We start from the raw sequence: 57,671 nt of genomic DNA on the forward strand, positions 1-57,671 counted from the left end.
GATGGATGGCTTCACTGGCATTAACCTGTTTCAACACATCCATTAGTTCTTCAGTTGATAATTCTTTTTGGAAATCTCGCAAGGCCAAAAGTCCTTTACGTACTCGCATTAAATAGCTGGTCGGCTCACCCACTTCAAGCGCTTTTCGGATATGCTTTGTTAACAGCAGATCAAAGCTGCTATTAAACAGCTTGTTTTTTATAGCCGCTTGGGGGATATCAGACAGGACGTTCGCTAATTGCTTTAACTCCACCTCATTGGGCGGTTGCAAAGACATTTCACCAAAATCATATAATCCCAGCTGATGGTTCTGATGGCGCAATTGATTACCATGGCGGTCGGAATCAAAACAACCACCCTGAAGAATGTTAATGAGTTCCACCGTGATGATTGCTTTAGCAATGGCTCGGCGAATTTCCTTGTCTTCCGGAGTTTGGTTAGGAAGTTCATTAAATTCGGATCCATACATACGTTCAATGAATCGATAGCCTTCGCCACTTTTAATCAAATGAGCCGGATTCATGGTAAAAGTATGTGGTTTATCATTAACTTTCACTGTGATAGAACGAGCGTATAGCTTGGCTGCAATCTGGTTTTGCTGCTCACTTAACTTTCTGTCCATTTCAATTTTCGACAGTTCTTTGGCTTCACTGATAATCGATAAAATGCTCTCCCGAACGGGTTTCATATCGACATGCGAGCAAGACTCAATGGTCCTTTGCAAATGCATAAAACCTTCTTGCGCATTTTTTGCTGCATTTTCACGCAACATCAAGAGCACCACGTCCTGCCCATTTTCTAACTCTGCTTCCAGAGCTAAGTTATAAGAGGCCGAGCCTAAAAGAGCTCCGATACGTTTAATCATTTTGCGATCGTCACGAGAAACCACTTCGCGCAAGAGCGGCCATAATTGCCAACGATGAGGTGGGTTCGCTCGTCCCTTCAAATGATCCAGATCGCGGCGAATATGCTCAGGTGTATTCGGATGACTATGAACTGCCTGAGCCAGTTTGACATAGGCAGGCCCCATGTGTTCACATAACATGGCTAATTTTTTACCCGCACTAGGTGATTGCCCAGCCTCATGCGACTGATTGGTTGCTACTAACATTCCTGCTAACAAATGGCTGCGAATGTATTTATCTGCTGTGTCCAGATAAGCTTTTAGCAAGGAGTAAGCAAAATTTTCCTCTTTATCTGTTTCGGCATGCGGGAATAATTTATGAGCAACGTAGGAAAAGGCTTCTTCGTAGGCATCTTCCATCTCATCAGCGGTTTTTACTTTATTGGCAGGAATAAGCAAGTGATCCACAATAACCGCTCGCTCTTCCAGGCTCACATCCCAGAACTGCGCGTAAAGAGTTCTTAACATTAACGCAATAGTTCCTGGCTTTTCTTTTTCAATTTCTGCCAAATTATCACTGTAGCCTAAGAGTTTTGCCAGGTCGTTTATTTTATTATGGTTTAATAAATAACTGGAAAATTTATCTGTTGTTTGACGACTGATAGGAGAGGAAATGAAGTCCAAAAATTCCTTTATGTCGTTCTTGTCTTCGCTTAGTTTCCGAGAAGCTGCAGCGAGGCTGCTAATAGAAAAATCGATCTTTTCCTGTTGATTAGTCGATAAATATTTATCAGGCTCTAACAAAATACCTAAATGTTCAGTTACTTCCCACTGAGATTCGATGGCATTGGCCAATCGTGAAAGCATTAAAGTGACATCTCTTTTTGCCATATTTTTATACAGACGATTAATCACGGCAATCATCTTTTCTTTATATTCCTGAGATTGGTCATCCTGACCATATTTATCTCTTAGGTCTTTGACTAACTGTTCAATGGCTTCATTACGCAGGGAAATATAGCTAATCGGTAGACTGATTGCATTCTCCACGAAGAGAAGATCTTCCAATGCTTGGATACGCTCATCGCGCTCAGGGATCCCTTTTATCCGCTCGATAACCAGCCGAGCAAAATGCTCTTGCACCTCGGTGGAGGGAAATATCAGTTGTGAATCAAACATACGATAAATAAGAATTAAATCATTCGATGTTAAATGGTTTGTGCCACTGGCTTCTTGAGGTAAACTCCAGAGGAATGATTTAAATATGTCGGCACGATCAACAGGATTAGGCACAAACTGAATAGCGAGTTTCAGTAAGGCTATTGTTTCTTTGGTTAATACCTCATAATTTCCATATTGTTTGATATGCTCCTTAAAAAAGCTAGGTGCAATAGAATATCTCCGCCCCCAATCATCATCTATTTTAATAGTTAAAGGGAGTAACTGTTCCAAACACTCAAGACTGAGTGATTCAAAAGGCAAGCGAAAAATCTGAATAAATACCTGAGGCGGAATCTCATGAAAATACATTGAGATAGTACTAACTAATTTCAGTTGTTCTTCCGTGGTAAATAAATCAAATTTTTTGTCCTGAAATTGCTGATTAATAAAAAATTGAACATAGGGAGTGTTATAATGTAATTTCGATTTCATTTCATTAGAAACCTGTTGCAGGTGCTCCAGATCTCGTTTATCTTCTCGCCCTAGGAAAAAGCTTTTCACAACGGCTTTCTCTTCTGGAGTCCCATTCATGGCTATATTGGTAAATTCAGCAAGCAAAAATTGAATGGCTAGGTTGTCAATATTGCGAGTCTCATTTTCTGAAGGTTTGATTAATACAGGCCAATTCAAATCATAATACTGCTTGAATTTATTTTCAAAAGAGTCCTCACTAAAAAACATCTCGAAGTTGACATTAAATTTCTGAATCACATTATCAGATAAAAATGCCAATATCGCTTCATAATAATCACTACTACTGTATGCAGCAAACTGTCGAGGCAATTTAGTAATCGGTTTGTATTCACGATAATTAAGGGCGAAAGATAATAGTCTTTTTTCAGGTAATAAAAGCCATAAGTTTTGATCGCTAGTTATGCCAAGGCGCCATAATGTCTCAGCAATAATAAAGCGCTCATCTTTTTTTGCCCATTCAAGATGACTCGACCAAGGCACCTCAGTAACATTATCCTGTGGTGCAAAAGTATTCCACTCAATGTGCTCACCAATAATTGAACCAAAAAATCGCTCATTTCCGACAGGCATGCGTTGATGCTCTTGCTCAAATTGATAGGTATGAACTTTTGCCCGAGCACGCGACTGGTTAAGATGACCTAAGTATTTTTCTTGTAACGCTTTGAGTGTCTCCGCCGCCTCTTTCGCTTCCTCAAAGCTTTTTGCTTTGACAAACGCATCAAATGCATTGTTCATGACCTTAAAAAGTCCAAGTTGGGGTACCCGGACGTTATCATTCAAATAATTTTGACGCGTGAAAGGTTGATGAACAAGAGCCAGATAAACACGTTCAAAGGCTGGGATTCGCAACTCAAAAGCCCGTTCAATCAACTCTTCCGCTGCTTTTTTCACTTCCGCATCGTTCAAATTAATGTCCATCGCATACAAAATCCGACAGAAATCCCTGACCTTAATTCCAATACTAGAGGTTACTTCATAAGGTAATAATTCAACCGTTAGCTCTGCTAATTTGGACTCTAAAAATTTGAGTTTCGCTACGGTACTCTCACATGCATCACATTCATTTTTAAAGAAGACTTCTCGGTGAATCGGAGCAACAGCTTTTAAAATAGTATTTGGTAAAGACGTTTGTTGCTTCTCATCGCGTTCATTTTCTTTGATGGCCAACCAGGTTAACAAATTTTTTATACGTTGATGATAATCCGCTAATGCCACTTGTCGATAATCATGAACCAAATATGATTTATGGACATGACTAACATCCCATTTGTGTTGCTCTTGAAAGTTAATGCTTTTTCTTAAGTAACTAATACCTGCTTGAGTATTATGGCATTGTTCAATCGTTAATTTATCGAGTTTGAATTGCTCATTGGCTGAAATCTCATAATAAATTCCAACACCTTCGTGTTTCATGTAAAGTAACTCATTGGCTAACGCGAACTCTAATTCTTCAACCGTATAAACGCCATTTTGCATTTGCTTAAGAAAATCGCTGTGAATGACAATCGCGGGTTTAGTAAATCCGGCCAGCGAATTAACCAATTTATCGCCTGTCGTTGTAATAAAAATTTCAATAGGTTCTTTGAAATTATCGGGACGTAATTTATTAACCAGTTCAGCAAGAAAGGCCTTGGTATCTTCGAATCCTGCTTCATCCAACGAATGCAACTGATGCTCTTCCATCAGCAGCGGTCTACGTTTTTCTATGTCACCGTTCCCTGTCATCTGATAATATTTGTTCGCGTCTCGGATCTTAGAGCGTAGATCATAATCAGCATCCGTAAATTGGATGGATTCCCAGGTTGCCCCTTCCGGATAGGAAATATAAAAATAAGGTAAGGAATGATAGTCCTCTGTAAGACAGGCTATCCCATTCCATGGGTCTAAAAGGATCCCCCCCCATTGGCTGATGTCATTGAGAGGACTATCGGGATTACGGTCAATGACCAAAAACGTGTGGCCATCTTCCGGGTTGCCATCATCATCAAAGTAATCAATAGTAATTTTCTCAACGATGGTATCACTATCAATTAAATATTCATCATATAATCTTTTAAGAGCAATGACGGTATGTTCCTCACAAAAACCCGTACTGATTTCTGGTTTATCAAAATATTCTGCGTTTGCAAATATTTTTGATTTTTGGATTGTTTCTATAACCTTTTTATCACCCCCCCTTTGAAAAAGCAGAGCATTTTCTCGGTTAAATTGCTTTTGAGAGGCATCTCGATGTTCAACCAATTCAAGAGTTTTTTTAAACCGATAAGCTAATTCTTTATCGGTAATCGTTAATTCTTCTCCTTGGCCTAAAATGTGGATGAAATAATCGGCATGTTTTTCAAGATAGTCTTCCATTTCAGTGATGTTAATATCGCTGCTTCCTCTTCCCAGCAGTTTTTGTGCTCTTACAATTTTTTCACACAAAATCGAAGATTGTTTGAGGATAATCTGCTTGAAACTTTGCTTCTGATTATTGTTTAGATTGAGCGGCGATTTTACCTGCTTATCGAGACAAAATTCCTTAAAACTCTCATTAATGAACTCAAAAATATAGTGCTCGATTTGCTTTTGTTTTACATAGACTTCATACGCTTCATGTTTCTTATCATGGGCATCAAGATATTCCATTTCGTATATGCATGATTCTAATTGCTCCTCTTCAGGAGTATTAGCTCTTCTGGCCTGTTCATACGCTTGTATTTTGATGCGCTCAATCTGTTCAAACTCTTCATATCGATTCGCTGCCAAAGGAATTTTTTGATTAATTGAATCTTTAATCTCAATACATTTTTTTAATAATTTGTTTCTCTGCTCTTTATCTTTCATATGAATCCCGTTAATAGTCAGTTTGTAAACAAGTAATTTGTTAAAAATTTGGATACTTTGTATATAAACAAGAGCTATTAATCGAATATTAAGAAAAGATTAAGACCCATATAAAGGTACCGTTCGCCTTTTACACTACGTTGCATTTTCATCTTATCAACCTAACTGACTGTATGTTTAAATCGTTTTGCTACGATATTGATACAGTTGTTATTCTTTAATAGTGAGAGAACGTTACACGCTATATGAAAAAATTGACTTTGCAGAAACAGTGACCTCTTTAAAAAAGACCACTGGCTATGCTGTCTTAAGTAATGTACGTGACTCTCAACAGAATATATTCCAGTTGAGACTTAGCTAATCTCAGACTAGAGAAAAGACTTGAACGTTTGGGGGTCGGGAGGAGTTGTAGCGATTCTAACGATGTCAATAACATCCAAAGATGGGAATTGAAATAAATGTCTTTCTCGAGAAGAAAGAGTCATGCTGTTATCTATGTTCCGCTCATACATTTTTCTATTTGGAGCTTCAACTTGAGGCTTCTTACTAATAACTAGCTCCGGATTAGCGGTGCTAATTCCTAAGTTGTTGGAAGCTCGATTTAAAGCCTGGAAAAATAAAAGAGTCATGTAAAAAACATTTTTGCGAACATATTGTTGAATTATTACACAGTGAGAATAATTTAACAATAGGAGAACGAATTTTTTTAAATTTTTTAAACCGTACTTGGAAGAGGGAGTTGTCCTGTCGGATGACCGATTTTTCATTTTCCTTCTTGTTGAACCATCCGGAATTTCCGGATAGTTGAATCGGGTACCAGTTCATTTTATCTTAACTCGTGCACGAAGGTTTTTTTAGGAAACGTATGCCGGTAAGATTGTTAGGCATAGGAATCAAATTGAAACAAGAGCAGATCTACGAAGGTAAGCAACTGCACTTATTTGAATTAGACTTAGTATGAAAGTGAAAGTAACTCTAACGTAAGGCATCAATATTTATGACTGAAGAAATCAAAGTTCCAAATCTAAATGAAATTCGTGAAGCCAGAAATCTACTGGATGATAAAATTTTGCTAACTCCTGTTTGGGAATGGAGAGGGCAAGAAAAAGATAATCTTTTTGGGAAGAATACCGAATTATTTCTCAAGCTTGAAACACTCCAATATGGTGGTTGTTTTAAACTTCGTGGCGCCTTATTAAATATGATGGCTCTAAAGAATAGCGAATTAAAAAATGGAGTGACTGCTATAAGTGCTGGTAATCATGCAATTGCAGTAGCATATGCTGCAAAAAAATTAGGTATTAATGCGAAAGTTGTTATTCCAAAAACAGCTAACACATTTCGAGTTCAACGTTGTCAATCTTATGGCGCCGAAATAATTTATTGTGACACCATTAATGAAGGCTTTAACATGGTTCAAGAAATCGCAAAGCAGGAGTCTCGAGCCTTTATTCATCCATTTGAAGGCTATCATACTGCATTGGGAACGGCTACATTGGGCTTGGAGTTCGCGGAACAAACTAAAGGATTAGATGCTGTTGTTGTCGCTATAGGAGGAGGTGGCTTATGTGCAGGGGTTTCAAATGCATTCAGTCAAGCACAACCATCCTGTAAAATTTACGGAGTTGAGCCAGAAGGGGCAGATACAATGAGTCGAAGTTTCAAAGCAAATAAACCAATGGCTATTAATAAAATTCAAACCATTGCGGATAGCCTGGGTGCCCCTAAAGCAGAACCATATAGTTTCCATTTATGCAAAATGAATGTTGATAAATTAGTAACCGTTAGTGATCAGGAACTTATTACTGCAATGAAATTAATTGCAGAAGAACTTAAAATGATGGTTGAGCCAGCTTGTGCAGCTGGCATTGCTGCATGTCTAAACCCTTTAAAAAATGAGCTTCATGGAAAAAGGGTAGGGATTATATTTTGCGGAAGTAATATGGATATCAATACCTTTTGTGGCCATTGTAATTAGCGGGGGAGGTTGGGTTATTTTGACTCAACATCCTTTTAAGCATGTTGCTTTACCAATTTCTAGGCAGTAGGTAAAAAAGCACGACCTGACCAAATCTACGCATAAGTGATATAATTCAAAAATAAATGCCCCGTTATTTGAGTATTATTTAGATGATTAAAGCTTTTCCGAATGAGTTTCGTTTTTGTTTCAAACCAATGAATAAATCCCAACATGAACTAGTTCTGGAGTGGATTCATCAGCCACATATCAATGAATGGCTTCATGGGGATGGTCTAAGTAATACGATTAAAGACATTGATCAATTTTTAAATGAGGGAGAGCCGTGGGCTACTCATTGGATAGCCTATGATAATGAAATCCCCTTCGCTTATTTAATCACTTCTGAAATAGAGAAATCAGAAGAATATCCTTATGGTGCGATTACATTAGATTTATTCATTTGCAGATTGGATTATATCGGTAAGGGATTGTCAGTACAGATGATTCATGAATTTATCTTAAGCCAATTTTCTGATGCCAAAGTAGTACTTATTGATCCAGAGGTAACTAATGAGCGTGCAGTGTATGTTTATAAAAAGGCTGGTTTTAAAATTGTTGACGAATTTATAGCCTCTTGGCATCCAGTGCCACACTATAAAATGCAGTTGTATATTGAAGAATTAAAAACCATATTTTATTAATCATTACCTCCACTTTAGAATTAGAGGTGGCTTATGAGAGGTGGGTAATGTATGTTCTGATGGCCAACCAAGAATAATTGGAGCTACAGCAGTCATTTCTTTAGGTATCTCCAGCTCTTTTTTCCATTCTGGTAAATTTAATGCTGGGACTGCAAACCCAACAACACAGGAAGATAGACCATAAGTAAGCGCAGCAAGCATTAAATTTTCAGCAGCTAACCAGCAGTCAGCGCTGACAAATTGCCCTTTAAAAGTACTGTATATCACAATTAAAGTATGCGCATTATAAAATACATTGAATTCTTTTTGTTGCACTACTTGCAAAACATGCTCTTCTTGTAAGTCTATATTTTTCTTTTTATCTTTCATTGTTAACAGCTTGGCACTTTCTGAAATACGATCTAATAAAGATTTATTCTGAATTACTACAAATCCTCTGGATTCTTCATGCAGCGCTGACGGAGCATGTATTGCCGCATCCAGGAGCTGCTGAATAATCTCTGAGTCGACTTTTTGAGGTAAATAATTACGGACTGCTCTTCGATTATATATTGCATCCATTACATCAATTTTGTAACGATTGATTGATTCTGCGTTTTCCATGGCCTGCTTTTCCTTTTTCAGTGTCGCGCCTTAGCTTATTATAGCAAAATTTAGAAGTTATGTGATTGATATACCAAGCTTAAATTGTTCTTCTTCACAGTCTTCAATTTTTTGTTTTTTGCATTTTTTCCACATTTCCCCTTTGTCCCTGATTTTTTATTAGAGATTAAATATTGGGTCATTAGATTTTGTTCTGGAGGATATGGGTTCAAGAGCATTCTCAAATAGCGCGCGTACATTTTTATAAATAGGATCATCTACCCCTTTCATTTTTTTAAGGGGAAGGTCAAATAGCTGACAAATCACCTTTTTTATATTCCAATAAACTCCCCCACATTCCTCCTTGGGAATTGAATGTGCCTTTGCATACTCATTAATAACATCTGTGGCTGCTTGTACCGAGTCACTTAGATCATATCTAAATTGTAATTTGGGTTCTTTCGCACTAAATTCAAAATCAATAAGATAAGTTGTGTTGCTTTTTCCATCATAGATCAGATTATCAATTTTGAAATCCTGATGGAAAATGCCTTTTGCATGAAGCATTGAGAGTGCACCAAAAATTGAGCAAAGAAGATTGATTAATTCTTCGATACTCATATGAGCATAATCTAGCTTACTTATGAGAATACCTGGCATTTTAGGCATTATTAAATAATATTTATTATTTCGATGAATTAATTCGCCAAAACCATAAACCTCTTTAAATATTTCTTTTTCATGTGTGAGTTTATCTCTAACAATTATGTTTTTAGGTTCTTCAACGATTTTAATGGCATAAATTTCATTTGAAATAATATAATTATCTGCTTTCCTAAGAAGCACCGCACCTTTAACACATTTACAATTTATTCCGCGTCCAAAAAAAGCATTTTCATTGCCGTTTCTTTGCCTCCATCCCATGAGAAAATAGTTTTGGCTTGACGTCTTTAGAAGCGTGTAAGGAATTTGCCCATAAGTCGCAGGATCTTTTCTTTTAAGAATCGCTTCAGCGGGATGTCGGGATAAATCATTTAGAATTATCTCATTCACTGCATTTAATTGCTCCTGAGATAGAGTAATATTATAAATTGAAGGGTTTTCAATTTCTCCGATAAAACTGTATTCGCTTTTCATTTCCATAAAGATTCTCACTATAAGACGTTCGGTCGAGAGATCCTGCCTTACAGAACCTTCTCCTGCTTGTGTTGTTACGTTTAATAAATCCTGGGTGCGAGCAAATGACGATTTTATGTTTTTTTGATATTAAACCCAAATTTCTTTTTTTCTAGAAACTTTGTTTTGTAAAAGTCTGCAATCTGAGTTATTTTTTCAACATTGGTGGCAGTTCCTTTTTATGATTGCAGGTTTCATAAAAATTGTTTATCCTCCATGTGCTACATTGCTGAAAATCTCATAGCTGTTTGCTCGTGTTTATTAACAGTTACTCTAAATCAACGATAAGCCAATGACTGAGAATAATTGCTGATCAGAGTTTAGGAGATTTTCCAATATCAGTTTTTCTGGTGCAGTATGGCAAAATTTGATTTATTTGAAGGGACACATTGAAGTGGGTATTTAATAAAAATGAATGGATAGATAGCCCTTATTTTTTTCTAGTTTATCCATACATCATACTCACATCAAAACCCCAAATGTATGTGAAGATGGACAATAAAATAAATGGATTTAAAACGATCAGTAATTTTTGCACTAAGCTTGCCGCTTATTATTTTCTTGGTATCTCCGCTTGTTTTTTATTTTGGAAACCATTCTGAATTTACGACGAATCTTGCAGATACGATTCCGCCGCTTGTATTTCTTTTTATTGGTGCTACAGTAATTTTACTTGGGTTATTACTGGCAATTTCCCGGTGGCCGGTGCTTTATGCAATTAGTTCAGGGTTGTTGGTGGGACTTGCCTTGTCTGCCTGGGTGCAAAGTCAACTTTTTGCGTGGGATTTTGGTCCGTTAGATGGAAATGGAATCAACTGGAGTAAATGGAGTACCCAAGCTCATGTAGAGTTGCTCGTCTGGTTTTTTCTAATTAGTGCTGTCATCACTCTCTCTTTTCGTTCAAAAAATAAGTTATTTATTCTAGCACAAGGCAGCTTGCTGCTAGGAGCGCTCTCTCTAGTTACTGCCTGGATGAGTTCGGACTACCATCCTAAGAAAAATAATGACCAAGCTGCTGCAAAGAGTCTTTTTTCCTTCCACAAGAAGAATAATAAGCTCCTGATCATCCTGGATACTTTTCAATCTGATATTTTTAATGAGATAGCACAGACTTGGCCTGAGGAAGTGGCCTTTTTGCGCGGCTTCACTTTTTATCCAAACACAGTTGGTGGTTATCCAAGCACAATTGCTTCTTTACCATTAATTCTGACGGGTCAATTTTACAAAAATGAAATTCCTATGAAGGATTGGACGAAAGCAAACTATTCAACCCTAAATTTGGCGGATTATCATACTGAGAAAGGATATGGAGCCAGTATTATTTCAATTATTTCAAGTACACAGTTTGAGGGGATTCGAGCCAAAAAAGCATTCATGGTGTCTCTTGGGGACAAAACCTGGGTAGGGATTAGTAAGAATCAATTGTTATTATTGCTGACTGGCAGTCTATTTCGATCTGTACCAACCAAACTAAAGTCTGAATTTTATGATAAATATAAGTGGCTCCGTTTAGATTTCATTGGTGATGATTTGCGCTTTTTGAAAGCGCTCGAAAAAAACGCCGAGGTTAATTCCAATAATCGAGGTGAGTTCAAAGTGTATCATTATTCGGGTGTTCATCCTCCTTACCTGGTTAATGAATTTTTAAAATATGAAAAAGACATGCCTCACACAAGGGAATCTTATGTGCGTCATGCACGAGGAGTTTTGCGATTTTTGCGCAGCAATCTTGAATTGCTTCAGAAATTAGGTATTTATGACCCTGCTGAGATTTTGGTTATCGGAGATCACGGGAAGGGATTTTGGCCAGCGGATGCTCATGGTTCTGCAAAGGCATTAGATGACGGGATAGATACTGGTGCACTCGGTGCAGCGCGTCCGCTTTTTTTATATAAGCCAAACACGTCGATCACTCCTCTCACTTATTCAAATAAATCACTTCACTTGGCTGATATCGTATGTATTCTTTCCTGGAGTGATGGTAAGTTTCCATGTGGAACTGATCGTTTATCAAAAGTAGATGCAAAGAAAAAACGTACTTTCTTATTCTATAGGTGGAGCGATCCGCTTTGGGACAAAACGTACCTTCCGCCAATGTCAGAGTATGTTATCCATGGTGATGTAAGAAATATACAATCGTGGAAAAACCTTAATCGAGAGTATGCTGCGGGTTCTGTAAAGCAACTAATTAAATTTGCTGAGTATAAACTAGGTACGCCCCTAAGTTTCGCACAGGAAGGTAATGTAGCGGAATTTTTAAAGCAAGGCTGGTCTGGGCAAGAGAAAGATCATCGATGGACCGAGGGATCTAAAAGCCGGCTAGGTCTTTATATAAAGCAAGAAAAACCGCAGTCCTTATCATTGCGACTGCATGCTAGCGCTTTTCCGACTAAAGATAGAAAGCCCCAACAAATCAAAGTTCTAGTTAATGAACATCAAGTTGCTTCCTGGACAATGCTCGAGCTGGATTGGTACGAAGCAACTATTCCAGCAAAAATAATAGGCAATGGATTATTGGATATTAAGTTTATCATCGCCGAGCCCACTGCCCCCAGCGAAATAAGTGAATCTCTAGACCATCGTAAACTGGGAATTTTCGCTCAAGAGATAATTATTGATGAAATAAGAAGAGCCTAACATATGAAACACTGTGCAGAAGACTACAATTACATACCCCATCAAGCATCTTTTAGAGACCCATCAGGATTTATTTTTACCCATCAAGGAACCATTCACAGACAGGTAAATTTAATTTATCGCCCTCATTATGATCATTTGATTCAGTCAGGGTTATACAAGAAATTAACTGATAAAAAATGGCTTATTGCACATACAGAAATGCAACCAGATCCATTTTTCGAGGGGGCTTACAAGATTTTACGTCCAATGCCGCTTCAGTTTATTTCTTATCCCTATGAATGGTCATTCAGTCAACTCAAGGATGCAGCGCTACTCACGCTTGATGTACAAGAGATCTCACTGGAATATGGTATGACCATAAAGGATGCTTCTGCATACAACCTGCAGTTTGAACAGGGACGTGCTGTATTCATTGACACACTCTCCTTTGAAATCTATGAGGAAGGGCAGCCTTGGGCGGCCTACAAACAATTTTGCCAACACTTCCTGGCGCCGCTGGTTTTAATGGCAAAAAAAGATATAAGGCTGGGGCAGCTCTTGCGAGTTTATATTGATGGTATTCCTCTTGACCTGGCAAGTTCTTTACTCTCAAAACAGTCCTGGATGAATCCTGGACTGTTAATGCATCTTCATCTCCATGCGAGAATGCAGAAGTTTTATTCTCAAACGAGTAAAACTAAGCGACGATCCGGTAATCAACAAACAGCTCAACTCAGTAAGAAGGGATTTATTGGACTCTTGCACTCTTTGCGACACACGATCAAAAAACTTGACTGGAAACCCGAGGGAACGGAGTGGGCAGACTACTATCAGGCAACAAATTATTCAGATTCATCATTTGCAGAAAAGAACAGAATCGTGAAGCAGTATTTGCAATTGTCTAAGCCGAAAGTAGTGTGGGATCTCGGCGCTAATACAGGACATTTCAGTCGTTTGGCTAATGAAATGGGAGCAACAACAACGCTTGCTTTTGATGTTGATCCAGCAGCTGTGGAAATAAATTATCGTCGGATCAAAGAGCAAGAACATCATTCACCGTTGCCTCTCTTGCTCGAGTTAACAAATCCAACCCCAAATTTAGGCTGGTCAAACAAGGAACGAGATTCTTTAATTGATCGTGGGCCTGCGGATTGTATTATGGCGCTCGCATTGATTCATCACCTGGCAATATCAAACAATATACCTTTGGATCGTATCGCTGCTTTTTTCGCAGAAATAGGTGAGCATTTAATTATTGAGTTTGTGCCCAAATCAGATAGTCAGGTTAAACGCTTGCTGCAATCTAGAAAAGATATTTTTGAAAACTACACAAAAGAATATTTTGAAAAGGCGTTTAGTACTTATTTTTCAATAAGCTGCATTAATGAAGTATCAGGATCTGAACGAATACTTTATTTGATGACAAAAAATAAAGAGATCAAGCCGAATTAAAGGAGGATATAACATGAGAAATACTTCAATATTAAGTGTATTGACTACTTCTGCACTAACATTTTTGTTGTTAAATAGTTCGCCTGCGTACGCTTATTTGGATCCAGGAACTGGAAGTGTGATTTTGCAGGGTATTATAGGCGCTATTACCGCAGGTATGGTGATACTAAGAATTTATTGGCATCGATTACTTAGCTTTTTAGGTTTTAGAAAGAATGAGGAAAAAGAAGAGATTAAGGAATAAATACGAATTAACTTTCGTCAAAACGAGAGGGTTATCTTACAGATAAAGTGCCGATCTACAGAGTAAACATAGCCAACCAGGCTATGTTTAAAGTCTGTTTACTCCCAAAGCCCCATAAGAATCTATAATTAAGAATGGAACTCAATTTAGAATTCATGCGTGGTTCTAGGGAGGATCTATGCCAGGAAGGAAAATTTTTCGTGCAACCGTGTTAGCGTGTGCAGAAGATGCCATAAAACATGCACGTAGAAAAATTTTACACGGAAGTACTCAGCTCGAAAATAATGACCTGTCACCCGCAATGTTTGAGGAGTTAAATGATGGGGTTGAAACACTCAGAACCGAGATAGATCGAACCGTCAGCAAATGGCTTGAAGCACACCCTTTAGATGATCCATTCTTTATTCGATTTAGAGTCACGGTTGATCTTTCATCCAAATTTGCTCTTGGCAGTTGCCATGAGCTTGCAGTTCAGGCACTAGATTATATACTAGAACATGATCCAGACATTAACGCCGAAATTTTTAGTATTAAACACGGCGATCATGAAATTTTAGTCTTAAACAGAGATCACTCGTAGTGACCCGCGTAGGCCTGAAACGTGGGGGCCCAATGCTGTAATTTGTGATCCTTGGGCAGATGATTTTTATGAGGCCTATAAATATCGTTCAAGATTAAGAGCTTATGAATATGATGAAGCAAACAAATTGAATCATAGTGTTAAATTGGGTCCTCGACATGAGCTTAGCGCAACGCGCACCTTCAACTCAAATTATTTCCTTCGTGAAGACACTGTGGGCGATCTGAAAGATCGTTTTTCTGTGCAGGCACAATCTATGATTAGAGCACTGGAGGATTTTAGGGCTGAATTGGTGGGAGAGCAAGAAAGGCTAAAAGATAAACCTAAAAAAGAAGCGATAATTTCTAATAAAATCAGAGAGGTTGAGGATACTATTCAATTATTAACCGAGCGTCATTTGGATAGTATAGAAGACGACTATCCGGATTTTGAAACGGCAAAATCGGATTTATTGGTCGACCTTGACCTCATAAGGCAAGGGGTGGGGGTGATGCAATTTTCCCAAGAGGAACAAGGTATATTGCATGAGCATTCAAATCTATTAAAAAGAACAGGTCTTTTAGGTGGCATCACTGATACAGAGTCTAATTTACAGCGAATTACCGAAGAGGCAAGCGAACGATTTAAGGCTAACCCACTAGCCTAACGTAACTGGTTATTTGCAATCAGGATTAATTTACATTGAATGTAAAATCCTGGTTACAAGCAAACTGAATCTTATACACAACTCACCCAACCTGTACTCAAATCTGACTTTTCCCCAAGAATTTTAAATTGTGACTAAGAGACAGTTACAAGCAACCAGTTTCTACACGTGCTTGCTATTGGCAAAAGTGTTGGAAATAAGGCTATAATGGTTGAACGGATGCAATTTTTCACAGGGAAGGTTTCAAATGAGAAAAATATTTCAATGGTTGGTGGAATTTCTTGATGCTATTGTTGGTGTTACGGAAGATAAACCTAATAACTGCTATATAAGTGTTTATGAGGCTCGGGAAAAATATGAAGCGAAAATGCGCGACAACAAAACCTTTGAACGCAAGGATGTAATTTAAGAAGCTCATAAGATCTTCTTGGAGCAACGTAGCCTGGGTGCAGCGAAGCGGAACCCGGGAAATGCAGCATTTACTGATCCCGGGTTCCGCTTCGCTGCACCCAGGCTACATCAATTAATTATACATACCCCTAACTCAACCCAACATACGTGCTGTTGCTGTTGAGCAGTAGGACTCAACTGTTTTTCCAGCAATTATTCCATAAAGGAAATTATTGAAAAGTGCAGCAGCCTCCCTCTTCCCTTTTTGGTTTATTTTCTTCATCTCCCCTCATGCCCTTGACCGCACTTTTCATCTTTTGCTGTGTTTCTTGCTGCTGAGGTTCTTCTGAGGGCTTTAGACTTGGTTTTGCTTTGGGGGTGTGTTCCGGTTCTTCCTGTTTTTTCAGCTCTTTCTCCCCTCGAGGTTCTTCTCTAGTAGGGAGGGGTCTTGTTTTGGGATCAAACTCCACTAAAGTATATGGTGTGATACGGTCCTTCTCCTTATTCAAGCATTCTTCTTGATTTTTAGCCATATCATTGTAAGGTTTGCTTTGGCCTACAAGAATAATAGGTTTTCCGTTTTTTGATCTATAAATAGCTGCAGCTCCATAATTATAGGAAGGATCTTCAGGATTTACATCTTTTTCTTGTTGCACTAAAATTTTTGGTCCTTTCCCCTTAAAATGTTCATGTAAATTATGAGCGAACTTTAATGCTTTTCCGGTATTTATTGCCATTCCTTTTTCGAAAATTTGTATTTCTTCAATCTCTGATTCCATCGTTTCGAGCAGCCCATTTCCTCCTGGGACACTTCCAATTGGGATATTTTGTATGAATGGAGTATTACCATGATAAAGCCCAACATCACCATTTTTAAATATAAATACAGCTGGAAAACATGAATCTAATGAATGAGTGAATAAAATCCTCTTATCGGTTGCTTTTAATATTTCTATAGTTCCGCGTTCTGCCTCTATTCCTCTTCCTTGAGCTGCTTCACTCATCGCCAAAGCAGAAGTATGATAAATGCCAGGTAATAATTCTTGTGTTGATTTGACTTGGGGGCTACCATTAGCCTCAGTTTCTATAGATAGTGTAGGCATTGGATATCTCCAAAAAAAAGACAATCTATCGATAATAATAGATGGGATATCGCTCTTTTGCTTGATTTTAGCCTTATTATCATAAGCTTTTAAGCAAGCGACGGTCCGACCTATTGCTGCTCATATTATATCGCTATGGGGCAACGTCCCAAGAATATTTTTTTAAATCGACACGACCATTGATAATGACAATGCCTTCTTTTTCTAACAGTTCTTTCTGCCGTAAATAGTGGGGGCTTCCGTCTGGAAAAGAAAGTACTCCTCCGGATTTTAGTACGCGCTGCCATGGAAGATTATGACTTATTGTACACGAATGAAGAAGCCATCCAACGCCACGTGCTCCTCGTGAGTGCCCCGCCAGTCTGGCAATATCCCCATAGGTTACAACTTTACCTCGAGGTACTGATTTAATTAACTTAAGCACTTCTTTTGAAAACTCAGTTTGTATGTTCATTCTGCAAAAACTCATTTTCTGTTACATGAAGTGTACACCATTTGTTGATAGACTAAAGCCTTGTCTCCGATAAGCGCGGGTTGGGCTTGGCTCGACTTACACTTTTTTTTAATTTAAATAGATTCTGATTGCAGGCAACCAGGCACGTGATTTCGAATAAGCTTATTTCCATGATTTTCTAAAACAGTAGCGTCTTTTATTGCTCATTAAGTAATTTGTTTATTTATATTGATCTTTTAATGGATAATTGGTTTATAATAATCCATTTTTTTGGTTGAACGTGTTAAAACAAATTAATATTCCGTTAATTTTAATAAATTAGAATGTCCTTCAAATCCAGGATATCTAAATGATAGAGCGTGTAGAACTAAAGCTATGAAAATTTATAGTAAAATAAACTTAGGGTTTCAGGAGGTCTTTACTCATGAAGACGTTCTCCCAAAGAATATAGAGCAACCAGAGAAGAAACCATTTATCATCTTAACATTACCTGCAGACACTTCGAATATCGCTTATCTCATTCAGAATTTTCCCCTGTTTAAAAAACTGGGATACTCAGAGGTCCAAGATAGGACACAAATTTTAACGATTACCAGCAAAAGGAAAGTTGGGATTGTTATCAACGCAATTTTTGGAAGCCCTGATTATAATCACAGTCAAAATGCTGTTTTACTCAATAGTTTACTGTTGTTGCAACAAGAGTTGACTAAAACAGAAAAAACGTACAATCCCCCTCATAAAAGTAAAGAGCGTGCACAATATCATTCCGTTCATGCTGAAATTATAAGAGAAACGAATGCGCCAAAACCTTCTCATAGTGTTGAGAAAGTAAGAAAGGTTGGTAAAGCAACTATAGAAATTCTAAAAACAGAAGAGTCTGGAAGAAGAATTACTGAAATTGAGGCCTTCAATGGCATGTGTTATCGCCTTCTATTAAATGATCGTACCCCTAGAGTGAGAAGCGTACATGACAGTCAAGGTAGGCGAGTTGGAGTTATTTCTAGAGAAATCGATAATTTTCAATCCTTGCATGATTACTATTTAAAGCAAAAAAAACAGATTGGGTATATGCGTTCGCCGTCGCAGATGGACCTAGTAAAATCAGGTATTGGCAGAATATTAGGTGCTGCTTATACTGAGGAAGAGAATGATCTGTATGGTGCTAATATTGGCTATGATCCAATCAATTTGAAATCCTACAAAATTGATCATGATCAAGCAACCTGGCCAATCACATCAAAATACCATAACAAAAATCCTAATAAACCACTTTACAAGGTTGATGAAAGAGCCTATGGCATAAAACCTAAAGATGCTTTTCCCATAACTCAAAGAGATATTACACGCTTCCCACATTTACACGATGCGAAACCGCGTAATTTTCCTGATGAAACTGATAGCGGCATTTTAGATCTGACTGGGATTGAGGATAATCCTGATTTTGTTAAAGATGTATTTTCGGTTTTTCTTAAAAGAGCCTTATTCGACGCGCAAATTTATCGAGCCATTGCTGATGAAACGATTGGGAATCCCAAATTACGAGAAGAATTGGTAGCTCATAAAACCCGACGTAGTGAATTACTAAAAAAAGAACTTATAAAAAACAAAAAATTTTTAAATTTTCTTATCGAAAATCCTGATTTAAAAGAGCAAATTATTGCTGAATTTAGAGAATATAATGCTGACTATAATGAAGAGAGTCCTTTGCGCCTTGATCTTGAAGATTTAGGAAATAAATTTGATATTCTTGTTGAGCAAACTTCAGAGCAAATGGAAGTGCCAGAAGCAGCTGTTGAGCTTTTTAAAACCTATTATAAGCCTGATCAAGAGGCATATCAGTATAAAACAGTTGCAAGGGATTTATCTCGAAAACAAGAAACAAAAAGTCATCTCAAATTAGAGCTTCATGTGAATGACAATGAAGCTGAATTTATTTTTAATAAACTCAAGAGAACATGGATAAGTAATCCAATAAATTTTCAAGCGGACATAGTTGAGATAAGCGCAGAAAAAACTCTTGCAAACATTTTAGCAGATGTCATTGGACTCGATGGTAAAGTTGGCGTTTTCGGTGGTGAAACACGTAGATTAGATAATGACGATGAAATTACAATATCCAAGGGTGCTGCCGCTATTTTTGATCTGTATAAAAAACATCAAAGGGGGGAGATTCCTTCTGCGGTAGAAACCTTAGAGGCGATTATTGCACAGGCAGCTATTGCAAACGCTTATCAAGGACATACTTTGTTTAATCGTCGTCAGACTGAAACATCTGATTTTTATAATAATATTGTTGCTATCCAGCATAGACTACTTACTGAAGATGTGAGTGACGCAGTAAAAACAGAAGAGCAGCTCTATGGAATCTGTTTATAAAGTATTCATAGATCTTATTTTTACCTTTTGCTAAGATGAGATGTGTTCTCAATAAAGTTTGGGTACAGTGTTGGAAGACGATATCCCTGAAGAAATTCAAGATATAATCTATTCTTTCCTCAAAGAAAGAGAGCGTTTTCTTACAAGTCAGGTATCTAAGCGCTCATTACGAATTTCAAGACGCCAGCTCTTGGAAGAATCCTATTCTTTGATTCAAAATTTAATAAAATCTCCTTTAAAAAGTACTTCTTTATCGAGTTTATTAATCAATCTGCATAGTGCCTATAATGAAGCATGCAAATTTGAAAAAATGTTCATCACATTCAAAATTAAATTCAAAGAATTATCGGCTGATAATTTAGTCAATATAAGAAAAAGTATTATTGACATTTCTCTTCATCATATCAAAGAAAAAATGCAAAACCAGTCTGTAGAGTATGATGAAGAAACGCAACAGCTTATGATCCAATACGATACATCAATAGAGGAGGCGAGTATGAGTGATGAATCACGCACTACCTTATACAAAATCGTTTACGCTAAAATGGAAGAGCAAACGAATCAATATAACGATTTTTTACAAAGAGAGTTGGCGCTATGGCAGAGTCGTTATGAAGAAATCAATTCCAAGCATAATCTAATTTTGGGTATTTTATGACGAGCATCCCATTTTTTGCTCTAATCCAATGCAATAAAATCTGAGGGTTCTCTATCAATAAACTGTTTTATCAATTGTTGCCAAAAAGGGCGATATAAAGCATTAAACAAAGGATGTGAATCATCAACGGGAAAACAGGGACCATGATTCACTTCCAGTAACCAAAGCTTAGTATTCGCCTCAACCATAAAATCAAAACCAAAACAGGCAATACGAGGCTGGCTATCTTGCCAAATGGTTGCAAATTGATTTTTCAAGGTCTTTATTACGAGCTGGCAGATAGAAACAATATTTGATTTATAGGGTTGGAAAATTGCCATCTCATCGCTTAGTCGTTGAACGACATTAAATCGTTCATCACTAAGATGTTCATTGGTGAGATGAGCCTCTAGTTGGCTGAAATTGTCTTCTTGATAAGGTTTTAGAGCAATATTCAAATAGCCACTGGGATAGAGCGCTGATCCTGCATGAGTCGATAAAACTAACAATTGTCTAATGGAAAATTTATGACCCGACACTGGCCCTTGAATTAGTAGCGGCTCAACAATATAACGTTGCAGAACTTGAGGTCCTCCCATGCGCTGATGTGAGAGAAAATGTGTCTCAACATCATTTAAATCATGAAATATATGAATATGATGACCGTTATTTAACATGGAGGGTTTTAAGATCCAAGGTGTGTTGGTAGATTGGGAATTATCAATTTTAGCTAATACAGAAGGCCAAATCTGATCATCAATAAAAAAGGTCTCTGGCATCAAATATTCGAGTTGATTTGCTTGCAGAAAAGCTGCCAGCAGATGTTTGTATTCCAAGGTTTCGCTAACCTTCGGTGGAAACTGTAGCCAGGCTTCATTGACTGACGCCAGAGCCGAGAATCTGCTTGGCTTCCATCCATCGGCCTTCAAAAAACGTGCTAAATTAGCATGCGTTGGCGATGTTTCTGCTACTAAATGAAATTTTCTCATAATCTTTCATTAATTTTGACATTTCATAACAAAGTATAGTCTTGATTGAATGAAGTCATGATGCGAGGGTTTAAGGCAATGTTGATTATTTTATGCACAAATATCTCCTATACTTAAATAGTGTAATTAGCAAAGAGGTAAAAATGCTTGAACGCAATGATTCAAATGGGGTCACTGTTACGAGACAAGTAAAGAAATTGATTCCAGATACCACATATAAAAGTTCAGATTTTTTTGACAAATGTGAGGTAGAACCAAATTTCAAAATAGAACAAGAACAGATCACGATTCAAGCATCGAAGACTCCACCTCCAACTGTCAAGGTGGACGATTTAAATATTCCAGAAACCTTATTAAATGATTTGTCTTCTGATGAGATAGCAAATATTGCGAATCAACTTATAAGTTTCGCTTACGATCCCTTGAAAGTGGCACACCATCTCAAAGATTTAGATGATGCGTTGGGAAAATCAATGCAAGAAAGTCAAATTTTACCCTCACAAGAACACACACTTCCTGATTCTTTGATTGCAGGGAGAGGAAATTACATACCAGGCCCTCCGCCATCTACCTATAAACCTTTAAAAAAGGGAGGGATGCTGAATACATTATTATTAGAGCGTGAGAATTTGCGTGATGTAAATAAAAATGGTTTTATTGTCAAATTTATTGGTTTTGTCAGTAGTATGATCGCTGATCGAGTAGTCTCAAGTGGTCAACTTTTTAATGAAAATAAGCAAGTTAATCGTGTTCTTTTACATGGATCTTATTCACATCGATTACTGCTGGAAGCATTTGCTCATGCTATAGAAAAAGGTGAGATTGATTTAAAGCTTAAATCAGGAAAAAAGCTTAATTTTGTTCAGTTATTGAGTGTCTTGGTTACTGTAAAAACAAAAAATTTCCACAGTCTTTGGGAGATGGCAGTAGATTCTATAGAGGATTCTGAACGCGCTTCCAATGCTCCATTGGATTCAAGGCAATTTAGTTTTAGTTGTCGATCTCCTTTTGTTTTAAATTCTCTATTGTTGTGCTTTGGTAAGGAGCTTGGATTACCTAATCTGCAAATGTATTTACTGGATAGTCATTACAAAGCTGCGTATGAAATGGTTTTACGTTCTAAAGAAAAAATGGCAAAAAGGGAAAGATTGGATAATTATTTACAAATTGATATTCCGAATGAAAGAATATATGAGCGTTGTATGGAGTATTTTTCTACAATGGCTGAAAGTTATGGAGAAGTAGGAGGAATGACCCCTTTTACAATCGATGAATTAGATATGCTGTCTGATAGTCGTTATCTATCATCATTCTGGGGACCCAGTGTGCGGATGAAAATATCATCACCACAACAACAAACAGGGACTTACTCAAGTTGGACGGGTTTTTTTCAGAGTAAAAGCCCGGTAGAGGAGCGCGTTCCAAGTGAATCCAGAAAACACGAACTCCCTAAATCAGAGGAAGATGATGATGCAGAGGAACAATTAAATAAAAAGAGTAAGTACTAGGGTCTGTTTACAGACCCTAAGAAAATCTGAACTTTTTACAGCAGGGAGGCGCATAATGAACAATACACGAATTGATTATACTCAATTTCCTGGCGCGATTCAGGCGATATTTGGTCTTGAAAAGTATGTGAATAGCAGTGGCTTGGAAAAATCACTTCTTGAGCTGGTTAAGCTGCGTGCGTCACAAATTAATGGTTGTGCTTATTGTGTTGACATGCATACCGCTGACGCAAAAAAAGAAGGGGAGTCAGATCGCCGCCTCCATGCTGTAGTCGTATGGAGAGAAACTCCTTTTTTTACTCCTCGTGAGCGAGCGGCTTTGGCATGGACTGAAGCCGTTACCTTATTATCAGAGACGCATGCTCCTGATGATATTTATAATGAAGTCCTAACATGTTTCAATGAAAAGGAAGTCATTGATCTTACTATGGCAATTATCGCGATTAATAGTTGGAACCGTTTGGCAGTTAGCTTTCGCAAATCTCCAAGCTAAAAAAATTACAAAGGTTAAGCCTAAGGCCTGAGGGATCGTCAGTAGTAAATTAAGAAAAATAATTGAAAAGGAAACTATACTAACCAAATGGGTTGATATAAAAAAACTTCTCTAATGAATACTGGCAAATTAATCATCCTGAATGGATCATCCAGCTGTGGTAAAACAAGTACTTGTCGTGTTTTGCAAGATATGCTTGAGGAGCAATTTATTTTATTAGGCTTAGATGTCTATTCTCAATCTACACCGCCAAAACAAAATAATATGATGACAATTGAGCCTGATTATTTTTCTGCGAAAAGATACATGAAAGAAGGTCTAGAATATTATGAGATAGCAACCGGGCCATTATTAGATAGGGTAATCTTCACTTCTTATCGCTCAATTGCAGTTTATCTAGAGGCTGGAATGAATGTGGTGTCCGATCAATTATTTTGGACCCCGCAATGGTTTCGCGCTGCATTAGATGCATTTATTCCCTATCATGTCTTTTTCGTAGGTGTTTTTGTTTCAGATGCTGAAGGTGTGCGTCGCGAATTACAGCGCAGTCAGGCTTCTGGATCTCATGATATTGTGGGTAATGGCCGACCTGGCGGATGGAATCGGACAAGCGCCGTGGTGACTCACAAGGATATGCTTTATGATTTCTCTATAGATAATACCTATCTGTCTATTCACGATACGGCACAACAAATCAAATCAGCTTATGAATCAACTCCTAATCCTATGGCTTGGGAAACGCTTTTTCAAACGTTTAAATCGGATAAAAATAGCTAGAAATATGGCCGAAAACAACTTCTTTGTTCAAGTTGTTACGCGTTCTTGTCCTTAAGGTAATAAAATAAAAAAATCACAAAGAAATAAATAAACAGTGGTTTAATAAAAAAATTAAATAGTACGATTAATTGCAAAAACAAACTGGTTGAATTCCATAATATTTGTAATAGTTTTAAAGTATCTAGCGGTTGATAAGGCTTTATATAGAGCAGCAGCGTAACCTGTTTAATAATATAAAAACCGAGTATGGAGCAAAAAATAGCAATTATATGCCTCATCGAATATAGAGTAGCAAACGCCCGAGTTTTCTTCATTGCTTCTTCCTTTATAAGGCGTTTAATAGCCTATTCTTCTTTTTACAACGCATACAACTCACTAAAAATTAGTGTACTGCATGGCTTTTATGATGTGCGGTTTTTGCATGTTTTTTACGAGAAAAACCGTTACTTTTAGTTGCTAGAGTATGCGATTTTTTACTTACTTTTCCAGCAAGTTTTTTTATTTTTCCTTCTGTTTTATTTGGAAGGTAAAACCAAACGGAAAATAGTTGGCTCATGTAATTCATATAATTAAGGTTATTTCTTAGCAATACATTCATCTGTTTTTCCATGAGCTCGTAAGGGGTTCGAATTTCACCAAATTCTTGGGGATGAATATAAGCAAAATCGAGAAACATTTTTTTACTTAATTCCATAGTTAGAGGTATTGCGGATGATAAATGACTGTTCATGTCTTCCATGTCTATCTCCTTATAAAAACTGTTTAATTAATTATCATAGAAGAAAAAAAGTTGAAGTCAAAAATGAAAAGTATCTCGTTATAGGAGTATTTTTATGTTCATCATTAGAGCAGAACAAGGTTGTTTGTGGCTCGTGAATCTAAAATATCTAAGTGTAAACCCTAGTGCTAATAACTAGAAACATGAATCCAATAAAGGTCTGTTGACAACACGATCTCTTGACCAAAATGGTTATGATTTAATCTTATAATAAGACTATACTATGAAAAGCAAGTTCTATATTGCTTTTGAAAGTAAGACATTTTTATTGATTGGCAGCAACTTTTCATGACCAGGAAATAAAATGAAACAGCCACATATATTGGGATTGCCTGCGAGTACTTCACTTGTGATTGGAAATATGGTTGGCTCTGGCATTTTTCTTTTACCTGCTTCTCTCGCGGCGATTGGAAGTATAAGCCTATTAGGTTGGGTGGTAACTGCTGTAGGTTCCATTTTATTAGCAATCATTTTCGGTAAGCTAAGTCAACGCCTGCCTTTAGCTGGAGGTCTGTATGCTTATTGCCGTCATGAGTTAGGGGATTTCGCCGGCTATCAGGTCAGTGTCGCTTACCTATTGGGGAATATCATTGGTGATGCAGCTACTGTTGTTGCTCTATTGGCTTATCTTACTGTTTTTTGGCCAGAAATAAGTTCTAATCACCATTTAGCATTTTTTGTTGGTAGCGCTATTATCTGGTGCATTGCTTTAATTAATATCATCGGAGTAAGAGAGGTTAAAATTGTTCAAATAGTAACTACAATCATTAAGTTAATTCCTATCGTACTTGTTTCAATAGTGGGACTATTTCACATACAAGGGGCTAATCTTGCTGGCTTTAATATTTCCGGACAATCGAATCTCGCTGCGCTGGCGAATGCAGCCATGTTAACTTTTTTTGCTTTTGGAGGCTTGGAGTCAGCTACAATTCCTGCGGAACATGTCAAAAATCCAGAGAAAACTATTTATCGGGCCACAGTTTTAGGAACTTTGATTACTGCACTGATTTATATATTGAGCACTGTAGCCATTATGGGGATGTTTTCCCCTCAATTTTTAGTGAATAACACTGCTCCTTTCGCGGCAGCAGGTAAGCTGATTTTTGGTGAATTAACGAATCAAATTTTTGCTTTGGCAGCTATTATTGCTTGCTTATGTACAATTATTGGGTTTTTATTCATTACCAGCCAGGGTGCTATGGCAACTGCTAGAGATGGTTTATTACCTGGTTTTCTTGCAAAATTGTCACGACATCAGACGCCTTATTGGTCAATTATTTTTTCCTCATTGATTATGAGCACTTTATTGGGTATGAACTATTCAAAGCTGCTTACATCTCAATTTACCTTGCTGGTTACTTTATCGAATCTATGTATTTTAGTTCCTTATCTTTATACCACCATTGCTGCTATGGTGTCATTTCTACACTTTAAGGATCAAAGTACTAAAGGTAATTTTATCAAAATGATGGTTCTTGTTATTTTAGCGTGTATTTACGTTTTGTTTGCCATTATAGGTTCAGGACAGGAGGTTATTTTTTATGGGATCGTTTTATTGTTTCTGCTTACACCGTTCTATTCATTGATGCCGGCTCTTCGTAATAAGCAAGAGTAGGTTTTTTAGATACTGATATCAATACCCCCAGTAATGCCATATTTACTTTTTACTTGTGTTCCATAGTAATTTTGTAGTAGCGGAACGTTCACGCCAAGATAACAGGAAATAACATGCATATTGACTCTTAAGCCGGGTAGTAAAAAAATACTATGTCCGCCGCTATTCTGATCAGTAAGACCAGCGATATTATCCTTTGCAACATGCTCACCATTGAACTCCAGGATGCCATCGATCTGAAATTGAGTTTGTTTATTTTCATAAAGTTCTAAAACGGTTGCAAAATTATAATCAAATACTGATCCTAGCGTCGTTTCCTGCGCTCCCTCGGTGCTTTGGGTATAAATTAAGTTCGAACTTAATGAAAACCTCTTAAATTGTTTGGAAATAATAATTCCTGCAAATGGGGTCCAAGCACCACTTCCAGGCTGATCTGATGCGGAAAATAGAATGCCATTGTTATCTCTTGTTGTGGTTTTACCTGTGGGAGCATTAATTCCAGAGAGCAACGCCAGTGAAACAGGATGCTTGCTTCCTTCAACCAATCGCCACAGAGAAAAGAAATTAGTGTCGCCTAATCCATAGCTATTGCCTAAATTAGTTACATTTCCAATCTGTGCTTCTTCATCAAAGCTCGCAGCGGCGATGGAAGCGTTAAACACATAAGGAAGGCTTGCGCCGATGGTTAGATTATCCCCTAGCCCATAAAATGCTGTAAGGTAATTAGTTAATGCGGATTTTAGGTTTTCGGCTAAAGGATGTTCCAGAAGTACCTGATCAGAAAGGAGGATATTAGGATAGTATTCTGTTCGTAGACTTATACCCATTTCACCTTTAGCCATGGTATCGGCGGTTGAAGTAGTTATTGGGGTGCCCAGTCCAACGGAGTAACTGATTGATTTTTGAGGAAAAGTAGCTGCATAAAGATTTAAAAAAAGCAGCTGTACAAACAAATTATCCGTTTTAGAATTATTTTCATTGCGTGAATTTTTTAAATTTTATTGTAACCTAGATGTTGGCAATGCCCAATAGCTTAATCCATATGACAAAAAAATAACTTCAGTTAAAACGAGTGATTGGGCAAAAAGCCTGAGGTATCGTCACTTTTCATTTAAACTTCACCTACGTACTGGCTTTTGGAAGAAAGACTAGGTCATTGGTGATTATGCTCTCACTCCGCTATTATTTAAGAGATTGTGATATTTGCCCATTAAAAAATCAAAAAACTCAAATCATTTTATAAAAAGGATTATGTTTAATGATAAGGAGATAATGATGAATCCTAAATCAATGAACAAGTTAATTGAACGAGCAAAAAAAGACCCTAAATTTTTCCATTCCCTGGTTTTTGATCCAGAAAAAGTATTCAGTTCTCTTGATTATTTAGATAGAAAAAATCGTGCGCACGTTGAAACTATAAATGAAGAAGAGTTCTTCTCTCACATACTTGGCCAGGAATATATTAGTTCATATGGAGTTAACTGTGATAATGCCCGCGGTGCTCGTCGAGGTTTTACACGCTTTAAAAAAGCAAAAGGAACAGTGTATGTGCAGGGAGATTGTAACTTTACTTGTGCGTATAGTTGTGGTGGAACTTGTGGCGGAACATGCAGTACAACGTGTGCTTTATTTACAATAATTCATATTTAAATCATGGTATTACAAGTGGTTTGTGCAGGGCGACTCTGATTTAAGTCTATTTGCAAAGAGTAAGATTTACATGCTCTCTTTAATGCAATTTCTGTCTGTACAACACAATAGGGTAAATTGTGTGTCGCTGTACTTACACCATCAAGATATAAATGGGACGGTAGCAATGACTTTACCCGATGCGGTATATATACCAATAATTGTCTTTAATATAGGCAACATAATAATTTATTTGACTTTTTGTGCTATAATTCTCATGACGCATAATTTTTTGAGTTTTTTACTATGCCATCACACTTTGAAATTATAGAAAATTACTTAAAAGAACGAACACTATATAAAACACCACAACAATTATCTCAGATAATGCCAACAATCTATGCATCAGTACTGGAAGATAAAAAGGCTGCAGAATTACTTCTTAAAGAACCCAATCGATTGATACAAAATTTAAAACAGCATATCAAGCCTGAGCAATTACGTTTATTTTTACTTAAATATCCCGATTTAGAAGCATCCTTCCAAAAGATGGCTGGGCTAAGTGAAGATGAGATGAGTCTTTTGAGGAAGCTCAATAAAGCGGAGCAGCCTAAAGTCGGTGACGTTCCTCCAGTAGTTCCTTCAAACATGAATAGAACCAAACTTGCTGTTCAATATAACGATCGCATAAAGATTATTCATGGACAGCCGCATATCCACTATCAAAATAATGACTATCCTGTTGTTACGAGGGACCTGCGTAATTTTAATCAAAGAGTATTCTCAGCAGGAACGAGTCCCAGTCGAGAAATTCTTATGCTCGATCCAGATTCTAAAGTGCTAAAGGATCTCTATTCTGAATTACGTCAAGCGATTAAACAAGGCGCTACGACTAAGGAAATTTTAGAAGAAATTTCTAAATTAACTAACAAAGCGTTTCCTCAAGACGCTCATTTAGATGAATTTTTAGCGGAACAACTAAAAAAAGGAAGTCCTTTTGTCTCATTAGATTCATTCATTAAAGCCGGTACTGGAGTATGTCGTCACCATGCTTTATTAAATGCTTATCTGATGAGTAGATTAGTTGAAGATGGTATTCTGCAGGGGCAAGTGATCCATCAACGGCATTTTTTCCCGGATAGAGGAGTCCACACATGGAATCTATTTCGCGATACCAAAGATGGAAAGTTATATTCTTTGGATTCATTATGGAAAAACGTTACCTCACTAGCAGACAATCCTGGTGATTTAAATAAGCGATATCGTCTTGATGTTGAATCGAGTATTCAAGCAGCATTTGGGAAATTTCAATTACCTAGTAAACAAAAAACTGATGCACCAAATCATTCCCCTCCCAAGCCCATTCCAGCAGTAAACCATTCTCTCCTGGAGATCCTACTTAACCCCCCTCAACATTTAAAAATTAAAAATGATTTACCTTATGATAATTTTAAACTTGGAGATGATCGGGAACAGTTTATAAAACATGACTCTGTAGATAATCTTATGATTTTTGATAAGCCAGAACAAAATCCAGTGAATGAAGAAATCATGCTTAAAATAAAACCAGAGAATGAATTAGAAATTGATAACTCTGAAGAATACAGTAATGCTAAGTCATTCAAAATCTAAACTGTTAAATCAATTCCCAAACCTTCATGAAAGCAATACGAATTTGTGTTTTACCCGATCCTGAGTCTCCAATTTTACGGTCAATTATTTTTCAAGTTGTTTGTTTTTAAGTTATTGAAAATTAGTGATTAATAATTTATCTTTTGTATTTTCTTATGATATAGTTGCTAATTTTTGCAGCGCGAGAATAATAAGAATGCCTTCAAATCAATTAGATCAATTATGCCAACAAATTGAAAAGCAAAAGACCGATCATTTTGGTAAGTTTTATATGTATGTTAGCTTGTTGAATACTTTGACTGCTCGAAATAAAACTTTTGCTGACGGTTTACCTAAATACGCTACGGGTTCGATGTTTTGGAGAAAAAATCATCTGAACATTGGAGAAATACCTATTGGATTCACCCAGCAACTCGATTCGTACGCGCGTGAGTTTATTAATTTACAACCTCACTGGTCAAAAACCCTGCATCATATTGTGATGGCATATGTTCGTAAAGGAAAAATCACTGATCTTGCTTATATTATCGATCAAATGCTGTCTCATCTTATGTCGATACAGGGTCATCAAAGCCACAATCAAGATATTTTTGAATACATTAGTTTTGAAAAGAAAAAGAAGGGGCTAATTGATTTTATTCAACAAGTTTCAACTTTTAATCGTCAATTACTCTCTGTAGCGGATAATGGCTGTAATACCGCATTATCCTTATTGGCGGTTACTACAGGATTCGTCCTGGTTTTAGCCTCTATTGCTTCTATTATCCCTCTTATTATTGGTTTACCGCTCGTATTTGGAGGAGCGTATGGAGCCTATCATTTTGCGACTAAAGCAAAAGCCCAAGCAGAGCAGTTGGAAACTCAAATGAAGCAAGTAATTGAAAAAATTTCGCTGTTACAAGGTGATTTATTTGGTGATAAAAATTCCGTTGCCTTTTATGCTGCTGCAGTGAAGCCTTTGCCTTATACAGTGGTTACTGCAGGAGAACAATTAATGTTTGATGAGTCTCAACAGAAAACATTAAAAGGGTATCGGGATACTCTGGATAACACGTTTATTCCTTTTTCTATTTAAATTGTGCGTTCGGAAAACTTGGTTGTACAAGCAACCAAGTTATCTATCACTGTTAGTTAATAAGATAATTGAGCTACAGTGTGCTGATCATTTTTTTGAGTATCCTCAACGTCTTTGCTCTTGAAAAAAGTATCGCGTACAAAGCTATAACCGGACTGAGTTATTTTACTTCCTAAGAAGCTAGCGCTTATGGAAGTGCCTAGAGCAATTGACGTTTCGATAAGACTCAGTGGGTTGGTTAATAAATTGAGACCTACTGCAATTCCTGTAGTTATGTAATTAGATTTTTCTTTACTACAACCGCCATAAGCATGAAGTGCATAACCAACTATAGGTGTTGCAATGGCGATACTCGCCGAAGAGCCCACCGCAATAAGCAAAAGAGCCCGAATGCCTTGGTTAATCCAATAAATCTGATCAGGGTGATAGTGTAAATGCTTCAAATAGTCCGTTGTTCCTTCATTAACTAACGTGATTAACATAGAGATCAAAAGACCTTGTTTTGCTGCATCGGTAATTAATTGGATTAATTCTGGAGGAAAAAGCTCTGATAAATTAATGGAATGACTCAGATCATTGATTAGAGTTGAAGTATTAAACTCAAAGGGAGAAGCTGCATGCTCAGGATTAAGAGGCGATATTAAACTGGTACTGGAAAATGCTTGCTGATTGGTTATGAAGCATTGATCTGGGGTACAGTACGGTGTTGAACTCGTTTGAGTATTAAAAATACTATAAAGCCATCCACCCGCTGATTTCTTATCTTTTTTTTTCTTTTTATTATGCCCCATTGTTTCTCCTTATAAATTGTAAATAGAGTAAAGAAGGTTTAGATCTTCGAATCGACACCGTTCATTTTTTGCGACTCAACTATAAATGCTAAATACCGAATTACCAAGATCGAACGAATAAAATTCACTATCTTTCATTAGCTTGGGCTAAATTGAGTGAATTATTTTTCTCATGCAAAAGTGGGGAATAGGTGATCTCTATTAAGATGTTTTATATGACACAGATGTTTTATATTACGCTGTTTGCATGTATTTTATTGTTTGAATTAGGTATGATAGCTCTATTAATAAAATAAATAATGAGTCAGTGATGAAAAAATTAGTTTTTATTATGGCATTACTTCCATTGAATGCATTTGCTGTTGATCCTGTAAACCCAAATTTATATCCAAATAATAATTGTGAAAGCATACAGGATCCCGCAGAGAAAAAAGATTGCTTTAATATTGAAAAGAAAAATGAAGCGGAAGAAAATTTTAGAAATTTCCAAGAAAATAATCCTGATCCCTATCAAGAAGAGTTCTAAGTAAAAAGTGAATTACTAAACTAGAAGTAGTGCATTAACTTGAACAATTTACTAATTGATTTTCTAAGCTCTCTTTAGAGCACTGCACTACTTGCTACTTATGTTTCTCGAATCAATTAAATCAAATGTTTGAAATTTCCATTAGACCAAAATCAGAAAAAATATAGAAAATTACGAACTAAAATCCTCATTCTATCAAGACAATATATAAATATTTTCGCAATAAAAACTGTAAAAAGACCAATTTATAGGCTATATGTATATATGGTGATCATTTTGTATGTGCTTTAAGGAGAGACATAATGAAAGTGATAATTGCATCTTCGGCATTATTTATGTCCTTGAGTTTGGTTGGTTGTAATACGCTGAATAAAGCCAGTCAATACAGCAATGAAACAGTAGGTGCCGGTGTAAAATATGGTGCTAATGTGGTAGGTACAGGTGTGGGTTATGTAGTGGATACTGGCGCAACTGTAGGTCATGGGATTGGTAAAGTAGTTGATACTGGAGTGGGAGTCGTGACAGGTCAACCAACTTCTCATCAAAAAGTAAAAAAACATCAATAAACACATTGTATATTATAATGACCATATACTAAAAAAAGCTCATGTATGTGAGTTAATCCTGAGTGGCTCTTCATTAAATTGATTTAAGAAGAGCCTATAATCGTATAACTTACTTATAAAAGACCACAAGTTGAATTTTTAGGTTCATCTTTTGGTGTTGTTTCTGGTTTCTTATCTCTTGGAGCATATATGCTATATGGATTAGGATACGTGAGTGCTTTTATATTGAAACTTGATTTGCCAGCTAAATTTCCAAGCTTCAAGCCATCTAAGTATTTTTTAAACACAGGGTAATTTGCTTCATGTTGTGTATCTATTATCGGAAATACGATATGCTGAAAGTGTTTGGCTCGTTTTTCAATTTCATCACGATATAATCTGGCGACAATATCAGGCTTATTTTTAAAACTCCCACATCCCCAGGCCCCCAAGATCGCATCAGTTTTCCCTTTAAGTATTAATGTATCCAGCTGAGCACCTATACGTTGTCTTAATTCATTAGTGTATTTAGCTAGAAAATCTTTATTTTCAAAGTCAATTTCTTTACCAACAAGCTCAGGAGCAGCTGCTCTGATTTCATAAAAAGGGAATATTTGGTCTTTTGGGAGAAGGGCATAGCTCAATGTACTGTCTGCAGTAAATTGTTTTTTTGATGTGAACTCATCAAAATCTGTTGGAACTAAAATTTCCGGTCCTCTAAAACAAATCTCAGGTTGCTCACCCATAAAGACTTTGTAGGCTTCAGGAGTTTTTATTCCAAGGCGCCTACTTAATGATTCCAATTCCTCAGAACTCATTTTTTCCTGTCCGCTCAAAAGTTTTCTACTATTTTCATCATAAAGAAAACATTTTCGTGCCGGATCATAATAAATGCCTTTTGACAGTAATGAGCGGGCACAAGACGAGCGATGCCACATATTTTCTTCCTGGGCACTTCCTCCTTCGAGAGCAGCACATCCAGGAAATAAAGAATTAGCCATGTTAAGAACAGGATATACTTTTCCATGCTTTTTAGTCACCTCCAACGCGGTATCTCCAAAATCTTGGTGAACCACTTCAACTTTTTGGGGCGGTGCTACTTTTTCTTTTTGCCATGATTTTAAATTATTAAATGCATGGGATTGCAATTCATGAAACATCTCTGGATCAGTAATGTGGTCTAATGTTACGCCCATGCTTTTATGACGCCAACGATCACCAGAAAAAGTACCCAATAAAAAACCAGGTTTGTGGGAGAGATGAACGTCGTGGATTTTCGAAAAATGGTGGGGTCTAGCGTGACGTAATTCTCTTAATGCTCTCATAGATAACTCCCTTAGTATTTAATCTCATTCAGACATTTACGAGACAGAACCTGTAATTTTGATATAAATTAATCAACAATGATCTATATTTTACGTTGTTGTTCTTTTTATATCATTGTGGTTATCTCATATATTAATCTATCTGGTCAATAAAAATCTTTAATTGAGTTGGGAATTGCAAGAAGATAAGAAATAGTGTTCTTTGTGCTTAAAAAGGTTTCGCAAAAGTAACGTTATTGAATATTTTCTTTATATTCAATAACGTTATTATGTTTGAACGTTCTATATAAATTTTCTTGAATAGATCACCATGTATAATACCATCCAGGGTGATAGGGGTATTTTTTATATTTATAATATTTATAAGGATACTTGTAGTGCTTATATTTATATTTTTTATGGTGATGATATCCAGCAGGATAGTAATACCAATGATGATTCTTATAATACTTATGATATTTATAATGATGTCCATGATGGTAAGCATAGTCATTATGTGCCAAAGCAAATGGACTTACACTCATGAATAATACTATTAAGAGCACCTTGAGTATCTTAATCATAAAAATTCCTTTTTAAAGACACGTGAGTATATTTTAGCTGTAATTTGAATGAAATGAAAAAAAATTAAACAATTATTTAAAATTCAGTCTGTTTTTTTATTACGAAAAGCGCATCTAAATCAATTCATAGCCGATGTTCATGGAAAATTTTTATAAAATAAAAGTTAGGCTAAAATATAAGAAATAATTATATGATTCTTTAGGGCTGCCTCATTTTTAAATATTCCTAAGGATGATGATTTATCTATGCTCATAGGGTGCCGGGAGTGTAAATTAATTGAACATATTCCGGAGAGTTAAGTAAGGGATAAAGCTCCAATTTTCTTAAAGGGAAATTATTTTGAAAAAAGAGTGTTCCTATGTTCAACTTCTAGTGTTGTTATGTTCCATTTTTTGCATGAATGGATGGTCATCTCAAAGACTACCGCTTTTGAGTGATTTTATGCGAATTAAGACAGTCAGTGAACCGGATATGTCGCGAGATGGGGAATGGGTAGTTTATACAGTAGAAGAAAATGTTAGCAAAATAGATGCAGTAAGTAATATCTGGATAGTTTCCTACGATGGTAAAATATCAAAGCAACTTACGAATGATAAGAAAAATAGCAGTTCTTTACCCAAATGGAGTCCTGATGGTCAATGGATTGCTTTTTTATTCGAGAATGAGGATGCGAGTAGTCTTCAATTATTAAACAGACAAAGCAGACAAATTATTAAATTAACAAATAACTTGTATGATGTTAGTGATTTTGCTTGGTCTCCCGATTCCCAAAATATTGCTTTTATTGCCAATGAGTCAAAGGAAGAAGATTCCAAAAATAACCCCATAGTCATCACAAGATATCTATTTAAAAAGGATACAGAGGGTTATCTTGGTGAAAAAAGAAAGCATCTTTATCGCGTAGCGCTCCAAAACAAACAAATTGAGTTATTGACTCCAGGCCTTTATGATGAATGGGCTCCAGCCTGGTCTCCTAATGGTGATTACATTGCATTTATTTCTAAAAGAGGAGCTGAACCGGATAGGACTTACAATTCGGATGTGTACGTAATAAACAACAAACCTGGAAGTAAAGCGATACAATTGACCCGTTCTACAGGGGGGGGAATGGATCCAGATTGGGAATCCACTCCCGCATGGAACCCTAATAGCTCTCAAATAACTTATTTAAGCTTTAATAATATGTCACCTATCTATGCTCCCACACAATTAGCAGTTGTTGCATTGGCCAGTCATAAGGAGCAGATTATTGCCCCTATAGACCGCTGGTTTACCAAACCCAAATGGTCTGAGGATGGTAAAAAAATATATGCGCTGATTGAGACAAGCAGAAATACTCATCTTAGTGAAATCGATGTTGCTACCGGTACTGTCAGAGCATTAACCAACGGTGAGCGCGTTGATAGTGAGTTTTCAACGGGGCAGCAACGAATAGTAGTCGTTTCCTCTGATGATCAACATCCACCAGAATTGTTTGCAGTAGAAAATCCTTTAAGACCCTTAACTCGCCATAATCAAAAACTTTTAGATGAAGTGCTATTTCGTCCCTTGGAAAACATTGAATTTAAAAGTTCTGATGGAACTCTAATCGAAGGTTTATTGCTCAAACCTGCACATTATAAACCTGGGAAACAATACCCCGCATTTTTAAATTTACATGGAGGTCCCGTTTATCAATTCGGCCACGAGTTCAATTTTGACTGGCAGTGGCTTGCTGCAGAGGGATATACCATTATCGCTCCTAATCCGCGGGGAAGCTCTGGAAAAGGATTTGATTTTTCCAATGCCATTAACGCTGACTGGGGAAACCTTGATGTCAAAGATGTCCTTGCTTCTGTGGACTATGTAATTAAGAAAGGTATTGTCGATCCTAATAAATTGGCTGTGGGGGGCTGGAGTTATGGTGGCATGCTGACTAATTACGTTATTGCAAGCACTCAACGTTTTAAGGCGGCGATTAGCGGCGCTGGGACTGGTAGTATTTTGGGAAACTATGGTGAGGATCAATATACTTTAGATTATGAATCTGAATTAGGAAAACCTTGGTTAAATACTCAAATTTACCTGAAGCTTAGTTATCCATTAATGAAGGCAAATAAGATTAAAACACCTACTTTGTTTATGTGTGCCAGTTTGGATTTTAACATGCCATGCATTGGTTCTGAACAATTATATCAGGCTTTAAAATCACAGAATATACCTACACAATTAATCATTTATCCCGAACAATACCATACGCTTGATAGACCAGATTTTCAAATAGACCGTTTGCAACGATTTAAAGATTGGATGGATTTATATCTTTAAAAGGCAAATTAATAAGGGCGTGCTGGTACCTGCGCAGGGATGACCGCCGTTTAGGCATCACTGTAGACTGTAGAATACATTTGTAACAATTCTATCGTTTGCATTTAATATGTTATACTGTGTACTTTATGCGCATTGACTGCGCTGCAAAAAATTCATTCTTACTTTAAATATATATATGTTTGATTATCTAAAAACTTTATTTTTCAGCTGGTTGGACTCCATATTTCCATTCTTCAATAAATGGTTTTCAAAAACTGATACTTTGAGTAATCAGCAAAAACTTTCGTTTGTACAAAGCATATTAAGAGGGCAAGATCACGATAAAGGATTTGCGATACGTCATGTAGATGATGACCTTGCTAAAGAAAACAATCTCAGAATTAAATTCAGAGGAGATGCAATTAGTTATTCAATTACTTCTTTAATCATGAGTGAAGCTTTAAATAAAAAAGTGAGTACGTTTTCCTGGTCTACTTTTAGCGATGGTAATGTTTATTTTCTAACCGAATCAAACTCACTACACCTACTTGATGAGCCCTTGGCATGTAAAATATTTGATCTTATGCATGAGAAAGTTTTTAAATTTATATCACAAAATTTTCAAGGTAAGTGTCATCACTATATGTTGATAAAGAATATGTCGGGCGCTCCCAGTCCTTATGATGTGAAAGACATCTATCCCACAGGAAAATGCGGTAAAAGAAATATTGATCCAAAGCAGATTGTGTGTGTGTTTTCAAAGTCTAAAAACCTATTCTCCCCAAAGGTTATTTTACGAGAAATTGAATCTAAGGTAGTCCATCTCTTTGATCCAGCAAAAAATGGCTATGATGCTCTTTCTACAAGGGCTATTTTAAATGTCTTAAGGGAAATAGAGCTGAAAAGCGATGAAAAGACATTAACTATTGAAAAAGTGCGCAGCAGACTAGTTGAATCAGAATATCTCACACATTGGGATGATTTTAAATATCATGATTTTTTTGATCGAGGTGGTTATTTTGAAACCTTTAAAAGTAAACTTCCCCAAATCAATAGCGACTTAGATTACTTCCGAATGCAGTTATAACTTATTGTATTTCTAAATTGGATTTTATATAAAAAACATCAAATAAAACATCTTTTCTATTTGCTTTTTTCATCCCATCCCGGTAGTTACTTTGCCAATCAAATAGTTCATTAAAACGTTCTTTCTTTGATATTTACTATAGCTAAACTAATCACCAAAATATTTATTATAAAGAGTTAAATAAGTTCCATCAGTTTCTATTTGTAGTAAGGCTTTATTAATTTTATCAATGATAGGAGCATTCTTTTTAAGCGCAATTATTCCATACCCATTTCCTGTGACAATAGGTTTTCCTAAAAGTTTAAAACCATCTATGGTTTTGTTGAGTAATAGATATTTGGCAACATGTTCATTCATTAAAGCGGCATCAACCTTACCATTGCTTACAGCTTGTATTAATGCCGTAACTTGGGAATATGTTTTAATATTTTCTTTGGACGTATAATTAGGAAGAATATTATACTGGAACGAAGTTGCTTGAAGCGCGCCAATTTTTTTATCTTTGAGATCCTCTATTGAGTCGATATTTGAACTTTCTAATACCATAAATTGTCCTCTACTTGTTATATAAGGCAGACTGAATACGTAGTCATCTAACTCAGTTGAAGAAATAGGACTTGGTAATGTGGTAATGTCTATAACACCATCATTTAAATCTTTGAACTGTGAGTTCAAATCAGTTCCTTTGTAGGTACATGTTGCATTAATGCGTTTACATATTTCATTCATCAGGTCGATGCTGAAACCAAAATAGTGATTGTTCGCATCCTGTGATGCAAAAGGGGGGGCAAATTTTAAAACACCCACGATGAGTTGATCACAATAGGCAAAGAAACTGTTGAATAAGAGGGTTATAAAAACAATATACTTGATGAGCTTCATGCTATTTATCCATCCTTTGTATATTAAAACTCTAGTTTGTTAGGAAGGGGTTGTCAATCAGCATTGTTTTTTTATATTCATATACGCAAAAAACTGAATCAAATCATCCAGGTCATTGTCGGATAAAGACTGCTTATCTGAACCGCTCATTCGTCCTCGTGGAAGTGAGCGGACTGATTTAGGATCACGAATAAATTTTTTTAATTGGGTTATGTTAGGATAATAATCTAATGGATTTTTCGGACAATTCAAATCCGGACCAATTTTGCTTTTTCCAAGGTGATTCATCATGTGACAACCTTCACAATGACTAATATAAATTTTGTATCCATTAGCAATGGATGAATTGGTGGTTTCGGGAGGAGCAAGAACATGTTGATAATTGAGTTTTCGAATAATTTTTACTGTAATGACACTCCATGCCCAATATTCATTGGATATATAGGAGCGTTCAGGATTAAGCCAAATAATTTCATAAGGTCCTGCAGTCAGCCCTGTATGATTATCAATTATTGGCCATTTTGATGCAGGCTCAATAGCCAACATCGCAATAGAAGCATTTTTACTGCAATCCATGATTTTAAGTGCCGGCACATACACATGAAAATTATCTTTGGCGATGAATTCGACGATATCGTGTTGTCTGATGTGAAAGGGGGCAAGCAGTTTGCATAAAGGGATCACTTTATGGTGCATCATTTTGTTTGGGTAGGCTCGATCATTGTTAATAGTTACTTGGGTTAGATCCGGATGAGACAACAACTCAGGGCTGGTTAGAGTGAATGATTGTTGCGGAGTAATAATCCGAAGTGTGGCATATGATGATTTAGTTGTGGAAAAAGCAGTTCCCCATATTAGCCAGATACTGACCAATAAAAAAATATATCTCAGTCCCTTCACTTTTCACTCCTGGCTTATAGTTGTTTTACTTAAACAACCAAATCACTTTTACACAGATGTGGGAAATTTTCCAGAAAAAAGAACTCTTCTTTATTCTAGGCTCTGATCTTTATTGAAAATAAGGCCTTGATTTTTGTATTCATACTCATCATAGTGCAGAGCCCGACCTTTGACGGGGATTTATAAAGACATCATAGTTAATTCATTCTTAGCAAGGAGTATGATAAATGGGTTACAACTTTCGCTTAAGCTTTGTGTTTTTATTGAGTATACCGTCGCTCTTGTTTGCAGATGATGCCCTTATTTTTGCTGTTGATATCATTCGGCATGGTGATAGGACACCAATTGCTACACTCTCAGCAGTAAATTATCAATGGCAGGAGGGGCCAGGCCAGTTAACTGCTGAGGGGATGCAGCAAGAATATAAAATGGGCATGGAGCTCCGTAAAAAATACATTGAGCAGGCACATTTATTGCCCGAGCATTACGAACATGGAACAATGTATGTACGTTCAACTGATTATGAGCGTACGCTTATGAGTGCTGAGTCTTTATTAATGGGACTATATCCGCTTGGGACGGGACCAAATACTTCGGAGTCTTCTCTTCCTGCTTTACCCCATGCTTTTCAGCCCATTCCTATTTTTAGTGCGCCGTCTAAATATGATGAACTGATTATTCAACAGGTAAGCTCTGCAGAGCGGAAAAAATTGATGGAACAGTATGTGTACTCAACAAAAGAATGGCAAGAAAAAAATAATGAACTGAAGAGTAAGTATCCTCTTTGGAGTGCTTTATCAGGTGTTCAAATTAAGAGCTTACCTGATCTTGAATTACTTGGCGATGCTTTATACATTCATCAAATACATAACGCACCGATGCCAATTGGATTGAGCACCCAGGATGTTGAAACAATTATCAGTGCGAGTAATTGGGCTTTTATGGCGCAAGAAAGGCCACATCCAGTAGCAACTGCCTACAGCACCAAACTCATGACCAATATTGCCAATTATCTCAACAGCGGCAGTCAGAAAAAATCCAAGCTTAAATATGTTTTGCTCTCTGCACATGATACTACCATAGCCAGTGCATTGAGCTTTTTGGGCGCTCCTTTGGAGATAGCCCCCCCTTACGCCTCCAATCTCAATTTCTCACTTTATGAACGTGACGCAAATTATTACCTGGTAAAAATCACTTACAATGGAAATCCTGTTTCAATTCCTGCATGTGGTGGGGCTACGTGTGAGCTGCAACAATTTATAAAATTGGTGAATAATTCTAAAAATTAATGGAAAAGGATGCTAGGAAATAGGGTTGTATCGGTACAGAATGACTAAAGCCTATTCATTGGTAATACTAGTAGATGCGAAATACTCACTGTTATTTTATTGAAAATGACTTATTGGATGCGATTGTTCAGTTATCCGATAGTCTTTTTATGTACTAGTATTACTGCCCGTGATTTTGCTCAAATTTTAGACATAATGAATAAAAAGTAATATACTTTTTGGTATAGTCTTTTCCGTATTATCTAAGGATAAGCCATGCCTTCTAGTGACTATTCAGATGAATTAAGTACCTTAAGAAAAAATATATCTACTCTTAACGAAATATACGATGAGCATCAAATAAAAGAATTATTTGTAGAGGCTGTGCGATTAGGGAGTATAGAGCTGGCTCATCAACTGATTAATCATGATAAAAAGAATAGTAGGTTTTTAAAATTTGAGCGAGACCCATTCAGCAAGGGTGATTCAATTCAGGAAATGCTCCTAAAAGTTGAAAAATTAGAAGAGCTCGATTCGAAAATTCAAAGATTAAATATTAATTCAGATGAGATGGAATTGAAGCAATTAATGACTGAGGCGGTTGAGTTAGGTTCATTGGAGCGATTAAAAGCTATTCATAGAATAAAACCAGAAATAAAACTTGCTGAAATTGAGGTTGAAAAACAGGGTAAAAAATTAAATCTATTATTTTGTACTGGAACTAATCCTTCTCCAGAGTTAACTAGTTTTCTTATAGAAAATGATGTACCAATTAGCGTTCATGCAGATGCAACGCAAAAAAAACCTAGTTATTTTATAGATAGCCTTATTAATAACAACTGAAAAGCAAGTTGGGAAGCAAGACGAGAAGCAATTAAACAAGCATTGATTCGTTGTCCTCAAATTCACTATTCAGACTTTGGATTTGCGAAACCCTCTCTTATAGAAGAGGCCTCTTTGAGGCAAGATTCAGATTTTATAAAATTTCTACTCACTCAAAATTATCCTGTAAATAGAGATGATTTAAAATATATTCTGAGAAATTTTGAGGACATTAACCTTTATGAATCTGCCGTTCAAAAATTGTTATCCCAAGATAACAAAGTAGCAATTGAATCTGTTTACTTTAATTCATTAGACGACTACATACGACTCCCCTTAGGAGATAGTTTCTCACTCAAAGTATTTCAACATCTTTATGAAAAATCTGAGCCGTTAATAACTAATTTATCTGGGCTAATGCAACTTATTATTAATCAAGGAAATGAAAAAGCTTTAGATTTTTTAATTCAGAAAAATAAGGGGGTTATACCTGAGGATATTAAAGTTTCTCTTTTTGAAAAACATAATGTCAGATATATATTACAGCATAACCTTACTGAGGAATATAAAAAATTTATTAAAAATCAAGAAATAGGTTCAGTATTAATGAATGTGTTTATGATTTCTGGATTAGAAGATGCATTAAATTTCGTTGAAATTTTAAAAAATAGTCCAGAGTTTTCTAAAGAAAACAGTAAATTAGAGAAATTTAAAGCCGATGTTATCAAATGTGGAAATTTATTTTTTAGGAACATTTCATCTACCGCCAATTCAACATCAGCAAGACATGCCCGTCATGATAGCGATCGAGCAAAAAGCCAATTTAAATTTGGTATGCTCCTGAGTGAAACAATAGATAGTGTACTTGGAAAGTCCCTAGAGTTTCAGCAAGACTATACGCAAGTGATGGATTTTTTTGCTAATGAAAGAGCAACTGTGGCACGAGTGGGAGGAGCAGGTCGCGAGGCGGCCCATTTTGAAATAGTAAGAACAAAGAAAAGTACAGAAGCCGATTATGATCCTGATGTTATCGTTCAGCAAGGTAGAGCACCAGTTACTTCTCTTATGGGAAATGGAGATTATCAATTAGCTCAACCAATAATGAATAAAGTTTTTAAAGCGATAAATGATGAAACTGTTACTGGAGTAAAAAAATTAACAGATACGAGTTACCAATTAATGTATGAGGTTGATGGGAAAGCTTATGGTTTAACTACAGTAAGTTTTGGTGGAATAGAGCATCAAAACTTAAGGAGTGCAAACAGTTTTTATCAATGTCTATGGTTACATACAAATCTTGTTACTTTGGGCGAATTAGAAGGCCAGATGGGCAAATTACATCAAGAGCTTTTTAATATGCAAATAGATAAGAATGATCCCGAAAGCATAAATAAATATTATGACAAGCTTGCTGAGGCTTATTGGTTGGGTTCTAATTTAATGCATACGGCAAGAGGTAATGCAAGTAATATGACCAGTTGGCTAGAGTTTATGAATCGCCATCATTCAATGCCCTCTTTATACCCTAAAATCGATGTGCCAATGCTAGATAATATTGCTATTAGTATGCCTTTAACCCAATTTATAAAAGATTTTAAGACATTTTTTGAAATGGACAGCGAGCTTTATTTAGCAGCCAAACAAGAGTTTGATGAGAGAGCAAATGAATTATCAGCTTATTATAAAAAAACATTTAATACTGAAGATGAATTTGATGCGAAAAAGATGGTTTTTGATTTACAAATGAAAGCATCAAAAGCACCTGGAGAAGAGAGAGTATCTATAGAAGGAACTTTAAAAAAATTAAATTATTATGATGATAATCTAGCGAAAAAAATTGATTTTATAAAAGATATTAAGGTATTTGTTGATGGGATTTCATATCATGCGAATCAAGAGAAAAATAAGGCTTTAAATACTATTAAAACAGGACTTAATAATATTAAAAATAGCTCTGATATAGATGAGATTATTGAAAAAGTTCATGTTTATATTGCTAAGGGCGAGCAAGCACGTCAACACGTTTTCTTTAATAAAGCAAATAAGGCAGGTATTTTAGCGGTAGCTCTTCTGAACAAATACGATTTTTATGATCGAGGCAAAGTGGTATCAAAGTTAACTAGTGAATCGCAAAAAAACTATTTCAAGAAGTTTCAGAGCCCTCAAAGCTAGCAATTATCCAGAAAAAATTTGATAAAGAGCAAGAATCTAAACATTCTAAATTCAAATCATTTAAGGATATGTTTAGCTCCATATCTACTGATAAAGAGGATAACAAAGAAGATAAGCAGAATACGCCTTAAAATGAATAAATGTAGTTCTGGGTAATTATTGAATTAGAGAAAGTTGTGCTCATAATATACTTGGGTGCCTTTACAATATCCAACTCAAGCCCCTTGCTTGGAAAACAAACGCCAAAAAATCATTACTGTGGAAATGCCTGAGTTATAAATAAAGAAGAGTGTGTTATTATTTAATCCAGATTAAGCGAGTATTTATTATTCACCTAAAACCAGTAAATCCATAGGACCCTCCACTCCGGCTACAGGCCTGGATTTGCGTTCGATTTTTGGTGTTTCATTTTTATAATTTTGTTTCAATGCTACCGTCAAAGTGGATACCTCAGTTAATGCTTTTGCATGCTCCACTTTATTGTGCTTTTCCAATTTCGCAGCTAGGTTTGCAGTTTCTCCAATCACCGTATATTCAAGTCGGTCTGCGTTTCCTATCACTCCAAAAACAATTTCGCCAACCGCAAGTCCCATACCGACATCGATAACAATACCTCCATTTTTTTACGAGTTTCATTCCATACAGGCAGTATGGAAAGAATTTCATCTACTGCTCTTAAAGCATCTGCTGCATAAGTATCTGAAGGAGTTACTGCACCAAAACTTGCCATGATGCCATCTCCCATAAACTTATCGATGGTCCCGTTATGTTTTTGAATAATAGGAACGAGTAAACGCTGATATTCTCCCAGTAACCGGATTAAATCGCTTGGCGAAAGTGTTTTCGACGCTTTAGTAAAGCCGCGCATGTCGGTAAACAAAATAGCTGCTTGTCGTGTTTCGCCATATCCTGCTTGTAACGCAGACTCAGAGTGTGTGATTTTTTGAGCAACGCCTATATCAAAAAACCGCGACAGATCTTTGGCTGCACTGGTTTGTTCTACCGCTTGCCAGAGTATCTTTTTGGCGCGCTGGAGTACTAATGCCAAAACAATGGTGACTAATAAAATAGATAAAAGTACATCAAATACAGCGCCGAAATAGACACTTCGTGTGGATGCATAGGTTACATAATCCCAAGTGACAACATTCATGCCTGTGCTGGATAAAGTTTGCCAAATAATAAGGCTCCAGCCTATTACTGCACTAAAGCCTGAGAGTAATACCCATTCTGGTTCGAAACGCAATGCGCGAAGTGCGATTAAAATGTAGACATAATTGATGTGGGGATTTTTTAAATTAATAGTTGGGGAGGTTTCATATTGTAAGTAGTAAGTCCAAATAATAAATAACAACAAAAACATTTCTGTGATTACAAATAATCCAAGTACTGAAGGTGTTAATTGATGCGTATAAGCAAACCATAATCGCGTTAATATCAGAATTGTAAATAATGATAGACCCAGATTGGTAGAGTGTACTGGTGCATTAGGTGTATAACCCACTGGGGTTAAATAGTTTATAACCATGAATAAAACCATTACACCTAACTGTACTCCTCCTACAAGTAATTCACTCTGATACTGTTGTGCCTTCATCTCGTCTCTGATACGCGACGGTAATTGTGTATAATTAAACACTCTCTCCTCCTGCAATACGCGCACACAGTCCTTTAGGTACCATAATGTATTCCTCTGGATCACTGTCCGTTGTTGCTTGAGCGGCACAAGCGTGTTTCGATGTGGCGCAGTCATTTTTACCTGCGCGAACTATGTGATAACATCGTTCAAACTCTCCGGTCTGCCCCTTCCCAGACAGCCAATCAGTATTTGTATGTAAAGAAACGAGCGCAGCGCCAACAGCAGCAACAATAACAGCACTATTTTGTATCTTGCGTTTATTCATATTTTGTAATCCAACCTTGGATTTTTATAAATACCGTTCTTTTATATGTGCAAAATAATAGTCGGGATTTAAGGTTTCACCAGTTGCCTCATGCAATAGTTCAGGATAGGTTAATAGTCTTCCTTTTTGATGAATATTTTCCCTTAACCAATGTAACAAAGGTTTGAAATCACCTTGCTTTAACTGCTCTTTAATATCAGGAATTGATTTTTTTACTGCCGAGAATAATTGAGCAGCAATTAATGCGCCAAAGGTATAGGCGGGAAAGTATCCAAAAATTCCTGCTGGCCAATGTACATCTTGCATTACACCGTTTTTATCATCACCTTGTGTTGATAATCCTAAATATTTTTGCATGGATGAATCCCAGATTTCGGGTAGGTCAGCAATACTAATCTCAGAGGAAAAAAGCTTCTGTTCTATTTCATAACGGAGAATCACATGTAAAGGATAGGTTACTTCGTCGGCATCAACACGAATTAAACCGGGTTGTACTTTTGTATAATGATAAAAAATATTTTCATCAGTTATATGTTCTACATCCTTGAAATATTTTTGGGCAATAGGTACTAGAAAATGGAGGTATTCCGGACTCCTGCAAATCTGCATTTCAATAAACAAGGACTGACTTTCATGAACTGCCATTCCTAAAGAATGACCAACCGGTTGTGTACTCCATTCTTTTGATAAGCCTTGCTCATATAGGGCATGACCTGTTTCATGGGTAATTGCCATTAAGGAAGATAAAAATTCATGTTCGTTGTAGCGTGTTGTAATGCGCACGTCACTTGAAATACCGCCACAGAAGGGATGATGACTTACATCCAGGCGGCCATGATTAAAATCAAACCCCAGACGTGTCATTATTTCCATACCCAGTTGTTTTTGCTTTTCTACAGGAAAAGCTCCTGCAATTGTTTTTATGTGTCGTGTTTTTTGCTTTTCAATAATATTGGTAATCAGTCTTGGTAATTCATCCTTTAAAGAATTAAAGATGGGAGTAATTGTCTTACAGTCTAAATCTGGTGAATACTCATCAATTAAAACATCCAGTGGGGACTTACCAAATGTTTGTGATTTAATCTCTGCAATTGTTTTTACTTTTTGGAATAATTTTTCCAGGAAAGGCTTAAACGATTTCCAATCATTTTTTGCGCGTAATTCTCGCCATGCCTGACCACAAATTAAAGATTCATTAGTAAATTCTTCGACTAAATTTACGGGAATACAGGTTGCCTGTAGATATTCTTTTTCCATCCAATACAAATTTTTTTGCTGCCATAATGATAAACCTTCAATATCTTTTGCTTGGTTTAGCAAGGCGCCTACTTTTTTATGGGTCAACCAATCATGTTGAACAGCACTTAATGTAGCTAAAGCCTCTGCTCGGGCTTTGCCTCCGCCAACGGGCATCATCGATGCTTCATCCCAGGAAACAATTGCTGCTAAATTTTCAAAATCATAATATTTTTTAAAATGCTGTTCTAATTGTTGGTATGCGTTCATGAATGGCTCTCATTATTCTGTTTGGAATTGTGCAATTGAAATTAAATATATATCTATATTCAAATGGATCAGAATAAATTAATTTGAGGAGGCTGTCATTCCTAAATGAGTAGTTGGGTCAAAATGGTCTATTTATTTTTATGCTAATTATTTCTTTAAAATCAGTACAGTATGTAGTATTTTTTACTAAAGTTGATTGCTCTAAAAATAAATGCAAAAAATAAATTAAATTGTACATTTGCACTACCAAAATTTGTAAATTAATTGTAAACTCCCTTCCGTGAAAAGACATAGTCGTAACAAAACGCACTCTTTTCTTAAGGTTTTTATTATCGAATTTTTTAATTAATTTTAATTTTTAAGGAGCATTTGCTATGGAATTAAAAAGGGAAGTGGGCTTAGAAAAAACTGAAGAAGAAAAAGAGTTATCAAGTTCTCAGGAAAGTGTGGAAGAACGTGAAGAAGATTCTCAACACAGCAAAGAACACAGTGCAGAAGAGGGCTACAGCAGCGAAGAAGAAAATGTTGAGCAACAAACTCCTGCTTCTCAAGAAACACAACAAAACACACAAACAAGAACTGGCCCTACATTATTCGGTTTTGCTCCTAGAGTCTCACCACGCCTAGTCCTTTTTGTTTGTCCACAGGGCCATATGCATTTAGTGCCAGCAGAGATGATGCCTATTCTTTCACTTGCAGCAATGATGAATGAGCTGTTCTCTGAGCTTGAAGAGGATCTGGAAGAAAATGTTGGTCAAGAGGCTCAACCCGAAGCAAAACAAGAGGGAACAACAGAGCAGCCTGAAGAAGTGAATGACGCGAAAAAAGAAGAAAGCTCAGACGAAGAGAACGAAGAAGAGCATAAAGAATCAGTTCGTTGCTATCAAATGTAAGCTCGTATTCCGCAGCCTTGGCTGCGGAATCACTTTAGCCATAATCTCACCAAGAAATATCTTTTAATTGCCAAACATTTCTTATTCTCCAAAATATTCACGATTGCTAATCCACACTAACTTCCTATAATATCGTCGCACACTAAAAAAAGTGACTTGAAATTTAAAAAGGAATTAATAATGCAGGCTATAAAATGGATATTACTTGGTTTTTTTGCTTCAATGGCTCATGCCAGTTTACCTTATGTTCCTCTCGATTTTCCAAGAGATGAGGCAGCCCATTATCAAAATATTCCTTATTCATTTGATCGCCTCATTGAATGGTGGTATTTCAATGGCAAGTTAGTGACTGATGAGGGCAGGCATTTAAGTTTTGATGTTGCATTGTTTAACCCAGCCATCAATGTAAAAGGACGTGTTTATACACAACCCATGTTGCATATGCAGCTTGCGGATTTGGACAATAAAATAGGCTATGGGGTTGCTAAAGACTATTTCCTTAATGAAGGTAAATTTGCTACGGATAAGTTAAATATTACCTTAAAAAATGATTACAGCTTACAAAAGAAGATTCAGCAGGGAAAAGAGGTCTATTTGTTGAGAGCAGAGGGGCGCCAAAATAATACGGTTTTAAAATTCAATTTAATTTTGGAACCAAATGCTTCATTTTTTTTGATCAATGAGAATGGACTGATGCCAATGGCTGATAACACTAATTCCTATTATTATTCCATACCTCATTTTAAAACAACGGGGACTCTTAAACTGAATGACACGACGTATCAAATTAACCAAAACCCCGGCGATTCTTGGATGGACCATCAATGGGGCGATTTCAATCTGGATGCGAATGGTTGGGAATGGTTTGGGGTACGCCTGAATAATGGTATCATTGCTAACATTTTTCTTATTTTCAATTTCAACGGCAACAATGTAATCGGTGGTTTAGCCAATGTCATTCTTCCTTCTGGAGAAAAGCGATTTATTTCGTATCAGGAAATGGAAGTGATCCGTGAGGATTATTGGCTTGACCCAGAATTATCAATTCTTTATCCCACTACATACAGGATTAATATACCCAGTATTGGTCTGTCATTTACCAATGTTGCAGCTTTTCCTGAGCAGGAAAAACATGGTTATTGGGAGGGATATTGCGAGATATCAGGAAAGTACAATCAACACGAAGTTTCGGGTTTTTCTTATACAGAAATTGTTTATCAGAATCCAACTTTATCTTTTTTTCGCCGACCAGTGATTCGTTCAAATCGGGCTAGCATGATATTAAAGCGAGGATAAATGAGATTATTAATAAAGATGATTAAAAAGCTACTTTTCTTTCCATTCATAATGATAATTCTCTTCATCGCCATTTCAGTGAATGGTGCTCCTGAGTCTAAAGAAATTCAGCTGGAAATAAATAAACTGGCTGAAATCGATAAAATAGGTACTCAAGTAAGCGCTACTCAATTGCCTGATCCTTTCAATAAGTTGTTAACCCAGCCTTTGATGACAAAAAGTATCGAAAAATATTACGCGCGTAACGCCATTATAAAAACAATATATGCAAATAAGGATCAAGCCAACAATACTTATCGACGTTCTATCGTAATGTTTGTTGATAATAACAAAAAGCGAAATAAACCGAATGTTGCACAAGCCAAAAAAGAAGTGATAGCGGTTGAACTCGCCTTTATCACGATGAACTTTAATGAACTCCCAAAGAGCATGATAAAAGAAATTCTGCATACGAATACTCCTTTTGGCACACTGCTGGCCCAACATCATGTGCTCATACATACCCAAGATCGAAATTATTATAAGATCAAGTGCGACAGCACATTGGAGTCTTTCATCCATTGCAATTTAAATGATTTTATTTATGGGCGTACCAATACCATTATTAGAGCAGATAATAAAAAATGGCTGGCACACGTTGTAGAAATTTTACCGAATTCTAGTGCAGCAATATCCCAAAACAAGGACAAAAAAAGTGTTAAATAACGGTTTGTTTCAGTGTGTATTAATTGTTTATTGTGATATTATCCAAATCAATGAGTTATTACATTAACCCTTTAATATTTCATAATGCTACTGATCTAATTGGGATCTTTATAGTTTAAAAATAGAGCAAAAGGAACTTGGTGATTTATGTGGAATCAAAAAGCAACAAAACCCTTCCTCATTATTTATATCGGCTTTTTATTTCTTGCAACTTTTTTTATTGTTCCTACCATCACCAGTTTTTATTATTACGCTTGGGGAAAACACTTGGCTTGGTCCTATTTTGATGGACCGCCCATGATTGCCTATTTGTTCCATATTTCGCAAGCGGTTTTTGGTGAGACATTCTTTTCCATTAATATTATTGGTTTTTTGTGCTTGATCGCAGGTGCCTATTATATATACAGGATAGGTTGCCTCCTGCACGATCAGCGAACAGGATTAATCAGTGCGCTAATATGGGTTGCTTTACCTACTACTACAGAAAGTATTTTTGTTCGTGTTTTATATGATGCACCATTGAATTTATTTACTATTTTGTCCTTTTTTTATTTTGCTCGCTACATTTCATCCAAGCGAATTCTTGATATATATCTTTGTGCTTTGTTTGTTGGCGCCATGCTTTTATCTAAATATACAGCTGTAGTTAGCGTGATGGGGCTGTTGCTGTACGTTGTATTCTCCAAACAGAGACAGCTGTTTAAAAGTATCCATTTTTATCTGGCAAGCCTGGTCATTATTCTCATGGTTGTTCCTGTTATTTATTGGAATGTGAATCACGATTGGATATCAATTACTTATTTATTAAATTTTCACAGTCAAATTCAAAATAATACTACGGTAGTTCATAGTCTCTTAGTACTGTTGGGTTCATTGTTTGTTAATTATTCAGTTTTTCTATTATTCGCTGCATTGGGTTGGTTCAAGTATCGACAAACTAAAAATTCATCCAATAACCCGGTTTTGGAACTGACTTATGCGGTATTGCTTGTAGGGCTATTATTCTGGAGTATCGTAACTTTATTAGGTGGTGATGCCCGAGCGGTATACTTAACTCCACTTGGGATGAACCTTGCCTTAATCACTGGATTTAATGTGGCACGATATCATTATCAACGCTTTTTCATGATTGTTTATCCTTTCTTTTTGTCTTTTAGTATCGTTGTGATCATTGCTAATTCATGGCCAATCGCCACCTACCTGAAGAAGGGCAGGGCTTATACCGTATTAAAGACAGCGATCAATGCGCCAGAAATTATAAAAAAAGGACAGCCAGTCGTTACAGGTTATTTTGCTAATGCTGCAGCATTGAGTTTCTTTATGCCCAGTGAGCCTGTCTATGCACTTCCCTGCGGTGATATTAATCAATATCAATATTGGGGAGAAGCTTTTTTAGATGCTTTATTTAAAGGAAAAATTGACAAAATTTCTTATGTTGATTTTAGAGATACAAAACAATGTGCCGAACGATTTTTTAATCATTGCCAATCAGTGGCGACATTGTCTCACCATAAGATGATTCCGGTAATCCACAAATTGACCAAGCCTACGTATTTGTATGTCTATGAATGTTCATCACCTCGTGTTCAAACTTCTAATACATAGAAATAGAAGTTTTGGTGTATTGCAAAGATTTATTGAATCAAACTGCCAGGTTAGGAGTTTATGTAATAGTAGGAAAAGAAACTCATTCGCCAATTAGATACTGAGAGGGATATGTTGCAAAGCATCACTTTTTGATACCCAACTGTTAATAACGGATTCATCTTCGCTTAGGAATAACGATGGAAAATTTCTGGATGATTTATTAGGTGTAGGGTTAGAGGGGTGATGAAATAAATTTAGGGGTAAATCTAATACCTGGCTTTTTAAATGTTGATACATTTTTTTTACTGTTTGATTCAATATTTCATTTTTAGAGGTTTCCTGTGTTTCGCTAATCGCGTTATTTGCAGCAAAAATACCCATAGAAATCGCAAACCCTAGAATACCCCAACCAAGAATGGGGAATGCAGCGAAGCTACTAAATAGTCCTAATCCGGTAAGTAACCCAGAAATTCCAGCACTACAACCTGCTATGGAACCAAAAGTACCAACAAAGGCATAAAATAAAGGAATAATCACATTTGAATAGGGTACAGAGTATTGTTGTATTATTTTCTGCTCAATTATGGGTAGAATCGATTTCTCTTTAAGCAATTGCTGTTCAATTAATATTTTTATAAGCTTTAAAGCTTGGTATAAAGGAGTTTTCTTTTCATCTTTAGCAATTGCTGAAAGCTGTTGATCAAGCTGTGAGGATAAAAATGCTTTAAATGGAATTGTCTTGGCTGTTAGTTGATAGCTTTTGTATATGTTATAAATATATTCATTAACGAATTCCATTAATTTTTGTTCATTTTTTTGCAATAATGTTTGAGATCTTTGTTCCTCTTCTTGAGCTTTTTGATAGGACAAATAAAATATCGCGGTACTGATCATCATAAAAAGAGCTATAGCGACTCCGCCTAATGCAAATGAAACCAAACCACCTATTGACGCACCAACTACACTAAATACAATCCCAAACATTGGCCACGCAACCCCAGCACCTGTACCAATCCCATTAATTATTGATTTGAAATATACCATTAAAAATATCCTATTCATTAAAGGTAACAGCTTATTGTATAACTATCTGCACCGCTTTGTTTTCACGAAATTTGATGGTTCTATAGCTAGTGACATCCTCAATGATGCTATTTTATTTATTTCACCAACTAGCGAAATGTAAACAGACCCTAGTTTAGCATCATGCTTTTGTTGAGAATACAATCTATATCTAAGCTAAGTAATTTTTTGAACCCTACAACTCTTAACTAAGCGTTAGATTGTATGTTGGAATTTATTTTCTCATTCTGGCTTTTTTCAATTGCACTTGTAGTTTTATAACGTAATAATAAATCCCGCATTCCACCAGTCATAAACAGATGGTGTTTTGCATTTAGCTTTATTTTTTTAAGGAAGAAAAATGAAACAAAAATTACTCTTTGGATTTACTGTTGCCGCACTCTCTTTTGCAACGATATCGCATGCAGATTTTACATTTTATTCTAGTGCAAACAGTTGTGAAGATGTTCCTGGGAATTGGGCAGGTTCAGGTAAGGCCTCTAATTGGTTAATCGAGTGTGTTTATAATGGAGCGGGAACAGTTAGCACTCTGGATGGTGCTGGGAATTTTAACATCGAGGTGAGCGCAGACAAACGTTCAGGAAGTATTTTGTGTCCCGATCATCATGTCACAAAACTCCAGGGAGTTTGTGTTAATGGAACGGTTACTATTAAAACAGAATTCGGTAACTTAAATGGTATTTTCACAAAAAATTCCGGCAATGCAAAAGGAAAGCTAAATGTTTCTCCAGGTGTGGATGTTGATGTAGCAATTCAGTTTAAACGTGTAGATTAAAAAACTGAGGAGCGGCTGTATTTGGCACATCTTGCGAGAAAGTTTAGAAAAAATTTCTCACAACCTGTGCTTAAATCCAACCGTTCGGATAAACATTCATTAGGGGAGGCAACAGACCTAATTTAATGATTTTTTTAAAGCCACTATATGCTGATATGCTTCATTTATTCGCTCTTGGCTTATTTCTCCAGATTGGACTTTGGCTTCAATTATGTTGATGACTTGAATAGGATCTTGCGCAGGAGTAGATAGGTTGTTGCCGAACATCAGCATATCTGCGCCAGCATTAATCGCCAGTACTAAAGCTTGCTCAAGTCCATAATTATCACTAATTGCTTTCATTTGCATATCATCAGTGATAATAACGCCTTTGAAATGCAGTTGATTTCGTAGAAGATCCGTTAATATTTTGTGGGATAGAGTCGCAGGTAATCCAGATGGATCGAGTTGATGATTCACAATATGTGCTGTCATGACCATGCCACACCCTTCATAGGAATTCAGTAATTGCTCAAAAGGACTTAATTCATAAGGTTGCCAAGTATCGGTAACATCTACAAAACCCAAATGTGAGTCTTTAGTTGAACTGCCATGTCCTGGAAAGTGTTTATAAGCACATTGAATTTTTTGATCTAAGAAATGATGTGTATAAATGCTTGCATAGCGTATTACTTGCTTGGGATCACTGGAAAAGCTTCGCTCTTTTTTTCCAATAACAGGATTTTCAGGATTGACGTTTACATCCAGTTCGGGAGCAAAATCCAAATTAAATTCCGCCTTTTTTAAAGTTTGAGCCATAGAGTCGGCGATGGATTCAGCTTCTTTAGTTTCTCTTTTTCCAACTTCGGCAGCAGATAAGGTTGGAGGGAATCCATATTGCTCTCCTAAACGATTTACTTTTCCTCCTTCATAATCTACTGAAATTAATAGAGGTAATTGCGGTCGGTGATATTTCAAATTTCCTTGTTCGGCAAAATAGTGTAGTTCATGATTAAGTTTTTTTACCTGTTCCGGGCTTTCAATATTTTTGTCAAACGTTTTTGTGCGAAAATTGTAATCAAATAAGATAACGCCACCAATATTATTTTCTTCAATCGCTTTTACTATTGCAGATTGTTCATTAATTTTTTTTCCATCAAAGCCGACAAGAAGCATTTGGCCAATTTTATCGCGTAAACTCGCTTCAGATGCAACACCGGCGAGGCAGCTCGTGGAAAAAAATAAAGCAAAAAGTAATGAGTAAAAACAGTTCATATTTGTCCTATATATTTACCAAATGGAACAAATTTTATCATTTAGCGAGGTTTCGCGCAATCTGAATCTTATTTTATCTATAATAGTTTAGTATACCTGAATGATGGGAGTTGCTATTATTTCACATTTTATATAACTAAATACTATAAGGTATAAACTATGACTGCCGCGAGCGAGTACTTTAATAAAAATTGGCAACGGTATCAAAGTGCTATTAAAAATAATACATTATATCATCGTGAAATGGTGCAGGCGTTACAAAAATTTCTCGCAACTCATATAGGAAACCGTCCTTTTTCTTTTGCAGATGTGGGGTGCGGGGATAGCAGTACGGTTGTTTCTGTACTGACTGCAACCTCAATTAAAAAATATTTTGGTATTGATGCAGCACCAGATGTTTTAAAAATGGCAGAAAAAACGCTTACATCACTGGATTGTGAAAAGGAGTTCATTGCGGATCATATGATTGCTGCACTCCCTCGTTTATCCGCTCCTGTTGATGTGATTTTTACTAGCTATGCAGTTCATCATTTATCTTTACATGATAAAAACAGTTTTATTGCTCTGTGCAAACAAAAACTAAGCCCTAATGGTTTTTTATTAATAGTTGATGGCGTTCTTAAACCGCATCAAACACGTGATGAATGGCTAGATGCTTTACAATCACGGATGCTGGAAAGTGATCCCGAGCTAACTGATGATGAAATTATTACACGGATGGAGCATCCACGTGCTGATGATTACCCCGAAAAAATTGATACATTTGCCCAAATTGCCCACCAACAATCTTGGAGTAACTTTCAAGTTCTTGTAGACAGGGGGATATTTGCTTTTATGGCATTTAGCAAATAATCTGCTCGTAGCCTGGGTGAAGCGAAGCGGAACCCGGGTTATGGCTTCGCCTGCACCCAGGCTACATAAACGTAGGCGAAGGTTATGGCTTTGTCTTACCCCAAGCTGCTGTTTGTTTTAAGCAAACAGTTGCGCTTTTTTTGCATTAATATAGATTCGATCGATTACCCCTATAATCAATGAAGCTGGGCCTGAAGCATCACTTGAAGTTGGTCCAACGCATTCGGCATAAAAACGCACCGCATTTTTAGCGGCTAAAAATTGATCTTTAATCACAGAATGAAAAACACTAATAATCGCTGAAAGCAAATTACCTATCCCCGCGACTTTTTGTACCAGAGCCGAATCGAAATTAAATTGATCTATTTGATTTGAATTGACAACTAAATGTCTTTTCCCGCTGACAACAACAGTGAGTTTATGTTTTTTTGATAATGACTTGGCGTTTTCTATTATTATTTGATCTTCCATTAGATGGTTTTTATCCTGAATTACCAGTTCTTCGGTCAGCAAACTCGCAATTTCATTAGGGTAGCCACGGATAATTGAAATTTGATATTTCTTTATTAAGCGTATTGCAACATCTGTGCGGTATCGGCTTGCGCCTGCCCCTACAGGATCTAAAATAATGGGAATGTTTTTTTGGTTTGCTATGTCACAGATGAGACTACTCAGTTTAACAAAAGCATTATCTAATTTGCCGAGATTGATTATCACCGCTTTAGAAATTCCGAGTAACTCCTCAACCTCCTCTTCTGCACCACACATTAATGGGAAACCGCCAATACTACGTATTCCACTCCCCACATAACCCATAGGAAAATAATTGGTGATGGTTAATATAAAGGGTTTTTGCTGTCTTATTTTCCTTAAGGCTTCATTTACTTCTGGTGTCATGAAAAGTCCATTTTTAAATAATTTCAATCTTAAAATTACTTTAACGCACTTTTTAAATTACAACCACTCATTTGCAGCAAAAACTAGTGAGTACGATTGGGAACAGAGTAATTTGCTTTTTTAAGTAACTCCTACTAAGTTTAAATTCTATGGAGATTTTAATCACAAGGAGAGTATACAATGTCAAAACATAATAAATTTAAAAATGAGTCACAAGATGCGCGTCGTCATGATCAACAGCATTCCGCTCATCCTGAAAAAATAAAACATTCTCAGGAAAAGTCTAAATTAGAATCTCATCCAAATAAAAAGAAATAAGAGTCAATATAATCCTAGGAAGGTGAAAACCTTAGCCTAAGGGTATATAAATTGATAATCTAAAAAATAATGCTTATAAAAATAGGCCGTACTATTTGAAAAAATGGTACGGCCTATTTAATAATTATCTATAACAACGTAATTGACCCCAAGCATTTCGCCAGCAGCCTGGATGATATGGGGCTGGTGATGAATTGGGTCCTGGGGCATTTAAGACACACGCACCATACGCATTCCTATGATATCCATGGCCGCATCCTTGGGCTGCGCTGGCAATGGATGTATAACCTACTGCGAAGAATAATGAGCTTACTATAATACCTGATCGTAGCATTTTTGACATGCTTGAACGTGTATTCATTACATCCTCCTTGGTTTAACTTTTTTTCACTCAGATTAAGTATAGAATTTATTTATTAATTTGCATAAATATGCATCAAGTATATTTATTTAAATTCATATTGTATTTTTTGTGATCTAATGTTCATCGTGTAAAATAGAGATGTCTTTTGGAATGGTATCATTGCTAATGGCATGTTTCGACCTCATTCGTTCTCCCATAGACTTAATTGTTTGTATAATAAATCTTCTTTTTTACAAAACTTATTTATTTCCAAATCAGGAGCAGAGTCAACATTGAGTTGAAATC

54 protein-coding genes and 1 pseudogene (1 of these 55 cut by a window edge) are annotated in these 57,671 nt (G+C 36.4%); 32 read left to right on the forward strand and 23 right to left on the reverse strand.

Annotated elements, in window-relative coordinates; genetic code table 11:
- Together Lani_RS17385 and Lani_RS17390 are read right to left on the reverse strand one after the other, a co-directional pair.
- A partial coding sequence (locus tag Lani_RS17385; protein WP_040523451.1) for a hypothetical protein occupies positions 1-5,365 on the reverse strand: 5,365 nt, incomplete at its 3' end.
- 368 nt (positions 5,366-5,733) lie between these two features.
- Positions 5,734-5,994, reverse strand: coding sequence for a hypothetical protein (locus Lani_RS17390; protein ID WP_127908244.1), 261 nt, complete (start codon positions 5,992-5,994; stop codon positions 5,734-5,736).
- Between the two features lie 206 nt (positions 5,995-6,200).
- On the opposite strand from Lani_RS17390, the pseudogene Lani_RS21115 reads away from it, so the two are divergent.
- The 3 genes and pseudogenes from Lani_RS21115 to Lani_RS17400 form a co-directional block, all read left to right on the forward strand.
- A pseudogene (locus Lani_RS21115) lies at positions 6,201-6,326 on the forward strand (DNA polymerase IV); the annotation flags it as partial.
- A 36-nt stretch (positions 6,327-6,362) separates the two neighbouring features.
- Complete coding sequence (locus Lani_RS17395; RefSeq protein ID WP_019235508.1) at positions 6,363-7,343, forward strand: threonine ammonia-lyase; 981 nt, start codon at positions 6,363-6,365, stop codon at positions 7,341-7,343.
- A 152-nt stretch (positions 7,344-7,495) separates the two neighbouring features.
- Positions 7,496-8,026, forward strand: a complete 531-nt coding sequence (locus Lani_RS17400; RefSeq protein WP_019235507.1) for a GNAT family N-acetyltransferase — start codon at positions 7,496-7,498, stop codon at positions 8,024-8,026.
- Positions 8,027-8,029: 3 nt separating this feature from the next.
- Here Lani_RS17400 and Lani_RS17405 read toward each other — a convergent pair whose 3' ends face one another.
- Positions 8,030-8,629, reverse strand: a complete 600-nt coding sequence (locus Lani_RS17405; RefSeq protein ID WP_019235506.1) for a nitroreductase family protein — start codon at positions 8,627-8,629, stop codon at positions 8,030-8,032.
- 159 nt (positions 8,630-8,788) lie between these two features.
- The gene (locus tag Lani_RS17410) at positions 8,789-9,751 is read right to left on the reverse strand and encodes a protein kinase domain-containing protein (protein WP_019235505.1); all 963 of its coding nucleotides are present in this window, start codon (positions 9,749-9,751) and stop codon (positions 8,789-8,791) included.
- 540 nt (positions 9,752-10,291) lie between these two features.
- On the opposite strand from Lani_RS17410, the gene Lani_RS17415 reads away from it, so the two are divergent.
- From Lani_RS17415 to Lani_RS20555, 6 genes are all read left to right on the forward strand, one after another.
- Complete coding sequence (locus tag Lani_RS17415; protein ID WP_019235504.1) at positions 10,292-12,421, forward strand: sulfatase-like hydrolase/transferase; 2,130 nt, start codon at positions 10,292-10,294, stop codon at positions 12,419-12,421.
- A 3-nt stretch (positions 12,422-12,424) separates the two neighbouring features.
- Positions 12,425-13,855, forward strand: coding sequence for a class I SAM-dependent methyltransferase (locus tag Lani_RS17420; RefSeq protein ID WP_019235503.1), 1,431 nt, complete (start codon positions 12,425-12,427; stop codon positions 13,853-13,855).
- 13 nt (positions 13,856-13,868) lie between these two features.
- Positions 13,869-14,099 carry a hypothetical protein gene (locus Lani_RS17425; protein WP_019235502.1) on the forward strand — a complete coding sequence of 77 codons (231 nt, stop codon included), beginning with the start codon at positions 13,869-13,871 and terminating at the stop codon, positions 14,097-14,099.
- Between the two features lie 178 nt (positions 14,100-14,277).
- Positions 14,278-14,679: a hypothetical protein gene (locus Lani_RS17430; RefSeq protein ID WP_019235501.1), complete on the forward strand. Its 402-nt coding sequence runs from the start codon at positions 14,278-14,280 to the stop codon at positions 14,677-14,679.
- A 127-nt stretch (positions 14,680-14,806) separates the two neighbouring features.
- Positions 14,807-15,325, forward strand: a complete 519-nt coding sequence (locus Lani_RS17435) for a hypothetical protein (protein WP_019235500.1) — start codon at positions 14,807-14,809, stop codon at positions 15,323-15,325.
- Positions 15,326-15,572: 247 nt separating this feature from the next.
- Positions 15,573-15,734: a hypothetical protein gene (locus tag Lani_RS20555; protein ID WP_019235499.1), complete on the forward strand. Its 162-nt coding sequence runs from the start codon at positions 15,573-15,575 to the stop codon at positions 15,732-15,734.
- A gap of 211 nt (positions 15,735-15,945) precedes the next feature.
- Here Lani_RS20555 and Lani_RS17440 read toward each other — a convergent pair whose 3' ends face one another.
- Positions 15,946-16,818 carry a hypothetical protein gene (locus Lani_RS17440; RefSeq protein ID WP_019235498.1) on the reverse strand — a complete coding sequence of 291 codons (873 nt, stop codon included), beginning with the start codon at positions 16,816-16,818 and terminating at the stop codon, positions 15,946-15,948.
- A gap of 133 nt (positions 16,819-16,951) precedes the next feature.
- Positions 16,952-17,272 (reverse strand): MGMT family protein, encoded by a 321-nt coding sequence (locus Lani_RS17445; RefSeq protein WP_019235497.1) that lies wholly within the window; start codon positions 17,270-17,272, stop codon positions 16,952-16,954.
- A gap of 375 nt (positions 17,273-17,647) precedes the next feature.
- Here Lani_RS17445 and Lani_RS17450 point away from each other — a divergent pair, with 375 nt between their 5' ends.
- Together Lani_RS17450 and Lani_RS17455 are read left to right on the forward strand one after the other, a co-directional pair.
- Positions 17,648-19,648: a hypothetical protein gene (locus tag Lani_RS17450; protein ID WP_019235496.1), complete on the forward strand. Its 2,001-nt coding sequence runs from the start codon at positions 17,648-17,650 to the stop codon at positions 19,646-19,648.
- A 70-nt stretch (positions 19,649-19,718) separates the two neighbouring features.
- Positions 19,719-20,306, forward strand: coding sequence for a hypothetical protein (locus Lani_RS17455; RefSeq protein WP_131774965.1), 588 nt, complete (start codon positions 19,719-19,721; stop codon positions 20,304-20,306).
- Between the two features lie 20 nt (positions 20,307-20,326).
- On the opposite strand, the gene Lani_RS17460 is transcribed toward Lani_RS17455, so the two are convergent.
- A complete protein-coding gene (locus Lani_RS17460) occupies positions 20,327-21,274 on the reverse strand; it encodes an ATP-grasp domain-containing protein (RefSeq protein WP_019235494.1) in 948 nt (315 codons plus the stop codon).
- A gap of 143 nt (positions 21,275-21,417) precedes the next feature.
- On the opposite strand from Lani_RS17460, the gene Lani_RS17465 reads away from it, so the two are divergent.
- The 3 genes from Lani_RS17465 (at position 21,418) to Lani_RS17475 (ending at position 24,052) form a co-directional block, all read left to right on the forward strand.
- Positions 21,418-22,782 carry a hypothetical protein gene (locus tag Lani_RS17465; RefSeq protein WP_019235493.1) on the forward strand — a complete coding sequence of 455 codons (1,365 nt, stop codon included), beginning with the start codon at positions 21,418-21,420 and terminating at the stop codon, positions 22,780-22,782.
- Positions 22,783-22,837: 55 nt separating this feature from the next.
- Positions 22,838-23,275, forward strand: a complete 438-nt coding sequence (locus Lani_RS17470) for a carboxymuconolactone decarboxylase family protein (RefSeq protein WP_019235492.1) — start codon at positions 22,838-22,840, stop codon at positions 23,273-23,275.
- Positions 23,276-23,389: 114 nt separating this feature from the next.
- Positions 23,390-24,052: a phosphotransferase-like protein gene (locus Lani_RS17475; RefSeq protein ID WP_019235491.1), complete on the forward strand. Its 663-nt coding sequence runs from the start codon at positions 23,390-23,392 to the stop codon at positions 24,050-24,052.
- A gap of 382 nt (positions 24,053-24,434) precedes the next feature.
- Here Lani_RS17475 and Lani_RS17485 read toward each other — a convergent pair whose 3' ends face one another.
- Positions 24,435-24,791: a hypothetical protein gene (locus tag Lani_RS17485; RefSeq protein WP_019235489.1), complete on the reverse strand. Its 357-nt coding sequence runs from the start codon at positions 24,789-24,791 to the stop codon at positions 24,435-24,437.
- A gap of 343 nt (positions 24,792-25,134) precedes the next feature.
- On the opposite strand from Lani_RS17485, the gene Lani_RS17490 reads away from it, so the two are divergent.
- Entirely contained in the window at positions 25,135-26,445 is a 1,311-nt protein-coding gene (locus Lani_RS17490) for an amino acid permease (RefSeq protein ID WP_019235488.1), read from the forward strand.
- A gap of 5 nt (positions 26,446-26,450) precedes the next feature.
- On the opposite strand, the gene Lani_RS17495 is transcribed toward Lani_RS17490, so the two are convergent.
- A complete protein-coding gene (locus Lani_RS17495; protein WP_019235487.1) occupies positions 26,451-27,398 on the reverse strand; it encodes a hypothetical protein in 948 nt (315 codons plus the stop codon).
- 319 nt (positions 27,399-27,717) lie between these two features.
- On the opposite strand from Lani_RS17495, the gene Lani_RS17500 reads away from it, so the two are divergent.
- The 3 genes from Lani_RS17500 to Lani_RS17510 all read left to right on the forward strand — a co-directional run bounded on the left by Lani_RS17500 (position 27,718) and on the right by Lani_RS17510 (position 30,781).
- Positions 27,718-28,095 (forward strand): hypothetical protein, encoded by a 378-nt coding sequence (locus Lani_RS17500; RefSeq protein WP_127908241.1) that lies wholly within the window; start codon positions 27,718-27,720, stop codon positions 28,093-28,095.
- 285 nt (positions 28,096-28,380) lie between these two features.
- Complete coding sequence (locus tag Lani_RS17505) at positions 28,381-29,706, forward strand: hypothetical protein (protein ID WP_019235485.1); 1,326 nt, start codon at positions 28,381-28,383, stop codon at positions 29,704-29,706.
- A gap of 196 nt (positions 29,707-29,902) precedes the next feature.
- Positions 29,903-30,781, forward strand: a complete 879-nt coding sequence (locus Lani_RS17510; RefSeq protein WP_040523444.1) for a hypothetical protein — start codon at positions 29,903-29,905, stop codon at positions 30,779-30,781.
- 56 nt (positions 30,782-30,837) lie between these two features.
- Here the strand turns inward: Lani_RS17510 and Lani_RS17515 are convergent, their stop codons facing one another.
- A complete protein-coding gene (locus Lani_RS17515) occupies positions 30,838-31,572 on the reverse strand; it encodes a hypothetical protein (RefSeq protein WP_058388727.1) in 735 nt (244 codons plus the stop codon).
- Positions 31,573-31,882: 310 nt separating this feature from the next.
- On the opposite strand from Lani_RS17515, the gene Lani_RS17520 reads away from it, so the two are divergent.
- Positions 31,883-32,098 carry a hypothetical protein gene (locus Lani_RS17520; protein ID WP_019235481.1) on the forward strand — a complete coding sequence of 72 codons (216 nt, stop codon included), beginning with the start codon at positions 31,883-31,885 and terminating at the stop codon, positions 32,096-32,098.
- Between the two features lie 302 nt (positions 32,099-32,400).
- Positions 32,401-32,664, forward strand: a complete 264-nt coding sequence (locus Lani_RS17525) for a hypothetical protein (RefSeq protein ID WP_019235480.1) — start codon at positions 32,401-32,403, stop codon at positions 32,662-32,664.
- A 113-nt stretch (positions 32,665-32,777) separates the two neighbouring features.
- On the opposite strand, the gene Lani_RS17530 is transcribed toward Lani_RS17525, so the two are convergent.
- Together Lani_RS17530 and Lani_RS20350 are read right to left on the reverse strand one after the other, a co-directional pair.
- Positions 32,778-33,968: a poly(ADP-ribose) glycohydrolase domain-containing protein gene (locus tag Lani_RS17530; RefSeq protein WP_019235479.1), complete on the reverse strand. Its 1,191-nt coding sequence runs from the start codon at positions 33,966-33,968 to the stop codon at positions 32,778-32,780.
- 305 nt (positions 33,969-34,273) lie between these two features.
- Positions 34,274-34,531 carry a hypothetical protein gene (locus Lani_RS20350; protein ID WP_192814503.1) on the reverse strand — a complete coding sequence of 86 codons (258 nt, stop codon included), beginning with the start codon at positions 34,529-34,531 and terminating at the stop codon, positions 34,274-34,276.
- A 442-nt stretch (positions 34,532-34,973) separates the two neighbouring features.
- Here Lani_RS20350 and Lani_RS17540 point away from each other — a divergent pair, with 442 nt between their 5' ends.
- On the forward strand, positions 34,974-36,839 hold the full coding sequence (locus Lani_RS17540) for a S9 family peptidase (RefSeq protein WP_019235477.1): 1,866 nt from the start codon (positions 34,974-34,976) through the stop codon (positions 36,837-36,839).
- Positions 36,840-37,017: 178 nt separating this feature from the next.
- Complete coding sequence (locus Lani_RS17545) at positions 37,018-37,908, forward strand: hypothetical protein (RefSeq protein ID WP_019235476.1); 891 nt, start codon at positions 37,018-37,020, stop codon at positions 37,906-37,908.
- A gap of 147 nt (positions 37,909-38,055) precedes the next feature.
- Here the strand turns inward: Lani_RS17545 and Lani_RS17550 are convergent, their stop codons facing one another.
- Both Lani_RS17550 and Lani_RS17555 read right to left on the reverse strand, forming a co-directional pair.
- Positions 38,056-38,790, reverse strand: coding sequence for a transporter substrate-binding domain-containing protein (locus Lani_RS17550; protein ID WP_019235475.1), 735 nt, complete (start codon positions 38,788-38,790; stop codon positions 38,056-38,058).
- A 57-nt stretch (positions 38,791-38,847) separates the two neighbouring features.
- Positions 38,848-39,690 carry a c-type cytochrome gene (locus Lani_RS17555; protein WP_019235474.1) on the reverse strand — a complete coding sequence of 281 codons (843 nt, stop codon included), beginning with the start codon at positions 39,688-39,690 and terminating at the stop codon, positions 38,848-38,850.
- 227 nt (positions 39,691-39,917) lie between these two features.
- On the opposite strand from Lani_RS17555, the gene Lani_RS17560 reads away from it, so the two are divergent.
- The 3 genes from Lani_RS17560 to Lani_RS17570 all read left to right on the forward strand — a co-directional run bounded on the left by Lani_RS17560 (position 39,918) and on the right by Lani_RS17570 (position 43,952).
- Positions 39,918-40,979, forward strand: coding sequence for a histidine phosphatase family protein (locus tag Lani_RS17560; protein WP_019235473.1), 1,062 nt, complete (start codon positions 39,918-39,920; stop codon positions 40,977-40,979).
- Between the two features lie 255 nt (positions 40,980-41,234).
- Complete coding sequence (locus Lani_RS17565; RefSeq protein WP_019235472.1) at positions 41,235-41,801, forward strand: hypothetical protein; 567 nt, start codon at positions 41,235-41,237, stop codon at positions 41,799-41,801.
- A 114-nt stretch (positions 41,802-41,915) separates the two neighbouring features.
- A complete protein-coding gene (locus Lani_RS17570) occupies positions 41,916-43,952 on the forward strand; it encodes a hypothetical protein (RefSeq protein WP_127908240.1) in 2,037 nt (678 codons plus the stop codon).
- 326 nt (positions 43,953-44,278) lie between these two features.
- On the opposite strand, the gene Lani_RS21070 is transcribed toward Lani_RS17570, so the two are convergent.
- Genes Lani_RS21070 through Lani_RS17585 form a run of 4 tightly spaced genes read right to left on the reverse strand, consistent with a single transcriptional unit; the run spans position 44,279 to position 47,362 of the window.
- Positions 44,279-44,545 carry an adenylate/guanylate cyclase domain-containing protein gene (locus Lani_RS21070; RefSeq protein WP_263291209.1) on the reverse strand — a complete coding sequence of 89 codons (267 nt, stop codon included), beginning with the start codon at positions 44,543-44,545 and terminating at the stop codon, positions 44,279-44,281.
- The gene (locus Lani_RS21075; protein ID WP_263291210.1) at positions 44,509-45,591 is read right to left on the reverse strand and encodes an adenylate/guanylate cyclase domain-containing protein; all 1,083 of its coding nucleotides are present in this window, start codon (positions 45,589-45,591) and stop codon (positions 44,509-44,511) included. The genes Lani_RS21070 and Lani_RS21075 overlap by 37 nt, the downstream gene beginning before the upstream one ends.
- A complete protein-coding gene (locus Lani_RS20355) occupies positions 45,584-45,856 on the reverse strand; it encodes a BufA1 family periplasmic bufferin-type metallophore (protein WP_019235469.1) in 273 nt (90 codons plus the stop codon). Before Lani_RS20355 ends, Lani_RS21075 begins: the two co-directional genes overlap by 8 nt.
- Before the next feature lie 24 nt (positions 45,857-45,880).
- Complete coding sequence (locus Lani_RS17585) at positions 45,881-47,362, reverse strand: carboxypeptidase M32 (RefSeq protein WP_019235468.1); 1,482 nt, start codon at positions 47,360-47,362, stop codon at positions 45,881-45,883.
- Positions 47,363-47,736: 374 nt separating this feature from the next.
- Here Lani_RS17585 and Lani_RS17590 point away from each other — a divergent pair, with 374 nt between their 5' ends.
- The 4 genes from Lani_RS17590 to Lani_RS17605 all read left to right on the forward strand — a co-directional run bounded on the left by Lani_RS17590 (position 47,737) and on the right by Lani_RS17605 (position 51,861).
- Entirely contained in the window at positions 47,737-48,255 is a 519-nt protein-coding gene (locus tag Lani_RS17590; protein WP_019235467.1) for a hypothetical protein, read from the forward strand.
- Between the two features lie 180 nt (positions 48,256-48,435).
- Entirely contained in the window at positions 48,436-49,551 is a 1,116-nt protein-coding gene (locus Lani_RS17595; RefSeq protein ID WP_058388729.1) for a lipocalin-like domain-containing protein, read from the forward strand.
- Positions 49,552-50,256, forward strand: coding sequence for a hypothetical protein (locus Lani_RS17600; RefSeq protein ID WP_051045736.1), 705 nt, complete (start codon positions 49,552-49,554; stop codon positions 50,254-50,256).
- Positions 50,257-50,403: 147 nt separating this feature from the next.
- Positions 50,404-51,861 (forward strand): ArnT family glycosyltransferase, encoded by a 1,458-nt coding sequence (locus tag Lani_RS17605; RefSeq protein ID WP_019235464.1) that lies wholly within the window; start codon positions 50,404-50,406, stop codon positions 51,859-51,861.
- A gap of 93 nt (positions 51,862-51,954) precedes the next feature.
- Here Lani_RS17605 and Lani_RS17610 read toward each other — a convergent pair whose 3' ends face one another.
- Positions 51,955-52,887, reverse strand: a complete 933-nt coding sequence (locus Lani_RS17610) for a hypothetical protein (RefSeq protein ID WP_019235463.1) — start codon at positions 52,885-52,887, stop codon at positions 51,955-51,957.
- Positions 52,888-53,266: 379 nt separating this feature from the next.
- On the opposite strand from Lani_RS17610, the gene Lani_RS17615 reads away from it, so the two are divergent.
- Positions 53,267-53,701 (forward strand): hypothetical protein, encoded by a 435-nt coding sequence (locus tag Lani_RS17615; RefSeq protein ID WP_019235462.1) that lies wholly within the window; start codon positions 53,267-53,269, stop codon positions 53,699-53,701.
- 117 nt (positions 53,702-53,818) lie between these two features.
- Here Lani_RS17615 and Lani_RS17620 read toward each other — a convergent pair whose 3' ends face one another.
- The gene (locus tag Lani_RS17620) at positions 53,819-54,955 is read right to left on the reverse strand and encodes a glycoside hydrolase family 3 protein (protein ID WP_058388730.1); all 1,137 of its coding nucleotides are present in this window, start codon (positions 54,953-54,955) and stop codon (positions 53,819-53,821) included.
- A gap of 159 nt (positions 54,956-55,114) precedes the next feature.
- On the opposite strand from Lani_RS17620, the gene Lani_RS17625 reads away from it, so the two are divergent.
- Positions 55,115-55,807: a class I SAM-dependent methyltransferase gene (locus Lani_RS17625; RefSeq protein ID WP_058388731.1), complete on the forward strand. Its 693-nt coding sequence runs from the start codon at positions 55,115-55,117 to the stop codon at positions 55,805-55,807.
- A 117-nt stretch (positions 55,808-55,924) separates the two neighbouring features.
- Here Lani_RS17625 and thiM read toward each other — a convergent pair whose 3' ends face one another.
- Positions 55,925-56,704, reverse strand: a complete 780-nt coding sequence (gene thiM, locus Lani_RS17630; RefSeq protein ID WP_019235458.1) for a hydroxyethylthiazole kinase — start codon at positions 56,702-56,704, stop codon at positions 55,925-55,927.
- Between the two features lie 180 nt (positions 56,705-56,884).
- Here thiM and Lani_RS20565 point away from each other — a divergent pair, with 180 nt between their 5' ends.
- Entirely contained in the window at positions 56,885-57,022 is a 138-nt protein-coding gene (locus Lani_RS20565) for a hypothetical protein (RefSeq protein WP_019235457.1), read from the forward strand.
- Between the two features lie 124 nt (positions 57,023-57,146).
- Here the strand turns inward: Lani_RS20565 and Lani_RS17635 are convergent, their stop codons facing one another.
- Both Lani_RS17635 and Lani_RS17640 read right to left on the reverse strand, forming a co-directional pair.
- The gene (locus Lani_RS17635) at positions 57,147-57,383 is read right to left on the reverse strand and encodes a GCG_CRPN prefix-to-repeats domain-containing protein (RefSeq protein ID WP_019235456.1); all 237 of its coding nucleotides are present in this window, start codon (positions 57,381-57,383) and stop codon (positions 57,147-57,149) included.
- Positions 57,384-57,567: 184 nt separating this feature from the next.
- Positions 57,568-57,671, reverse strand: partial view of a PA0069 family radical SAM protein gene (locus Lani_RS17640; protein WP_019235455.1) — the 3' portion only. It continues 982 nt past the right edge of the window; 104 of the gene's 1,086 nt are visible here — the last part of the coding sequence; its start codon lies off the right edge, out of view; its stop codon occupies positions 57,568-57,570.

Origin of the sequence: Legionella anisa, from assembly GCF_001467525.1 — a bacterium.
Lineage (GTDB): Bacteria > Pseudomonadota > Gammaproteobacteria > Legionellales > Legionellaceae > Legionella > Legionella anisa.

Coding starts and splice junctions, on each gene's coding strand:
- Lani_RS17390 (WP_127908244.1), bottom strand. CDS start 5,994: ATGACTCTTTTATTTTTCCAGGCTTTAAATCGAGCTTCCAACAACTTA.
- Lani_RS17395 (WP_019235508.1), top strand. CDS start 6,363: ATGACTGAAGAAATCAAAGTTCCAAATCTAAATGAAATTCGTGAAGCC.
- Lani_RS17400 (WP_019235507.1), top strand. CDS start 7,496: ATGATTAAAGCTTTTCCGAATGAGTTTCGTTTTTGTTTCAAACCAATG.
- Lani_RS17405 (WP_019235506.1), bottom strand. CDS start 8,629: ATGGAAAACGCAGAATCAATCAATCGTTACAAAATTGATGTAATGGAT.
- Lani_RS17410 (WP_019235505.1), bottom strand. CDS start 9,751: ATGGAAATGAAAAGCGAATACAGTTTTATCGGAGAAATTGAAAACCCT.
- Lani_RS17415 (WP_019235504.1), top strand. CDS start 10,292: ATGGATTTAAAACGATCAGTAATTTTTGCACTAAGCTTGCCGCTTATT.
- Lani_RS17420 (WP_019235503.1), top strand. CDS start 12,425: ATGAAACACTGTGCAGAAGACTACAATTACATACCCCATCAAGCATCT.
- Lani_RS17425 (WP_019235502.1), top strand. CDS start 13,869: ATGAGAAATACTTCAATATTAAGTGTATTGACTACTTCTGCACTAACA.
- Lani_RS17430 (WP_019235501.1), top strand. CDS start 14,278: ATGCCAGGAAGGAAAATTTTTCGTGCAACCGTGTTAGCGTGTGCAGAA.
- Lani_RS20555 (WP_019235499.1), top strand. CDS start 15,573: ATGAGAAAAATATTTCAATGGTTGGTGGAATTTCTTGATGCTATTGTT.
- Lani_RS17440 (WP_019235498.1), bottom strand. CDS start 16,818: ATGCCTACACTATCTATAGAAACTGAGGCTAATGGTAGCCCCCAAGTC.
- Lani_RS17445 (WP_019235497.1), bottom strand. CDS start 17,272: ATGAACATACAAACTGAGTTTTCAAAAGAAGTGCTTAAGTTAATTAAA.
- Lani_RS17450 (WP_019235496.1), top strand. CDS start 17,648: ATGAAAATTTATAGTAAAATAAACTTAGGGTTTCAGGAGGTCTTTACT.
- Lani_RS17460 (WP_019235494.1), bottom strand. CDS start 21,274: ATGAGAAAATTTCATTTAGTAGCAGAAACATCGCCAACGCATGCTAAT.
- Lani_RS17465 (WP_019235493.1), top strand. CDS start 21,418: ATGCTTGAACGCAATGATTCAAATGGGGTCACTGTTACGAGACAAGTA.
- Lani_RS17470 (WP_019235492.1), top strand. CDS start 22,838: ATGAACAATACACGAATTGATTATACTCAATTTCCTGGCGCGATTCAG.
- Lani_RS17475 (WP_019235491.1), top strand. CDS start 23,390: ATGAATACTGGCAAATTAATCATCCTGAATGGATCATCCAGCTGTGGT.
- Lani_RS17485 (WP_019235489.1), bottom strand. CDS start 24,791: ATGGAAGACATGAACAGTCATTTATCATCCGCAATACCTCTAACTATG.
- Lani_RS17490 (WP_019235488.1), top strand. CDS start 25,135: ATGAAACAGCCACATATATTGGGATTGCCTGCGAGTACTTCACTTGTG.
- Lani_RS17500 (WP_127908241.1), top strand. CDS start 27,718: ATGATGAATCCTAAATCAATGAACAAGTTAATTGAACGAGCAAAAAAA.
- Lani_RS17505 (WP_019235485.1), top strand. CDS start 28,381: ATGCCATCACACTTTGAAATTATAGAAAATTACTTAAAAGAACGAACA.
- Lani_RS17510 (WP_040523444.1), top strand. CDS start 29,903: ATGCCTTCAAATCAATTAGATCAATTATGCCAACAAATTGAAAAGCAA.
- Lani_RS17515 (WP_058388727.1), bottom strand. CDS start 31,572: ATGGGGCATAATAAAAAGAAAAAAAAAGATAAGAAATCAGCGGGTGGA.
- Lani_RS17520 (WP_019235481.1), top strand. CDS start 31,883: ATGAAAAAATTAGTTTTTATTATGGCATTACTTCCATTGAATGCATTT.
- Lani_RS17525 (WP_019235480.1), top strand. CDS start 32,401: ATGAAAGTGATAATTGCATCTTCGGCATTATTTATGTCCTTGAGTTTG.
- Lani_RS17530 (WP_019235479.1), bottom strand. CDS start 33,968: ATGAGAGCATTAAGAGAATTACGTCACGCTAGACCCCACCATTTTTCG.
- Lani_RS20350 (WP_192814503.1), bottom strand. CDS start 34,531: ATGATTAAGATACTCAAGGTGCTCTTAATAGTATTATTCATGAGTGTA.
- Lani_RS17540 (WP_019235477.1), top strand. CDS start 34,974: ATGCGAATTAAGACAGTCAGTGAACCGGATATGTCGCGAGATGGGGAA.
- Lani_RS17545 (WP_019235476.1), top strand. CDS start 37,018: ATGTTTGATTATCTAAAAACTTTATTTTTCAGCTGGTTGGACTCCATA.
- Lani_RS17550 (WP_019235475.1), bottom strand. CDS start 38,790: ATGAAGCTCATCAAGTATATTGTTTTTATAACCCTCTTATTCAACAGT.
- Lani_RS17560 (WP_019235473.1), top strand. CDS start 39,918: ATGGGTTACAACTTTCGCTTAAGCTTTGTGTTTTTATTGAGTATACCG.
- Lani_RS17565 (WP_019235472.1), top strand. CDS start 41,235: ATGCCTTCTAGTGACTATTCAGATGAATTAAGTACCTTAAGAAAAAAT.
- Lani_RS21070 (WP_263291209.1), bottom strand. CDS start 44,545: ATGGGACTTGCGGTTGGCGAAATTGTTTTTGGAGTGATAGGAAACGCA.
- Lani_RS20355 (WP_019235469.1), bottom strand. CDS start 45,856: ATGAATAAACGCAAGATACAAAATAGTGCTGTTATTGTTGCTGCTGTT.
- Lani_RS17585 (WP_019235468.1), bottom strand. CDS start 47,362: ATGAACGCATACCAACAATTAGAACAGCATTTTAAAAAATATTATGAT.
- Lani_RS17590 (WP_019235467.1), top strand. CDS start 47,737: ATGGAATTAAAAAGGGAAGTGGGCTTAGAAAAAACTGAAGAAGAAAAA.
- Lani_RS17595 (WP_058388729.1), top strand. CDS start 48,436: ATGCAGGCTATAAAATGGATATTACTTGGTTTTTTTGCTTCAATGGCT.
- Lani_RS17600 (WP_051045736.1), top strand. CDS start 49,552: ATGAGATTATTAATAAAGATGATTAAAAAGCTACTTTTCTTTCCATTC.
- Lani_RS17605 (WP_019235464.1), top strand. CDS start 50,404: ATGTGGAATCAAAAAGCAACAAAACCCTTCCTCATTATTTATATCGGC.
- Lani_RS17610 (WP_019235463.1), bottom strand. CDS start 52,887: ATGGTATATTTCAAATCAATAATTAATGGGATTGGTACAGGTGCTGGG.
- Lani_RS17615 (WP_019235462.1), top strand. CDS start 53,267: ATGAAACAAAAATTACTCTTTGGATTTACTGTTGCCGCACTCTCTTTT.
- Lani_RS17620 (WP_058388730.1), bottom strand. CDS start 54,955: ATGAACTGTTTTTACTCATTACTTTTTGCTTTATTTTTTTCCACGAGC.
- Lani_RS17625 (WP_058388731.1), top strand. CDS start 55,115: ATGACTGCCGCGAGCGAGTACTTTAATAAAAATTGGCAACGGTATCAA.
- thiM (WP_019235458.1), bottom strand. CDS start 56,704: ATGACACCAGAAGTAAATGAAGCCTTAAGGAAAATAAGACAGCAAAAA.
- Lani_RS20565 (WP_019235457.1), top strand. CDS start 56,885: ATGTCAAAACATAATAAATTTAAAAATGAGTCACAAGATGCGCGTCGT.
- Lani_RS17635 (WP_019235456.1), bottom strand. CDS start 57,383: ATGAATACACGTTCAAGCATGTCAAAAATGCTACGATCAGGTATTATA.